The organism is Cellulosimicrobium sp. G4 BAM 1002, assembly GCF_057126935.1.
In genome coordinates, this window is sequence record NZ_CP182109.1 from 3,827,302 (window position 1) to 3,884,972 (window position 57,671).

Consider the following 57,671-nt stretch of genomic DNA (forward strand, 5'->3'; position numbering starts at 1 on the left):
CCCTCCCGGTCGGGGTCCTCGCCCACGGCGAGGAGGAGCTCGCGGACCGCCGACTCGGCGCGGTCCTGGTCGTAGGGCGGCACGTCCGCGGGGGCGCGGAGGTCCTCCGCCGCGCGCGCCCGGGTGATGCCACCCGTGTCCTCGCCCATCACCCCTGGCCCGGCTCGCGCACGTCGGTGACGTCCATGCCGTCCTCGCGGCCGAGCGCCCGGTCCAGCGGGCTGTCCGCCGGGACCTCGCCGATACGCTCGGGCGGGAGCTCGTCGTTCGCGGCGGCGGCCTCGTCCTGCGGGATGACCGGCGACCCGTTCTGCGCCGCCTTCTCGGCGTCGGTGAGCACCGGACCGCGCTGCGACACCGAGCGCTGCTCGCTCGAGAGCCACACGTCGCGCGGGTCGCGCTTGACGACCGGCGCGAAGACGCGCGCGAGCTCGGCCTGGTTGAGCGTCTCCTTCTCGAGCAGCTCGAGGACGAGCGCGTCGAGCACGTCGCGGTACTGGGTGAGCACCTGCCACGCCTCGTCGTGCGCAGCCTCGACGAGCTTGCGCACCTCGTGGTCCACCGTACCCGCGACGGACTCGGAGTAGTCGCGCGTGTGCCCCATGTCGCGGCCCATGAACGGCTCGCCCGAGCCGGTGCCGAGCTTGATGGCGCCGACGCGCTCGCTCATGCCGTACTCGGTGACCATCTTCTTCGCGATGGCCGTGGCCTTCTCGATGTCGTTCGAGGCGCCGGTCGTCGGGTCGTGGAAGACGATCTCCTCGGCGACGCGTCCGCCCATCGCGTAGGCGAGCTGGTCGAGCAGCTCGTTGCGCGTCGTCGAGTACTTGTCCTCGGTCGGCATGACCATCGTGTACCCGAGCGCGCGGCCGCGCGGCAGGATCGTCACCTTGGTGACGGGGTCCGTGTAGCGCATCGCCGCCGCCACGAGGGCGTGGCCGCCCTCGTGGTACGCCGTGATCTTCTGCTCCTTGACGTTCATGACGCGCGTGCGCTTCTGCGGGCCGGCGACGACGCGGTCGATCGCCTCGTCGAGCGCGCGGTCGTCGATGAGCTGTGCGCCGCTGCGCGCCGTGAGGAGCGCGGCCTCGTTGAGCACGTTCGCGAGGTCGGCACCCGTGAAGCCCGGGGTGCGGCGCGCGACGGCCAGGAGGTCGATCTCGGGGACGATCGGCTTGCCCTGCGCGTGCACGCGCAGGATCGCCTCGCGGCCCTTGAGGTCCGGCGCCTCGACGGCGACCTGGCGGTCGAACCGCCCGGGGCGCAGGAGCGCGGGGTCGAGGATGTCGGGCCGGTTCGTCGCGGCGATGAGGATGACGTTCGTCTTGACGTCGAACCCGTCCATCTCGACGAGGAGCTGGTTGAGCGTCTGCTCGCGCTCGTCGTGCCCACCGCCCATGCCGGCACCGCGGTGGCGGCCGACGGCGTCGATCTCGTCGACGAAGATGATCGCCGGCGAGTTCTCCTTGGCCTGCGTGAACAGGTCGCGCACGCGGCTCGCGCCGACGCCGACGAACATCTCGACGAAGTCGGAGCCGGAGATCGAGTAGAACGGCACGCCCGCCTCGCCGGCGACGGCGCGCGCGAGCAGCGTCTTGCCGGTCCCGGGCGGGCCGTAGAGCAGGACGCCCTTCGGGATCTTCGCCCCGACGGCCTGGAACTTGTCGGGCTCGGCGAGGAACTCCTTGATCTCGTGGAGCTCCTCGACCGCCTCGTCGGCCCCTGCGACGTCGGCGAAGGTCACCTGCGGGGTGTCCTTGGAGACGAGCTTGGCGCGCGACTTGCCGAAGCCCATGACGCGCGACCCGCCGCCCTGCATGCGCGAGAGCAGGAACCAGAACAGGACGCCGATGATGAGGAACGGGATGAGCAGGCCGAGCAGCGACGACCAGAACGACGGCTGGGCGACCTCGGAGTTGTACCCGTCCGCCGGGTCGGCGGCGACGACCGCGTCGACCACGGCCTCGCCCTGGGGCGCCACGTAGAAGAACTCGACGTTCTTGCCCTTGTTCTCCTCCGAGTCCGTGCCCTCGTCGACGACGAAGTCCTCGGACAGCGTGAGGCGCACGCGCTGGTCGCCGTCCACGAGGAGGGCCTGGTCGACCGTGTCGCCCGAGAGCAGCTCGAGGCCCTGGGACGTGTCGATGCGCTGGACCGTCGGGCGCGACAGGGTCGCGAACGCGATCCACAGGATCACGAGGCCCAGGACGATCCAGACGATCGGCCCACTGAGAATCTTCTTGATGTTCATCGGCGACGGGGCGAGCGCCCCGGATCCCTCCGCTCGCGCAAGTGTTCGGGCTCGAAACTACACTCTGGACCTTGACGCCTGCTGGGGATCACGGCTCTGTTCGCCCAGGGCGTGGCCCACGCCCCGCCCACGCACCCGGACCGCGCCGTCGGTTCAGCTCGAGTACACGTGCGGCGCGAGCGTGCCGACGAACGGCAGGTTGCGGTACTTCTCCGCGTAGTCGAGCCCGTAGCCCACGACGAACTCGTTGGGGATGTCGAACCCGACATAGCGCACGTCGACGTCCGTCTTCGCCGCGTCGGGCTTGCGCAGCATCGCCGCGATCTCGACCGAGGCCGGTCCGCGCGAGCGCAGGTTCGACAGCAGCCACGACAGCGTCAGGCCGGAGTCGATGATGTCCTCGACGATGAGCACGTGGCGGCCCGTCAGGTCGGCGTCCAGGTCCTTGAGGATCCGCACGACCCCGGACGACTTGGTGCCCGAGCCGTACGACGACACCGCCATCCAGTCCATCTCGACGTGGCTGCGCAGGCGTCGCGCGAGGTCCGCCATGACCATCACCGCGCCCTTGAGCACGCCGACGAGCAGCACGTCCTTGCCCGCGTAGTCCCGGTCGATCTGCTCGGCGATCTCGTCGAGCCGGGCGCCGAGCTGCTCCTCGGTGAGGAGGATGTTCTCGAGGTCGCCGGCGACGTCGGATGCTTCCACGGGGGGTCACTCCTGAGCTGGGGGGAGGGTGGTGGTCCGGGGCGGTCGTTCCGGACCCAGGGAAAGCCTGCCACATGCGCGCCATGCCCTCAGGTCGCCCGGCAGGTGCACGGGCCCCTGGCCGCGCCACGCCGTGACGAGCGCCTCGAGCGCGTCGACGTGCACCGCGAACAGGTCGCTCGCGGGGCTGCCGGCCCCCAGCGCGGCGCTCCGCAGCGCCCGACGCCGGAGGGCCGGGTGCGCGGCCGCGAGCACCTCGGCGTCCAGCACGACGACGGCACCGCCCTCGGTCGGACGCGTCGCCGTCGCGAGCAGGTCGGCGGCGAGCGCGTCGAGCAGGTCGGCGTCGTCGCGCAGGAGGTCCGCGGTCCGCGCGAGGGCCGGCACGGCCCCCGGGCCGAGCACGTCGACGAGCGCGGGCACGACGCGCGCACGCACGAGCGAGCGCAGCGGCACCCCGCGCGCACCGGTGCCGGGTGTCGCGTCCGGGCCACCCGGTGGCGGCGCCGCGTTGGTGGGGTCGTCCCACCACGCGAGCCCGAGGCCGCGGCACACGGCCTCGGTCTGCGCGCGCCGCAGCGCGAGGAACGGCCGACGGTACAGACCCCGGCGTGCGGGCATCCCCGCGAGCGAGCGCGCACCGGCCCCGCGTGCGAGACCGAGCAGCACGGTCTCGGCCTGGTCGTCCAGCGTGTGTCCCAGCAGGACCGCGGCCGCCTCGTTCCCCCGGGCGGCGTCGTCGAGCGCCGCGTACCGAGCCGTGCGCGCGTCGGCCTCCGGCCCACCGCTCGACGTCGCGGTCCCGTCCGACGTGTCGCCCGACCTCGCCCGACGCTCGCCCACGACGACGCCCCGTACCTCGACAGGGTCGAGCCCGAGGTCGCGGCACCGCGCGGCCGCCTCGGCCGCGACCTCCGCGCTGCCTGCCTGCAGGCCGTGGTCCACGACGACGGCGCCCGCCCGGAGCCCGAGGCGGGGCGCGACGAACGCCGTGGCCGCCGCGAGCGCCGTCGAGTCCGCTCCGCCCGAGCACGCGACGAGCACGAGGCTCCCCGGAGCGACGTCGGCGAGCGCGGTGCGCACGGCGCGGCGCGCGTCGGCCACGACCGGAGCCGGTCCGCCCACGGCCGTCAGCCGTGCACGCGGCGCACCCAGGCGCGCGCGTCGGCGATCTCGCGTGCGGTCGGCAGGTTCTCGGGCGCCGCCCACACGGCGTTGAAGCCGTCGCGCCCGACGTCCTTCTCGACCGCACGCACGAACGCCGCGCCGTCGCGGTACTGGGCGATCTTCGCGTCCATGCCGAGCACGCGTCGCAGCACGACGTCGAGACCCGAGCCGCCCGCGCCGTCGCGCCGGGCCTCGAACTTGCGCCGGATGCTCCGCACGGTCCGCACGGTGCGCGGGCCGACGGCGTCCATCGCGACGTCCGCGTGCCCCTCGAGGAGAGCCATCACGGCGGTGACGTCCGCGAGGCGCTCCTGCTCCTGCGGCGTGAGGAGGCCGTCGACGAACGTCGCCCCCTCTCCCCGCACGGCGTTCAGGACCGCCCGGCCGACCGTCGTCAGCTTCTCGCGCAGGCGCGCCTCGGCCAGCCGTCGTGACGAGGCCGAGAGCTCGGTGAGCAGGTCGTTCGCCTGGGCGCGCAGGTGCGCCGCGAGCCAGGGCGCGGTCGCGAACTGCAGCGCGTGCGTCTGCTCGTGCAGGCAGACCCACAGGCGGAAGTCGGCCGGGCGCAGGTCGAGCGCGCGCTCGACCTGCAGGACGTTCGGGGCGACGAGCACGAGGCGGCCCGGCGACGTCACGGACGACGCGCCGTCGTGCTCGTCGCCCGGGACGGCGGCCGAGCCCACGCCGCTGTACGGGTCGAACTGGCCGAGCACGCGGCTCGCGAGGACGGCGAGGACGGAGCCGACCTGCGCCGCCCCGACGAGCGCCGTCGCCTGCGGCACGCGCCCCCGCTCGCCGACGACGGCCTCGGTCACGCCCTCGGTGAGCGAGGACATGATCTCGGTGTTCGCGCGGGCCCACCGCGCACGGTCGACGACGTAGACCGTGCCGAGCCCGCTCCTCGCCACGGTCGCCGGTGTGGTGCCTGCCGGGGTCATGCGCGTCACGTCGAGCACGTGCGGGACGGCGGTCTCCGCGGCCGTGCGCAGACCGTCGACGAGGTCCGCGAGCTCGTCGCGCGACGCCTGCGGCCCCGGGCGCGCGAGCCGGCCCGCGATCTGCGCGGCGGCCGACCAGTCCACGAGCGACGCACCGCCGGGCGCGCGCTCGTCCTTCTCGACGAGGGTCACCGCCTCACCGTAACCCGGCCGAGATGCTCAGAAGGCGCTCACGAGGTGCAGCCGCACTCCGCCAGGGACGCGACGAAGTCGTCGAAGATGATGCGCGCGCCGTACGTGCCGCCGTCGGGCACGGCGTCGGCCATGACGGAGAACACGAGCAGGCGGTCGTCGGCCGTGACGACGGTCCCCGCGAGCGACGTGACGTTCGGCAGGCTGCCGGTCTTGGCCCGCACGACGCCGCGACCGGCGTTGTCGAGGAAGCGCTCGCCCAGCGTCCCGGACAGCCCGGCGATCGGCAGGCCGATCGCGCCCGGGCGCAGCTGCGGGTGCGCGGGGTCGGCGAGCAGGCCGACGACGGCGTCGAGCTGCGCGGGCGTGAGGACGGAACCCGCCCCGAGCCCGGACAGGTCGGCGAGCACCGCGCCCGTGAGGTCGACGCCGAGGCCCTCGACCGCGGCGCGCACCGCCTGCGTCGCGCCGTCCCCGGAGCCCGGGAGGCCCGCGTCGAGCGCGACGACACGACCGACGACCTCGGTGATCGTGTTGTCGGAGTGCTGCAAGAAGTAGTCGACGACCTCGCTGAGCGGTGCGGAGAGCACCTTGCCCACGGCGCGGGCGTCGTCGGGCGCCGGGGCCCGCTGCACGTCGCCCGCGACGGTGATGCCCTCGGCGGCGAGCGCGACGACGAACGCGTCCGCCGCGGCCATCGCGGGGTCCGGCGCGCGCGGGGCGTACTCCCGCTCGTCGAGCCGCGCGATGTCCACCGCGAGCGCCGCCACGGGCGCCACGTACCCGTTGTTCACGTCACCGGGGTACACGGACGGGCTCACGCCGGCACCGGTGAACAACGTGTCGTCGAGCAGCAGCGAGACCGTGGTGCGTCCCGTGAGCTTCAGCTCGCCGGCGACCTGGGCGGCCAGGTCGCCGAGGCCAGCACGCCCGTTGACCGCCGCCGGGTCCCCGGCTCCCGCGGCGAGCATCATGTCGCCCCCGCCCACGAGGTACACCGTGTCCTGTCCCTCGAGGACGGCTCGGGTGGGGAGCGTCGCGTGCGGGCCGGGGGACGTGAGCGCCGCGGCCGCGGTCAGCGTCTTGAGCGTCGAGGCGGGGATGTGACCCGTCGTCTGGCTGCTCGCCCCGAGCACGTCGCCCGTCGCGGCGTCGGTGACGAGGACCCCGACGCGCGGGCCGAGCCGGGTGTCGGCGACGAGGTCGTCGACCAGCCCCTGCACGGCACCCGACGCCGGGACCGGCGCCGCCTCGTCGAGCACGGGCAGAGGCTCCGCGAGCGGCGGGGCCGTCGCGGCGCCCGGTGCGTCCGGGAACGGGTTCGGCTCCGGCCACGGCGGCTCGGTCGTGAGCATGCCGGGTACGACGTCAGCCGCGTCGGCGACGAGGTAGCCGCCCGTAAGCGCGAGGACGACGCCGATCGTCACTCCAGCGCGCGTCCCCCAGCCCATGCGTCTCCTCCGGTCACCCCGCTCGTGCGGACGTGCGCATTATCACTCACCGCGCAGCCCGGGCGGACCTGTGGGAACCTTCCCGCGCGGACGGCTCGTGTCACACTAGTTCCCGCACGACGGCGTCGTCCGTCGCTCACCCGACCAGCCACCGCCCGAGCGCCGTGGTGCCGGTACGACTGGAGGAAGCAGTGGAGTTCGACGTCACGATCGAGATCCCCAAGGGACAGCGCAACAAGTACGAGGTCGACCACGCGACCGGCCGCATCCGGCTCGACCGCATGCTCTTCACCTCGACGCGCTACCCCGACGACTACGGGTTCATCGAGGGGACGCTCGGCGAGGACGGCGACCCCCTGGACGCGCTCGTGCTGCTCGAGGAGCCCACGTTCCCCGGCTGCCTGATCCGCTGCCGCGCGCTCGGCATGTTCCGCATGCGCGACGAGGCCGGCGGTGACGACAAGGTGCTGTGCGTCCCCACGGGCGACCAGCGCGCCGCGTGGCGCCAGGACATCGACGACGTGTCCGACTTCCACCGCCTCGAGATCCAGCACTTCTTCGAGGTCTACAAGGACCTCGAGCCGGGCAAGTCCGTCGAGGGCGCCCACTGGACGGGCCGCGCCGAGGCCGAGGCCGAGATCGAGCGCTCCATCCAGCGCGCCATCGACAGCGGCTACCACACGCCGGGACACTGACACCCGGTCCAGCACGCACCACGGCGGCCGCCCACCTCGCGAGGTGGGCGGCCGCCGTCGTCGGTCACGGGCGGGCGAGCCCGTTCCGGTGCGCCCAGACGACGACCTGCACGCGGTCGCGCAGGCCCAGCTTGGCGAGGACCCGGCCGACGTGGGTCTTGACCGTCGCCTCCGAGAGGAACAGCCGCGCGCCGATCTCCGCGTTCGACATCCCGTCGGCGAGCAGCGCGACGACCTCGCGCTCACGCTCCGTGAGGACGTCGAGGGCACGGTCGCGCGCCGCGACGTCCGGGAGCGCGGGGACGACCTGCGCGAGGAGGCGCCGCGTGGCCGACGGCGCGATCACGGCGTCGCCCCGGTGCACGGTGCGCACGGCCGCGAGCAGCTCCTCGGTCGGCGCGTCCTTGAGCAGGAACCCCGCGGCGCCGGCGCGCAGCGCCGCGTAGACGTACTCGTCGAGGTCGAACGTCGTCAGGACGAGCACCCGGCAGGACGGCATCCCGGCCGCCAGCAGCCGGGTCGTCGTCTCGATACCGTCCAGCACCGGCATGCGGACGTCCATCACCACGACGTCCGCGCGTCGCTCGCGCTGCACGGCGAGGGCCTGGGCCCCGTCGGCGGCCTCCCCGACGACGCACAGGTCCGCGGCGGCGTCGATCACGGCGACCGCTCCGGCGCGGACGAGGTCCTGGTCGTCGACGACCAGCACCCGGATCATCGCGCCTCCTCGGGTCGTGACCCCGCGCCCGTCGGAAGGACGTCGGGACGGTGCGTGAAGGGGATCGTGGCGGCGACCGTCCAGGCGCGACCGGTCCGGACCTCGAGCGTCCCACCCGTCGCCTCGACGCGCTCCCGCATCCCCACGAGGCCGAGACCGGCCCCGGGACCGGTTCCGGGATCGCGCTCCTCACGGGAACCAGGACGGTTCGGCGACGCCGCACGGACGTGCTCCGGCGCCGGGCTCGCACCGGGCGGCTCGTCGGCGACCTCCAGGTCGAGCCGGTCCGCGTGCCACCTGAGGGTGACCGTCGACGACGACCCGGGCACAGCGTGGCGCGCACCGTTGGTCAGCGCTTCCTGGACCGTGCGGAACACGGCGAGCCCGGCGGTCGGTCCGAGCGGCGCGGGAAGACCCGACTCGACGACCCGCACCGTGCGCCCCGTCGCCCTGACACGCTCGACCAGCCCGGGCAGGTCGTCGAGCGTCGGTGCCGGGTCCGAGGGCAGCGTGCCGTCGACCGCGTCCCCCGGCTCCGCTCGGAGCACGTGCACGAGGCCGCGCATCTCGCGCAGCGCCTCGCGTCCCGTCTCCTCGACGACCTCCAGCGCCTGCGAGGCACGCCGGGGGTCCGCTCGTCCCACCCTGGCCTGGGCGACGACGACGGAGAGCGAGTGCGCGACGACGTCGTGCATCTCGCGGGCGATCCGCGTGCGCTCCGCCAGCACTGCCCGGGCGGCCCGCTCCTCACGCTCCGCCTCCGCCCGGACCCGCCCGGCCTGTGCCTCGAGCCGCACCCGCTCCTGAGCCCGACGGAGCAGCCCCATCGTCCAGGCGACCACGACGAGAGCGACGAGGAGCAGGCCCAGCAGCCACGGGCTCGGCCCGACGGCCGACGCCGTCGCGCTCGGGTCGTCGCGGTACCGGAGCACGGTCGCGGCCGCGCCGACGACGCCGGTCACCAGGCCGAGCGGACGCGCCGGGCCCCACGCGGTGCACGCCTGGACCGAGACGAGGAACACGAGCGCGGAGGGCAGCAGGAAGTACAGTCCCGAGACGGCGAGCATGCCGGCCAGCGCGACGGCGACCACGACGTGCGAGGGCACCGGTGCCGACCGGCGTGCGGCGAGCGCGACGTGCGCGACCGCGGCGAGCGCCACGACGGCCCAGGCCTCGCGCGCCGGGAGCGAGGCCACGGCGACGACGCACGTCGCGGGCAGCAGGACGAGCGCCACCGCCCCGGCGAGCAGCACGTCCCCCCGCGGGGGCAGCACGGTCATGGGGCGACGGTCCTTCGCGCGGCGCGCACGACGACGTCCGGGGCGGTGTGCCGTTCGCGCCCGGAGCGGACGGCGAGGCGGGCCGCGTCGCGCGCGTCCAGGGTCGCCACCAGGAGCGCGACGCCGATCACGAGCCACGTGGCGTACGTCAGCGCGACGAGGGCGGTGATCGCCCCCGCGTCGAGGTCGACGGGGCCGTCGTCCAGACCCAGGAGCTGCGCGGCGGTGCCGAACACCATGAGGGCTCCCATCGTCAGGCCCGCGGACGCCGCGACCCATCCGACCGCCTGCATCCCACCCCGCACGAGCCGGCCCGGGAGCGGTCGGTGCGTCAGCGCGAGCGCCAGCAGGGCGGCGGTCGCGAACAGCGCGAGCTCCATCAGCGGCACTCCCCCCGTGTGCGGCTCGGGCCGTCCGAGCGTACCGCCCAGCCACCAGTAGACCTTGAGCGCCGGGTACGGCACGCACATCACCAGCGCGAGCGCGCGCGGCCAGCGGCGGCGGACCGGAGCGGAGCGCGGCGTGGTCGCCGACCACGTGTGCAGCGCCGTGACGACCGCCGTCGTCGCGCTCAGCGCGCGCACCAGCGCACCCCGGACGTCGACGACCGCGAAGTCGCCCGCCGGGATCCCCGTCACCGCGAAGAACGCGCGGAACGCGTCGAGCGCGAGTCCCCCGGCCGCCCAGAAGAGCAGGACGACGGCGCCCCAGCCGAGCCCGACGACGAGCGACCTGGGCGGCGCCGTCCGGCCGCGGGACACGGCGAGCGCGACCAGCGCGAGCGCCCCGGCGACCGGCGCGACCCCGAGCGGCGCGAAGATCGCCGAGTATCCCTCGGGCGGCGGTCCGGTCCACCGCAGGACGCCGGCGGCGAGGGTCGCGAACGCCGTGACGGCAGCCGTCACGACGAGCGCCGTGGGGACGGGCGGGCGGGACGAGAGCGTGGAGGTGTCGTTCATGTGACCAGGCTCGCCACCGGCCCGCTCCACGCGCGTCGACCGCAGGTCGTGACGGTGCGCGACCCAGGTCGCGCGTCGTGCCCGGCATGCCGGGCACGAGCGCTACGGCCGACCGGCGTAGGGCATCGCGTCGGTCCAGCGCATCGCGACCTCGTGGACCGGGCTGCCCGGCTGGCGCGCCTCGATCATCATGCCGTTGCCCGTGTACATGGCGACGTGCCGGATGCTCGACGGGTTCGACGTGTCGTTCGCGTAGAAGATCAGGTCGCCCGGCCGGAGCTGGTCGTAGGAGATCTTCTGCACGCGCTGGTACTGCGAGCGCGACGTGCGCGTGATGTCGACGCCGGCGGCCGCCCACGCGCGCGATGTGAGTCCTGAGCAGTCGTAGCCGGGCCCGGTGCCGCCGAAGACGTAGGGCGCGCCGATCTTCGTCCGGGCCCACGCGACCGCGGACTGGCCCTGCGCGGCGCTCCCGACGCCGGTTCCCGGCGGGGGTGCGACGACCGGTGGCGGGGCCGGCGGGGGCGTGACGACCGGTGGCGGAGCCGGCGCGGGCGGCGGGGCTGGCGCGGGTGCTGGAGCGGGTGCTGGAGCCGGCGCGCGCCCCGGGCCGGGTGCCGGGTCCGGCGCGTCGGCGGCGGGTGCGGGCGCGGAGCCCGACGGCGGCGCGGCGGGCGGCGTCTCGACCCTCGCCCGCGCGGCAGCCTCCTGCTCGCGGAGGGCCTGCGCGTCGAGCGCCTCCTGCCGCTCGCGCTCCACCTCGACGCTCGTGGCACGGGCAACGGCGAGCTCGGTGAGCAGCGCCTCCCGACGGGTCGCGGAGTCGCGGACGGCGTCGTCGAGCGTGGAGGACGACGCCTGGGCGGAGGCCAGCGCTGTGCGCGCGCGCTCCTCGACCTCGCCCTGGTGCTCGAGGGCGGCGTCGGCGCGTTCTCGGGCCGTGTCGGCGACCGCGCGCGCCGTCGCGAACGCGTCGACGGAGCGGCTCGCGGTCCGCCCGGCGACGCGCTCGACGTTCTCGCGCTCGACGACCTGCCCCACGCCGTCCGCGTCGAGCACGGCGCGCAGCGCGTCGAGATCCGTCGAACCCTGACGCGACGCGCGGAACAGCGCGCCCACGGCCGCTCTCGCGTCCGTCTCCCCGACCTCCGCCGTCTCGAGCGCGGTCCGAGCGTCGTCGACCTCCGCGTCGGCGAGGGCGAGCTCCTCCTGCGCGGTGGCGTACTCCTCCGCCGCGGACTCGACGGCGGCCTCGGCCACGGCCTGCCGGTCACGCAGCTCCTCGAGGTCGGCCTCGACGGCCGCCACGTCACGCGCGGCACCGTCTGCGTCCTCCTGGGCGCGGCGCACCTCGTCCTCGGACGGCGGGTCGGACGCCGCGGTCGGGGCGAGGCCGACACCGAGAACCAGCGTGAGCAGGCCAGCGGCACCCGCAGCGGCGAGGCCTCGCAGCATCTTCACGTCACTCCTCCGGCGTGTCCGATTGACAGCACTCGCACGAGTCTGCCCGGATCCTCCGGGATGCGCGACGCGAGAAAGGGTCGGCTTCTCACCATGTGGTCTCGCATCGTGAGAATGCCCTGTCGCTGCAGGCGGAACCTGCCTAACCTCGCAGCATGACCCGTCGAATGTGTTGCTGAGACCAGCGCACGTTCGCCTTGCCCGCGCGGCCCCGTCGTCGACGACGAGCGGTCCCGAGGCACCTCGTCCCCCGTGCGCCGCATCCTCGCCGCGACCGGCCGACGCCCTCGTGCTCACCCCGTGGCACCCGTCCACCCGGCGCGTCGCGCGCCGTCGTACCCCCACCCCGCAGGAGCCCACGATGAGCACCACCTCCCCCGCCTGGTCCTTCGAGACGCGCCAGGTCCACGCCGGCCAGGTTGCCGACCCCACGACCGGCGCCCGAGCGCTGCCGATCTACCAGACGACCTCGTTCGTCTTCCCGGACGCGTCCGTCGCCGCAGACCGGTTCGCCCTCCAGGACCTCGGCCCGATCTACACGCGCATCGGCAACCCGACCCAGGAGGTCGTGGAGAACCGCATCGCGTCGCTCGAAGGCGGTGTCGGCGCCCTGCTGCTCGCGTCCGGCCAGGCCGCGACGACGTTCGCGATCCTCAACGTCGCGGAGGCGGGCGACCACGTCGTCGCGTCCCCGAGCCTGTACGGCGGCACGTACAACCTGCTGCGGTACTCGCTCGCGAAGCTCGGCGTCGAGACGACGTTCGTCACCGACCCCCACGACCCGCAGGCGTGGCGCGACGCGGTGCGGCCGAACACCAAGCTGTTCTTCGGGGAGACGATCCCCAACCCGCAGGCCGACGTCCTCGACATCGAGGCCGTCGCCGCGGTCGCCCACGAGGTCGGCGTGCCCCTGGTCGTCGACAACACGGTCGCCACGCCCTACCTGCTGCGCCCGCTCGAGCACGGCGCGGACGTCGTCGTGCACTCCGCGACGAAGTACCTGGGAGGTCACGGTTCGGCGATCGGTGGCGTGATCGTCGACGGTGGCACGTTCGACTACGCGGCGGACCCCGAGCGCTTCCCGGGCTTCAACACGCCCGACGCGTCGTACAACGGCCTCGTGTTCGCGCGCGACCTCGGGGTGGACGGTGCCCTCGGCGCGAACCTGGCGTACGTCCTCAAGGCGCGCGTGCAGCTCCTCCGCGACCTGGGCTCCGCCATCTCGCCCTTCAACGCGTTCCTCATCGCCCAGGGCATCGAGACCCTGTCCCTGCGCGTGGAGCGGCACGTCGCCAACGCGCAGCGGGTCGCGGCGTGGCTCGAGGCGCGCGACGACGTCCGGACGGTCCACTACGCGGGGCTCGCGTCGAGCCCGTGGCACGCGAACGCGCAGAAGTACCTGCCGCGCGGTGCCGGCGCGGTGCTCGCGTTCGAGCTCGACGGCGGCAGCGAGGCCGGGCAGGCCTTCGTCTCCGCGCTGCAGCTCCACTCGAACGTCGCGAACATCGGCGACGTGCGCTCGCTCGTCATCCACCCCGCGTCGACGACGCACAGCCAGCTCACGCCGCAGGAGCAGGCGCTGTCGGGCGTCACGCCGGGACTCGTGCGGCTCTCGGTGGGGATCGAGCACGTCGACGACATCCTCGCCGACCTCGAGCTCGGGTTCACCGCCGCCAAGTCGGGCCTGCAGGGCTGATGACCGATCTGGACAGCCGGGGCGCCGCGGACGCCCCGGCCGTACAGTGGCCGACGGTGATCCCCGTGAACGACGAGCTCCCGCACCCCTCCGTGCCCCCCGCCCCGCCGCACCTCGCGCGCGGGCGAGACGGCGGCGCGCCCGGGCGGTCCGGCGTCGTGCCCTCGCGCTCCCCGGTCAAGGCCGCGGTGCCCGCGTCGGGGGCGTGGCGGGAGAGCGACCCCGCCGGGAACCGGCAGTTCGCGGACGTCGGCACGTTCGACCTCGAGTCCGGCGCCCGCCTGCCCGACGTCCGCGTCGCGTACGAGACGTGGGGCACGCTCGCTCCGGACGGCTCGAACGCCGTCCTCGTGCTGCACGCGCTCACCGGCGACTCCCACGTCGTCGGCCGGGCCGGCGACGGGCACCGCACCGCGGGGTGGTGGGAGTCCCTGGTCGGCCCGGGCGCGCCGATCGACACGGACCGCTGGTTCGTCGTCGCACCCAACGTGCTCGGCGGCTGCCAGGGCACGACCGGCCCGTCGTCGACGGCTCCCGACGGACGGCCGTGGGGCGGCCGGTTCCCGCGCGTGACGACGCGCGACCAGGTCGCGGTCGAGATCGAGCTGGCGCGCGGGCTCGGCATCGAGTCCTGGGCGTTCGTCGTCGGGGCGTCCATGGGCGGCCACCGGGTCCTCGAGTGGGCCGTCCTCGGGCCGGAGGCGGGGATCGAGGTCAAGGCGATCGCCGCCATCGCGACCACGGCGCAGACGACCGCGGACCAGATCGCGTGGGCGCACCCGCAGCTCGGGGCCATCCGGGCCGACCCGCGCTACCGCGACGGCGACTACTACGGCGCGGCGGACGACGACGGCCCGCACGCGGGGCTCGGCATCGCTCGTCAGATCGCGCACGCGACCTACCGGTCCGCCCGCGAGCTCGAGGAGCGCTTCGGCCGGCTCCCCCAGGGCGGCGAGGACCCGTTCGTCGACGGCCGCTACGCGGTGCAGTCCTACCTCGACCACCACGGCGACAAGCTCGCCCGACGGTTCGACGCGAACTCCTACGTCGTGCTCACCGAGTCGATGCTCACGCACGACCTCGGGCGCGACCGCGGGGGCGTCGAGGCGGCGCTGGCCCAGATCACGGCGCACGCGCTCGTCGTCGCGGTCGACACGGACCGCCTCTTCCTCCCGGCCGACTGCGCGCGCATCGCGGCGGGCATCCCCGGCGCGGAGCCGTTGCGGACCCTCACCAGCGACTTCGGCCACGACGGCTTCCTCATCGAGTTCGACCAGCTCGGCCCGATCGTCGCGGACTTCCTCGCCGACCGTGTCCGTGTGCGCGGCTGACGACTTCCCGACGTCGCAGCGGATCTTGCCTGCCGCAGCCCGCTGCGGCGAGCGGGTGACCGTGGATGCGGGACGATGACGGGATGGACGACGACGTGACCGAGGCCAGCCTCCACCTGCATGCCCAGTGGGAGCGCCTCGACCGTTGGCTGCGCGAGCTCGACGGCGGTCTCGACGGGGCCGGTGCCCGGCAGAGCGTCCTCGACGGCTGGACGGTCGGCGAGCTGGTCTCGCACCTCGGGCGAGTGATGGAGACGCTCGCCCTGTGCGGTCCCGTACCGGCCGGGACGATCCCGCTCAGCCTCGCGGAGTACCTCGGGACGTACCCCGAGCGCGCCGAGGAGATCGAGCGCTCGACGCGTGAGCTCGACGAGCAGATCGCCGGCGACCGGCTCGGTGGTGTCGAGCGGCTCGCCGCGCGTGGACTCACGCGGCTGGACGAGCTCGCCGGTCAGACGGTGGTCCAGGCACGACGTGGGCCGATCACGCTCCGGGACATGGTGGCGTCCCGCGTGGTCGAGCTCGTCGTCCACGCGGACGACCTCGCCCGCTCGTTCCCCGAGGTCCCGTCCGACCCGGTGGACCGAGCGTCCCTCGACGCCGTTGCCCACGAGCTGCTCCGCGTCGTCGTGACACGCGGCGGCTGGTCGCTCGAGGTGCGCGACGCGCGCCTGTGGGTGCGGCTCGCGAGCGGGCGCCTGCCCTACGACGTGGACGTCCTCGCCCACGCCCTCGAACCGACGCACACGTCCGAAGCCGTCCCCGACCTGGGCCGCATGCTCCCCCTGCTCTGACACGCTCCCCGTCGTGGGGTGACGCGGGGCACGAGGCCTCCCGTGGTCGCGCCGCAGGTGGGGCCGTAGGTTGGAGCCATGCTCGCCGCCTACGCCGACCGCATCGACCCCGACGACCCGCTGGCCGGCCTGGTCGTCGGGGACCGTCCTGAGCCGGAGGCACGCGAGCACTGGACGACCGTCGATGTCCGCGCCGCCTCGCTGAACCACCACGACCTGTGGTCGCTGCACGGCGTCGGGCTCCCCGCGGACCGCCTCCCGATGATCCTCGGGACGGACGCCGCCGGGCTCGCGCCGGACGGGACCGAGGTCGTCGTGCACGCGGTGATCGGCGCCGACGGGCACGGAGTCGGGCCGGACGAGCGCCGCTCGCTGCTCTCCGAGCGGTATCAGGGAACGCTCGCCGAGCGCGTCTCGGTCCCTACCCGCAACCTTGTGCCCAAGCCGCCTGAGCTGACCTTCGTCGAGGCGGCGTGCGTCCCGACGGCGTGGCTCACCGCGTACCGCATGCTCTTCACCGAGGGCCTCGCCGGACCGGGAGACCGCGTGCTCGTCCAGGGCGCGGGCGGCGGCGTCGCGACGGCGGCCGTCGCGCTGGGCGCCGCCGCAGGGCTCGAGGTGTGGGTGACGTCGCGCTCGGCAGGAAAGCGGGGCAGGGCCGCGCGCCTCGGCGCGGCGGCGACGTTCGAGCCCGATGCGCGGTTGCCGGCCCCCGTCGACCTGGTGCTCGAGACCGTGGGCCGCGCGACCTGGCGGCACTCGATGCGCTCGGTGCGTCCGGGTGGCACCGTCGTGGTCGCGGGCGCGACGAGCGGTGACCCGGAGGCGGCGGAGCTGACGCGACTGTTCTTCCACGAGATCCGCGTCCAGGGCGTGACGATGGGGTCACGCGAGGACCTGGCGGCACTCCTCCGTTTCCTCGCCCGCGGCGAGGTCCGGCCCGTGGTCGACGAGGTCCTGCCTCTCGCACGGGCCCGTGACGGGCTCGCGCGCCTGCGGTCCGGCGAACACTTCGGCAAGGTGGTGCTCACGCCGTGACACCCGCCTGGACCCCGGACGTCCTCGGGGACGGGTACCAGCAGCGGACGATCGAGCTCGAGCCTGACGACGAAGGAGAGGTCGTCGTCACGGTCGTCCGGCACTCGCCGGCATCGGACCAACCGCTCCGCCCGGCCCGTGCCGTCCTGTACGTGCACGGGTGGAGCGACTACTTCTTCCAGACCGAGCTGGCGGAGACGTGGCACAGCATGGGCGTGGCCTTCTACGCGGTCGACCTGCGCAAGTACGGGCGCAGCCTGCGCCCCCACCAGACGCCCGGCTACGTCGACGACCTCGGCGAGTACGACGCCGACCTCGCCGCCGCGCTCGACGCGATCCGCGAGGACCTCGGGCCCAACGTCGCGATCATGCTCATGGGGCACTCGACGGGCGGGCTCATCGCCGCGCTGTGGGCTCACCGCCACCCGGGCGTCGCCCGCGGTCTCGTGCTCAACAGCCCGTGGCTCGAGCTCCAGGGCTCGTCGATCGCCCGCACCGTGTCCGGTCCGGCGATCCGGCAGCTCGCACGTTTCCAGCCACGCGCACCGCTGCCGAGCATCGACCCGGGCCACTACGCGCGCACGCTGCGGGACCGCGAGGACGGGACGTGGGTGATCGACGACGCATGGCGGCCGTTCCCGTCCTTTCCGGTCCGCGCGGGATGGCTGCGGGCGATCATCGCCGGCCACGCGCGCGTCGCCGCGGGGCTGTCGATCGACTGCCCGGTGCTGGTGCTCCTCGCCGAGCGGTCGCTCTTCAGCACGCGGTGGACCGAGGACATGCGCGCCGCGGACATCGTGCTCGACGTCGAACCGCTCGCGCGGCGCTCGTCGAACCTCGGGCCCGTGGTGACCCTCGTGCGCATCACCGGCGGGATGCACGACCTCACGCTCTCCGCCCCCGGGCCGCGCGCACGCTACTTCGCCGAGATCGTCCGCTGGTCGGCGGCGTACGGGTGGTCGTAGAAATGCCGAAGGCCCACCCCTTGAGGGGTGGGCCTTCGGTGAAGGGTTGTCCGGCGGCGTCCTACTCTCCCACCCCGTCTCCAGGGCAGTACCATCGGCGCTGAAGGGCTTAGCTTCCGGGTTCGGTATGGGACCGGGCGTTTCCCCTTCGCTGTGACCGCCGTAACGCTGTGAACCTGTCAACACTCACGGGTGACCCCCTGTGTGTGGGGGTGTGGTGTTGGTGGTTCGGGAACCGCACAGTGGACGCGTAGCACAAAAAGTGTTGGGTGTTGAAGTTGTCGGCTGATTAGTACCGGTCAGCTGCACGGGTCGTTGGTCCCCGCTTCCACGTCCGGCCTATCTACCCAGTGTTCTGCTGGGTGCCTCTCACCCGCAAGGGGTGTGGAAACCTCATCTTGAAGCAGGCTTCCCGCTTAGATGCTTTCAGCGGTTATCCCTTCCGAACGTAGCCAACCAGCGGTGCTCCTGGCGGAACAACTGGCACACCAGAGGTTCGTCCGTCCCGGTCCTCTCGTACTAGGGACAGCCCTTCTCAAGTTTCCTGCGCGCGCAGCGGATAGGGACCGAACTGTCTCACGACGTTCTAAACCCAGCTCGCGTACCGCTTTAATGGGCGAACAGCCCAACCCTTGGGACCTACTCCAGCCCCAGGATGCGACGAGCCGACATCGAGGTGCCAAACCATGCCGTCGATATGGACTCTTGGGCAAGATCAGCCTGTTATCCCCGGGGTACCTTTTATCCGTTGAGCGACGGCGCTTCCACAAGCCACCGCCGGATCACTAGTTCCGACTTTCGTCCCTGCTCGACCTGTCAGTCTCACAGTCAAGCTCCCTTGTGCACTTGCACTCGACACCTGATTGCCAACCAGGCTGAGGGAACCTTTGAGCGCCTCCGTTACATTTTAGGAGGCAACCGCCCCAGTTAAACTACCCACCAGGCACTGTCCCTGGTCCGGATCACGGACCGAGGTTAGACATCCGAAGCGGTCAGAGTGGTATTTCAACGTTGACTCCACCCGCACTGGCGTGCGGACTTCACAGTCTCCCACCTATCCTACACAAACCGCACCGAACACCAATACCAAGCTATAGTAAAGGTCCCGGGGTCTTTCCGTCCTGCTGCGCGTAACGAGCATCTTTACTCGTAGTGCAATTTCGCCGAGTTCGCGGTTGAGACAGCGGAGAAGTCGTTACGCCATTCGTGCAGGTCGGAACTTACCCGACAAGGAATTTCGCTACCTTAGGATGGTTATAGTTACCACCGCCGTTTACTGGGGCTTAAATTCTGAGCTTCACCCCGAAGGGTTGACCCGTCCTCTTAACCTTCCAGCACCGGGCAGGCGTCAGTCCGTATACATCGTCTTGCGACTTCGCACGGACCTGTGTTTTTAGTAAACAGTCGCTTCTCCCTGGTCTCTGCGGCCGTCCACGCTCCCCGAGCAAGTCGGTTCACGTTTCGGGCCCCCCTTCTCCCGAAGTTACGGGGGCATTTTGCCGAGTTCCTTAACCACGATTCGCTCGATCGCCTTGGTATTCTCTACCTGACCACCTGAGTCGGTTTGGGGTACGGGCGGCTAGAACCTCGCGCCGAGGCTTTTCTTGGCAGCATAGGATCACCCAGTTCGCGCATGCGCGCTCACCGTCAGCTCTCAGCCTGTATGCCTGGCGGATTTGCCTACCAGACGGCCTACAGCCTTGGACGTGGTCAACCATCGCCACGCCGGGCTACCTTCCTGCGTCACCCCTGTTAATACGCTTACCTACTACCGGTTCGGGTCCCGTGCTCCGGTGCCCGTTGACCCCGAAGGGTCGGTGGGCACGTTCGGACGGTTAGCATCACCGGGCTCGGTATGGGCGGTTCTTCGCCGGTAGGAGAATATCAACTCCTTGTCCATCGACTACGCCTGTCGGCCTCGCCTTAGGTCCCGACTTACCCAGGGCGGATTAACCTGGCCCTGGAACCCTTGGTCATTCGGCGGACGGGTTTCTCACCCGTCTTTCGCTACTCATGCCTGCATTCTCACTCGTGTGGGCTCCACCGCTGGGTTCCCCCGCGGCTTCACTGCCCACACGACGCTCCCCTACCCACCTGCGCCTCTGGACCACGAAGGCCTGAGTTGAGCGCAGATGCCACGGCTTCGGCGGTGTACTTGAGCCCCGCTACATTGTCGGCGCGGAATCACTTGACCAGTGAGCTATTACGCACTCTTTCAAGGGTGGCTGCTTCTAAGCCAACCTCCTGGTTGTCTGTGCAACTCCACATCCTTTCCCACTTAGCACACGCTTAGGGGCCTTAGCCGGTGGTCTGGGCTGTTTCCCTCTCGACTACGGAGCTTATCCCCCGCAGTCTCACTGCCACGCTTCCACTTACCGGCATTCGGAGTTTGGCTGACGTCAGTAACCTTGTAGGGCCCATCGGCCATCCAGTAGCTCTACCTCCGGCAAGAAACACGTGACGCTGCACCTAAATGCATTTCGGGGAGAACCAGCTATCACGAAGTTTGATTGGCCTTTCACCCCTAACCACAGGTCATCCCCCAGGTTTTCAACCCTGGTGGGTTCGGTCCTCCACGCGGTCTTACCCGCGCTTCAACCTGCCCATGGCTAGATCACTTCGCTTCGGGTCTAGACCCAGCGACTGTATCGCCCTGTTCGGACTCGCTTTCGCTACGGCTTCCCCACACGGGTTAACCTCGCCACTGAGCACTAACTCGCAGGCTCATTCTTCAAAAGGCACGCTGTCACCCCAACCAAGGAGGCTCCAACGGATTGTAGGCACACGGTTTCAGGTACTATTTCACTCCCCTCCCGGGGTACTTTTCACCTTTCCCTCACGGTACTGGTCCGCTATCGGTCACTAGGTAGTATTTAGGCTTAGCAAGTGGTCTTGCCAGATTCACACGAGATTTCTCGGGCCCCGTGCTACTTGGGATCCCCTTCGGGAGGCCACGCCATTTCGTCTACCGGACTGGCACCGTCTGTGGTCCGCCTTTCAATGCGGTTCGACTATGACGCGACTTTCTGACTCCCCGGCAGACTGTCAGATCCACCAGAAGGGTCCCACAACCCCGAACACGCAACGCCTGACAGCTTGAACACGCGCCCGGTTTGGCCTCATCCGCTTTCGCTCGCCACTACTCACGGAATATCTCTTCCTGTCGGTACTGAGATGTTTCACTTCCCGACGTTCCCTCCACACACCCTATATATTCAGGTGCGGGTCACACGACATGACTCGTGCGGGGTTCCCCCATTCGGACACCCTCGGATCACAGCTCGTTTGCCAGCTCCCCGAGGCTTATCGCAGGCTACAACGTCCTTCTTCGGCTCCTAGTGCCAAGGCATCCACCCTGTGCCCTTAAAAACTTCAACAAACAACAAAACTGCAGAAACCAAGAACCACACCCACCAGAACGACCCCGAAGGACCGACCAGCAAGCAGGTCTTGATCTTACAAAGATGCTCGCGTCCACTGTGCAGTTCTCAAACAACCAACGACCCCGACCCCACCCGACCCGCCTACCACCCCAGCACACCCGCCCCCACACCCCCCGAAGGAAGCACAGCGACGAACAACCAGGACAGCGGTTCGTGGTCGAAGGACCGGCCCGTACCAGGCACCCCACCAACCGGTGGCCGGTGACCTGAGGACCCAACAGTGTGCTCGACAAGCGCCCGACCCCACCACCACCGTTCCACCACACCCACCAGCCCCGAAGGACCAGCAGACGCAGGTACTAGGCACCAGCGACGACCCGACGCTCTTTCGTCAATGTTCCACCCATGAGCAACCACCCAAACGCGCGTTCGGCGATGGCGTGGCACCTGAACACCCACCCACCAGCACAGGGCCGGCGACGATGAGTGTTGGTAGCTCCTTAGAAAGGAGGTGATCCAGCCGCACCTTCCGGTACGGCTACCTTGTTACGACTTAGTCCCAATCGCCAGTCCCACCTTCGACCACTCCCCCCGGTAAACCGGTTGGGCCATGAGCTTCGGGTGTTACCGACTTTCGTGACTTGACGGGCGGTGTGTACAAGGCCCGGGAACGTATTCACCGCAGCGTTGCTGATCTGCGATTACTAGCGACTCCGACTTCATGGGGTCGAGTTGCAGACCCCAATCCGAACTGAGACCGGCTTTTTGGGATTCGCTCCACCTTACGGTATCGCAGCCCTTTGTACCGGCCATTGTAGCATGCGTGAAGCCCAAGACATAAGGGGCATGATGATTTGACGTCATCCCCACCTTCCTCCGAGTTGACCCCGGCAGTCTCCCATGAGTCCCCGGCATAACCCGCTGGCAACATGGGACGAGGGTTGCGCTCGTTGCGGGACTTAACCCAACATCTCACGACACGAGCTGACGACAACCATGCACCACCTGTGCACGAGTGTCCAAAGAGACCACCATCTCTGGTGGCTTCCCGTGCATGTCAAGCCTTGGTAAGGTTCTTCGCGTTGCATCGAATTAATCCGCATGCTCCGCCGCTTGTGCGGGCCCCCGTCAATTCCTTTGAGTTTTAGCCTTGCGGCCGTACTCCCCAGGCGGGGCACTTAATGCGTTTGCTGCGGCACGGAACTCGTGGAATGAGCCCCACACCTAGTGCCCAACGTTTACGGCATGGACTACCAGGGTATCTAATCCTGTTCGCTCCCCATGCTTTCGCTCCTCAGCGTCAGTTGCGGCCCAGAGACCTGCCTTCGCCATCGGTGTTCCTCCTGATATCTGCGCATTCCACCGCTACACCAGGAATTCCAGTCTCCCCTACCGCACTCTAGTCTGCCCGTACCCGATGCAAGCTCGAGGTTGAGCCTCGAGTTTTCACACCAGACGCGACAAACCGCCTACGAGCTCTTTACGCCCAATAATTCCGGACAACGCTTGCGCCCTACGTATTACCGCGGCTGCTGGCACGTAGTTAGCCGGCGCTTCTTCTGCAGGTACCGTCACTTGCGCTTCTTCCCTGCTGAAAGAGGTTTACAACCCGAAGGCCTTCATCCCTCACGCGGCGTCGCTGCATCAGGCTTGCGCCCATTGTGCAATATTCCCCACTGCTGCCTCCCGTAGGAGTCTGGGCCGTGTCTCAGTCCCAGTGTGGCCGGTCGCCCTCTCAGGCCGGCTACCCGTCGTCGCCTTGGTAGGCCATCACCCCACCAACAAGCTGATAGGCCGCGAGCCCATCCCTGACCGAAAAACTTTCCAACCACCCCCATGCGAGGACGGCTCATATCCGGTATTAGCCCCGGTTTCCCGGAGTTATCCCAAAGTCAGGGGCAGGTTACTCACGTGTTACTCACCCGTTCGCCACTAATCAACCCAGCAAGCTGGGCATCATCGTTCGACTTGCATGTGTTAAGCACGCCGCCAGCGTTCGTCCTGAGCCAGGATCAAACTCTCCGTAAATGAACAACGCCAACCACCAGGCAAACCCGGCAGCAGACAATCCATACGAAGCAAACCCCCGAAGAGGTTCACAAAACTGGCATCAACACGAAAGATGACATCATCTTCCGAAATTCAACCAAAGGAATCCCAGACACAACCAACCACCCCACCCACAACGGGCAAGACGACCAGCCATGCCACGGGACAAAAAATGGCATTGACTAACAAGCACACTGTTGAGTTCTCAAACAACCGACACACACCGCCTCCGGCCTCTTGGCGAGGCCCTTGCGCGGGGCTTTCCTTCGTTCCGAAGCCTACCAGACCGTTTCTTCGTCCCGGACCGGTCGAAACCGGCGCCAGGGATCAAAAGAATGCTGACCAGGAAGCCCCCACACCCGTCACGGCGCACCACTGTGCGACCGAGATTCTGGTGGGAGTTCCGCCCGGGGGACCAGCCACTTCGCGTCTGCTCCGAAGAGCTACGCCGTGGTGTCTGTTCCTCCCTGCCGGGCGACCTCGAGAACATTACGGGTCCGGGGGCGGGCCGGTCAACTCGCCCTGTCGTGACCCCGCTCACCCGGTGCGTCGCCCTCCACCGCGGCGGACGCCCGTGCGGCGAGGTGCGCGACGGCGTCGTGCAGCTCCGCCGGCCCCACGACCCGGAAGGGCACGTCGAAGATGCCGAACCAGGCGGCGAGCCCTCCCCACGACCAGGAACCCGCGGTCAGCCGGCACCGCCCGTCCCCCACGGGTTCGACGAGAGCGTCCGTACCGGCCCACGCGGCGACCGTGGCGGCGTCCAGTGCGAGCTCGACCGTGCCCCGCACCGGGTACGACGGTCGCGTGAAGCGCTCGGCCACGAAGGTCGCGACGTCGGGCGCCGGAAGCTCGCGCGGGGTGAAGCGGGGGCCCGCGCCGTCGCGCGGCGTCATCCTGTCCGCCCGGAAGGTGCGCCAGTCGTCCCGCTCCAGGTCCCACGCCACGAGGTACCACCGACCACCCCAGGTGACGAGGTGGTGCGGCTCGACACGACGCGGCGGCCGGAACCCCTCGGCGTCGCCCGGCGGGTGCAGCACCTCGCCCGAGCCGCCGTCGTAGTCGAAGCGCAGGACGCGGTGCTCCGTCGTCGCGGCCCCCACGGCGAGGAGCACGTCCGTGCGTACGGACGGGAGCGCGGACTCGCGCCTTCCCGGGACCGCGGTGACCTCGAGCGCGTCGATGCGCGTGCGCAGACGTGCCGGCATGACCTGGCGGATGGTCGCGAGGGCCCGGGCCGCGGCGTCCTCCACGCCGGGGAGGTTCCCTGTCCGGAGCGCGATGGCGACGGCCACCGCCTGCTCGTCGTCGAACAGCAGCGGCGGAAGGTCGGCGCCTGCGTCGAGGCGGTAGCCGCCGTCCGGGCCCTTGGTCGCGCGCACGGGGTAGCCGAGCTCGCGCAGCCGGTCCACGTCGCGACGCACCGTCCGTGCGCTCACGTCGAGTCGTTCGGCGAGTGCCGCGCCGGGCCAGTCGCGGCGCGCCTGGAGGAGGGACAGCAGCCTGAGGAGTCGTCCGGAGGTCTCGAGCATGTCTCCAGGTTCGCACGGTGTACAGGACAGAACCTGACCTCTACCCCTGGCAACGTCGTCCTCGACGCACGAACCACACCAGGAGGAGCCCCGTGATCCGGACCAGAGCACTGACCAAGGACTTCGCCGTCGGCCGCGACGCGAGCCGCACGGTGCACGCCGTGCGCGGCATCGACCTCGACGTCGCTCCGGGCGAGCTCGTCGCCGTCCTCGGCCCGAACGGCGCCGGCAAGACGACCACTCTCCGCATGCTCACGACGCTGATCCGCCCGACGTCCGGGTCGGCCACGGTCGCCGGTCACGACGTCGTCGGCGAGCCCGACGCCGTCCGGCACCGCATCGGGTACGTCGGGCAGGGCAACGGCGCCGGGCACGCGCAGCGCGTCGTCGACGAGCTCGCGAGCCAGGGGCGCATCTACGGGCTCGACCGCCGGACCGCCGTGCGGCGCGCGGACGAGCTGCTCGACTCGCTCGAGCTGACGGCGCAGCGCACGCGCAAGGTCTCCGACCTCTCCGGCGGTCAGCGCCGCCGTCTCGACGTCGCGATGGGCCTCGTGCACGCGCCGTCGCTGCTGTTCCTCGACGAGCCGTCCACGGGCCTCGACCCGCACAACCGCGCGAACCTCTGGGACCACGTCCTGCGCATGCGCGAGGACGCCCTCGCCGCGACGGGCGAGCCCATGACGATCGTCCTCACGACGCACTACCTCGACGAGGCGGACACGATGGCCGAGCGCGTCGTCGTCGTCGACCACGGTCAGGTCATCGCCGACGACACGGCCGAGAACCTCAAGGCCGACCTCGCGGGCGACCGCGTCGTCGTCACCGTCCCTGCGGCCGGTCCCGCGGACGACGGCGCGGCGCGGCTCGCCGACGTGGCCGCCCGCGTCGAGGGCTTCCGGGAGGCGACGCGCACCCCGGACGTCGGCACCGCCACGCTCGAGGTGCGCGCCGAGCGCGGCGACGCCTACCTCCCCCGTCTGCTGCGCGCCGCGGACGGCGCGGGCATCGCGGTCGCGACCGCCCAGGTGCACCGCCCGACGCTCGACGACGTCTTCCTCGCGCTCACCGGGCGCAGCCTGCGCGAGGCGGGTGCCACAGCCGAGACCGACTCATCCGACCACACCCCGAGCAGCACCAGCAGCGAGAGGACCGCAGCATGAGCGCCGTCGACACCGCCACCCCGGTCAGCACCCGTCCAGCCCCCCGAGCGTCCGGTGCCCCGCGCCGCAGCCTCGCGTCGTTCTCCCGCGACACGGGCATCGTGCTCGTGCGCGAGCTGCGGCCCGTCCTGCACGACCCGTTCTCCGTGATGTTCGGCCTCGTCCAGCCGCTCGTCTTCCTCGCGCTCTTCGGGCCCCTGCTCGTCGGGTCGCTCGGAGGGACGACGACCGGCGAGGACGTCCTCGGCGGCAGCGTCTGGCAGTGGTTCGTGCCCTCGATCCTCGTCATGACCACGCTCTTCGGGACGTCGACCACCGGCTCCAACCTCCTCTTCGAGCTCCAGACCGGTGCGCACGAGCGCATGCTCGTCTCGCCGCTGTCGCGCTCGTCCCTGCTCGTGGGCAGGGCGCTCAAGGAGATGGTCCCGATCGTCGCGCAGTCGGTCGTCGTGGTCCTCGTCATGCTGCCGTTCGGGTTCGTCCTCTTCCCCGTCGGCGCCGTCGTCGGGCTCGCGCTGCTGGCCGTGCTCGGTGTGGGGGTCGGTTCGCTCAGCTACGCCCTCGCGCTCGCCGTGCGCAAGCAGGACTGGATGTTCTGGGTCGTGCACCAGACCCTGGTCTTCCCGCTCATGATCCTCTCGGGGATGCTGCTCCCCCTCGAGACCGGACCCCGCTGGATGCAGGTCGCGTCCGCGGCGAACCCGCTGAAGTACGTCGTCGACGCCGAGCGCGCCCTGTTCGCCGGAGACCTCACCGCCCCGGCCGTCGCATGGGGCTGGGTCGCCGCCGTCGTGACGGCCGTCGTCGGGCTCACCGTCGGGATCCGCACGATGGTCCGGTCGACCGACTGAACGACCGCTGCGTCACCCGGCCCGGGCCAGCTCCACGGCCCGGGCCACGGCGCTGCCCGGGCTCGACAGGACGCGCACCGGCAGGTCGTCGAGCAGCGCCGCCGCGGGCGCCATGCTCGCCTGCGCCAGCACGACGACGTCGCCCGCCCCGGCGACGTCCCGCACCGCCCCCGCCACGCGCCGGTGGTACCCCGCCAGGTCTCCGGCCTCGAAGGCCGGCCACGCCCCGGCGCACACGACCGGCACGAGCTCGACCTCGGTCCCGGCGCGACGCGCCGCGTCGGCGAGGAGGTCCGTCGTCGGGCCGAGGGTCGAGGCGAGCGCCACGACCACGACGACGCGTCCCCCGCCCCGCACCGCGGCCTCCGCCACCGGCCGGTCGACCCGGAGCACCGGGACGGGAAGCGCCGCCTGGAGCCGCTCGGCGACCGGCCCGAGCGTCGAGCACGTGCACACCACCACCGACGCCCCCGCGGCGACGAGGTCGTCGACGTGCCGCCGCACCTGCTCCTGCGTCGAACGGTCGGCCCGCGCGTCGTCCAGCAGCGGCACGTCCACCCGGTGCACGTGCCCCTCCCCCGGCGCGACCTCGTCGACGAGCCCACCGAACGTCGCGACGTGCACGTCCGCCGTGTGCAGGAACCCGATCATGTCGCTCCGTTCGTGGTCATCGGGATGGCAACGAGCGGTGGTCGGGTGGGGTGGCCCGCCCCCACCGCGGACCCCACCACGCGGGCCGCGAACGCGACGCACGCCGCGGACGCGTCAGGCGTGCTGGGCGCGGAACGCGTCGGTGAGGGTGGGGCCGTCCTCGGCGCCGAGACGCCACACGCTCCACCCGTCGGCCGTCGACGTGCCGGACGCCGCGACCGCGGCGAGGTCGGGGTGGCGGAACCGGGCGCCGTCGGACAGCTCGATGAAGCCGTCGGGCTGGAGCACGGCCTCGAATCGCTGGCCACGGCGCGGGCGGGACCAGACGAGCTGGCGCGGGGCGCCGAACGCGCGGGCGAGGGCCACGAGGTCGGGGTCGTCGTCGGGGCCGAGCGGGGCGTCGACGGCCGGCGGTGCCGGGACGGGCACGACGTCGCGGCCGACCGGCACCTGGTCGGGGTCCGAGGTGACCGGCGGGTGGTAGGACAACGGGTCGTAGGCGCGCTCCGCGGCGGGGGTGCGCTGCTCGCCGTACTCGTGCGTGAGGTACGACTCGCGGGTCCGGATCGACTCGCGGGTCCGCACGGACTCGCGCGTGAGGATCGCGGTGCGGGGGACGAGGGGCTCCTCGGGCGGAGCCTCGACGGGACGCCGGTCCGCCCAGCCCGTCGACGCCGGCTCGGGGGTCGTGCGCGCGACGAGCGGGTCGTCGAGCGGGGCGAAGTCGAGGGCGGGACGCTCGGGGGCGGCCGGCTCGGCGGGCGGGACCGGGGCGAGCTGCCCGGTCTCCTGCGCCGACGTGGGCGTGATGCCGTACGTCGTGCGTGGTTCGAGCTCGGCGGCCCGGCGCCGCTCGGCCCGGGACAGCGCGGCCTGCCGCGTCACCACGGGAAACTTGCCGGTCAGGGCACGGCCCACGGCGACGCCGTCCGCGAAGTCGGATCCGGGGGCGACGGCGCGTCCTCGGGCGGGCTCCGGCGCGGCCGGGGGCGCCGGGTTGTCGCGGCTCACCGCGAGCGGCGACACGTCGACGAAGCGGCGGCCGTCCGCGCCGTTGACGACGCCGAGGCGCAGCACGGCGACCGGAGACCCTGGTTGGCGCAGGAAGTCGAGCGCGTCCTGGATGCCGTCGGCCGCGCTGGAGCAGATGACGATGAGGCGTGCACCCGTGGTCCGCGCGGTCGCCTGGGACCGCGTGAGGGGCACGTTGTCGTAGAAGGCGGCGACGTCCTGCTGGAACCGCGACGCCCCGCCGGAGTAACGGGCCGCGAGCTCGGCGCGCGTGAGGCGCCCGGCGCGGCCCGCGTGGTTGAGCGCCGTCGTCAGCGCTTCCTCGGTGAGCTCCGCGGTGACCTCGATGACGACGGGCAGCCCGGCGGCGTCGAGCGCGAGGAGATGGGGCTCGCCCTCGGACGTGCCGTGCGCGACGGGGAAGATCTGCTCGCCCAGGAGGCTGTCGAGGTTGCCGTCGACCACCCGCTGCGCGTCGGTCCCGAAGGCGCCCGCGGGCTGCGGCGGCTGGACGAGAACCGGACGCTCGGCGTCCACCTCGAAGAGGGGCATCGGGGGATCTCCTGCTGCTGCGGAACGCGACCTGGGCGGGGGCGTTTGCGCCATAGCCTACGTCGCCGGTCAAGTCCCCCGAACCGGCCGAACCGCCCGCGCGGGCGGCCCTGCGGCGGTGCCGGGCGATCCGCGGTCCCGCCGCAGGTCAGGCGTGCCCGGTCTCCTCGGACTCGGTCGCGAGGCGTTCCTCGACCCGGGCCACCTTGCCCGTGAGCTCGCCCGTTCGGCCTGGCCGGATGTCCGCCTTGATGACGAGCGACACGCGGTGGCCGCCCGCGCCGACGGCCTCCGTCGCGCGCTGGATCACCGGCATGACGACGTCCCAGTCGCCCTCGATCTCGGTGAACATCGCGGTCGTGCGGTTGGGCAGACCGGACTCGCGGACGATGCGGACGGCCTCGGCGACGGAGTCCGCGACGGACTCGCCGGCACCGAGCGGGGCGACGGAGAAGGCGAAGACGGCCATGGGGCCATCGTGGCACGTCCTACGGGACGAGCACCGCGCGGCCGAGGACCGTGCCCGCGCGCAGGTCGTCGACGGCCTGCTGGAAGTCCTCGAGCGCGTACCTCGTGACGTCCACGGCGATCTTGCCCTGCTGGGCGAGTGCGATGACCTCGAGCTGGTCCTGGTGCGTGCCGCCGAAGGAACGCTGGACGTTCACGCCCCAGGGCAAGGGCTCGCCCGCGATGTCGGCGTTGAACGGGAACGACCCGCCGCCCAGCCCGACGAGCCGCAGCGCACCGCCGGAGGCCACGACCTGGGTGGCGAGCCGGACGGTCGGGGCGGTCCCGACGAAGTCGAACACCGCGTCGGCGCCGTCGCCGCGGGTGAGGCCGAGGATCTTCTCGGCCGCTCCGGCGTCGCTGAGCACGACGTCCTGCGCACCGTGCTCGCGGGCGAAGGCGAGCTTCTCCTCGGAGGTGTCCACGGCGACGATGCGGCAGCCCGTGACGGCGCGCAGGATCTGCAGCCCCAGGTGACCGAGCCCGCCGATGCCGATGACGACGGCCGTCGAGTCCGGACGCAGGTGGGAGGCGGCGCTGTTGACCGCGTGCATCGGCGTCGTGCCGGCGTCGGCGAGCGGTGCGGCGGCGACCGGGTCGAGGTCGCCGATCGGGTCGAGGTGGATCGCGCGGACCTTCATGTACTCCGCCATGCCGCCGTCGGGACCGATGCCGGGCGTCTGGGGGAACCCGGTCCGCGAGCCGTTGACCGTGCAGGTGTTGGTCCGGCCCTCGAGGCAGCTGCGGCAGCGGCCGCAGAACCACACCACGCTGACGAGGACCGCGTCCCCGACCTCCAGCCCCGAGACACCCGCGCCCGTCCGCGCGACGTGCCCCGCCGCCTCGTGGCCGACGGTGTTGCCGAAGAAGGGCCAGGACTCGTCCTGGTCGAGGATGTGGAGGTCGGAGTGGCACAGACCCGCGGCCGCCACCTTGACCAGGACCTCGTCGTCCTCGATCTCCGGCACGGGGACGTCGTCGAGAACGAGCCGTCCGGGTCCGCTGAGCTGGATGGCGCGCATGTCGGTCCTCCGAGGGTCGTCGGGCTCGGGCGTCGGTCGGTCGGGCACGGCCGAGGTGCGGCTGCGCGCCTCGACCGTAGCGTCTGAGGCCTGGTCAGGACCGTCGGACACGTCGCCCGACGTAGGCTCGGGGCGTGACAGCCGAACACCGGACCGACCGCGTGACCGTGCTCGCGGGTGGCGTCGGGGGTGCGCGGCTCGCGCACGGCCTCGACCTCGCGGGCGTGGACCTCACGGTCGTCGTCAACGTCGCGGACGACGTCGAGCTCCACGGGCTGTGGATCTCGCCCGACCTCGACACCGTCACGTACACCCTCGCGGGGCTCGCGGACGAGGAGCGGGGGTGGGGCGTCGTCGGTGAGACGTACGCCGCGCTGGACGCGATGGGGCGGCTCGGCGAGGACACGTGGTTCACGCTGGGCGACCGGGACCTCGCGACCCACGTCGTGCGCACTGCCCGGCTGCGCGCGGGCTCCTCCCTGACCGACGTGACCGCGCAGCTCACGTCCGCGCTCGGGGTGCGGCCTCGCGTGCTGCCGGTGAGCGACGACCGGGTTGCGACGCTCGTCGACACGCCCGCCGGGCGGCTCGGGTTCCAGGAGTACTTCGTCGGGCGGCGGCACGCGGACGACGTCCTCGGCCTCGTCTACGAGGGCATCGACGGCGCGCGCCCCGCCCCCGGCGTGCTCGACGCCGTGCGGGACGCCGACGTGGTGGTGATCGCGCCGTCGAACCCCTTCCTCTCGGTCGAGCCGGCGCTGGGAGTCGTGGGCGTGCGCGAGGCGCTCGCCGGGACAGCGGCGCGCCGCGTCGCGGTGAGCCCGATCGTCGGCGGACGCGCGATCAAGGGTCCGGCGGCACAGATCCTCACGACGCTGGGGCACGAGGTCTCGGCGCTCGGTGTCGCCCGGCTGTACGTCGAGCTCGTGGACGTCATGGTGATCGACGACCACGACGCGGACCTCGCCGACGCGGTCCGCGCGCTGGGGATGGAGGTCGTCGTCACGGACACCGTGATGGGCGGCGCGGAGGGCCGCGAGCGCCTGGCGCGCACGCTCCTGCGCTCGGTCGGAGCGGCACGTGGTTGAGCTCGTGCCCGACGGCGGCGCTCGCCCGGGTGGCCAGCCGCACCCACGCCGCGTGGTCGCCGTCGTGCCGCTGCGTGACGGGGCCTCGGGGAAGTCGCGGCTCGCGCACGTGCTCGACCTGGCCGCGCGCAGCCGGCTCGTCGCGGTGCTCGCCCGGCACGTGGTGCGGACCCTGCTCGCGAGCGACGGCGTGGAGCGCGTGGTCGTGGTGACGTCGGACCCGCGGTTCGCGTGGCGCGCCCTGCGGGACGTCGTGGTGGACGCCTCCGACGCCTCGTCCGACACCGTGGCAGGCGCCGACGGTCTCCCCCTGCTGACCGACGACGCGGACCGGCTGCGCATCGTCCTGCAGCCCGCCGACCGCCCGGGGCTGAACGCGGCGGTCGACGTCGGTCGGGAGGTCGCGGCGGAGGACGGCCCGGTCCGGCTGCTCGTCGCGCACGCCGACCTGCCCGCGCTCACGCCCGAGGACGTGCGCGCCGTCCTCGCCGCGGATGCCCCGGTCGTCGTCGCGACGGACCGGCACGGCGCCGGGACGAACCTCCTCGCGCTCGACGACGCGAGGTTCCGGTTCCGGTTCGGGGAGGGCAGCCGCGCCGCGCACGTCGCGGAGGCCGACCGGCTCGGGCTGCGGGCCGCCGTCGTGCAGCGCCCCGGGACTGCGGTCGACCTCGACACGGTCGACGACTGGGGCGAGCTGCCCGCCGACGTCCGTGCCGCCGTCGGCCCACACGTCCCGGCGCTCGAGGACCACACCACGGGGAGCACGCGGAGCGACGCCTCCGCACGAGACGAGGCCGAACCGGCATGACCCCCGACCCTCGGACGATCGGTCCTTTTCCGGTGTGCCCGTAGCCGCGTCGGTGCGCACCGCTACGAGGGCCACTCCCCCGGTTCCTCGACCTGGCCGGCGTTCGTGACCCGTAGGTCCGCCATCGCGCGCGACCACGCGCCGTCGTCGAACGGGCCGGGGCAGTCGAGCACGATCTCGACGGTCCGGACCTGCGCGCCGCCCTCGAACGTCGGGGTCACGGCCACGCGGGCCGCTCCGCGGACCTGCACCTGGCCCCGCGGCGTCGAGACGCTCCAGTCCTGACCGACGGCGTTCGTCGTCACCACGGTGGCCCCGTCCGTGCCGACCGGGAGCTGCAGGTCGCGCACGGGCGAGGCAGGCTCGCCGCCGTCGACGTCACGCGTGGCCACCAGGAGCGCCTCCGAGGCGTCTCGTGGCGCGGCCGGCGGCGGGTCGTCGGCCAGCGTGCCGCGCCAGGACAGCACACAGCTGCCGTACGCCGCTGCGGGCTCCCACCCGGGGCGAGGGAGGGGCGAGGCCGCGCCGGACGACTCCCCGGCCGGGTCGGTCAGGAGCTCGACCGCCGGTTCCTGGACGGCGAGCCGGTCCTCCGGGGCGCTCGTCGACGTCTCGACCGGCCCGCTCTCCTGGACGCGCGAGCCGTCCGGGGGCGAGCCCGCGGTGCACGCGCCGAGCGCAAGGACGGCGAGAGCGGCGGCCGCGGCGAGGACCGACGCGAAGCCGGGCGAGCGCCTCACAGACGTGCTTCCCAGCGGCCGCGGTGCACGACGTCGTCGAGCGGCTTGCGCGCGCGACGTCGGGGGGAGCCGGTGGTGGTGGTGTCGGCGGGGTGCCCGACGGCGACGACGCCCGTCGGGGCGTACTCGTCCGGGATGCCGAACGCCTCGCGCAGCCGCGCGACCTCGCCCGGTGCGACGCCGAAGAAGCACGCGCCCAGGCCCTCGTCGACGGCGGTCTGCAGCATGAGGAGCGACGCCATCCCGGCGTCGACGTGCCAGTACGGGACGGCCCAGCGGTTCTCGTCGCGGTCCGCCCAGCCCTTGTCGTCCTCGGCGTACCGGGCGAGGTAGGCGTCCTTCGACGTGAGGGCGACGACGAGCACGGGCGCCGTCCGCATCCCCGCGAGCCAGGCGCTCATGCTGCGCTCCGGGTCGGCGGGGGTCGTGGCGGCCCAGAAGCGCGCGACGTCGTCCGGCTCGGTGAGCACGAGGAACGACCAGCCCTGCGCGAAGCCCGCGTTGGGCGCACGGACCGCGTTGCGCACGAGCCGGTCGACCGCCGCCGGTGCGACGGGCTCTGCGGTGAACCGGCGCACCATGCGTCGGCGTCGGACGACGTCCTGGAACTCCACGGTCCCTCCGCTCTGCCACCGCCTCCGGGCTGTCGTGCGACCGCCTCGCGGTGGACTGCACCCTATCCGGCGGCAGGGGCGCGCAGTCGGCGCGTCATCCGCTGCTCGTCGAGGCGCGGGTCGCTCGGCAGAGGCTTCGTCTCGCCGGTCGCGACGAAGCCCGCACGCTCGTAGAGCGTGCGGGCCGCGACGTTGGTCGTGGTGACCCAGAGCGGCACGTCACCGTGGGGTGACGCGCCGCGCCCAGCAGGTCACGCGGCGTCGAGGCGCGCGCGCAGCTCCGGGTCGAGGTCGAGGTCGGCGGCACCGAGGAGCTCGTCGAGCTGCTCGAGCGTGCTCGGCCCGATGATCGGGACGCTGGGGTGCTCGCCGCCGAGGAGCCACGCGAGCACGACCTGGTTCGGCGTCACGCCGAGCTCGCCCGCGACCTCGTGCAGGAGGCGGATGCGCTCGCGCGTCGCGGCGTGGTCGAACCCGTCCCACAGCGGCTTGTCGCGCCGCACGTACGCACCCTGGAGGATCGGCGAGTAGGCCGTGACCGCGAGCGGCGGCCGCCCGTCGACCCCCGTGGACGCCGCGTAGTCGAGCAGCTCGTACGAGGCCCAGTTGTGGCGCCCCGGCTCGGGCGTCGGGTACGCGTACGTGTAGTTCTGCTGGACGAGCCCGTACGGCGCGATCCCCTGGCGCAGCGCCTCCTCGCGCGCCTCGACGACGCGCCACAGCGCGACGTTCGAGATGCCCGTGATCCCGACGACGCCCTCCGCCTGGAGCTTGCCGAACGCGCCGACGGTCTCCGCGAGCGGCGTCTCGAGGTCGTCGACGTGCCCATAGAGCACGTCCACGTGGTCGATGCCGAGGTGGCGCAGGCTCTCGTGCGCCTCGTACGCGACGACGTCGGCGCCGAGGCCCTGGAAGTTCGTGGGCTCGACGTTCTGCAGCGGGAGGGCGGGGTCCTTCTTCGCCGCGCCGAGCTTGGTCGCGATCCGGACCTCGTCGCGGACGCCGCGGCTCGCGAGCCAGCGCCCGAGCAGGTCCTCGCTGTCTCGGCCGTGACCGCCAGCCCAGAAGCTGTAGTTGTTCGCGGTGTCGAGGAAGGTGCCGCCTGCTTCGACGTAGCGGTCGAGGATCGCGAACGACGTGTCCTCGTCCACGAGCGTGCCCATGTTCATCGTGCCGAGGCAGAGCGTCGAGACGTCGAAGGACGTGCGCCCGTCGCCGATGGTGCGGTACCGCATGGTGGTCTCCCGGTGGTTCGTGGGGTGGTCCGTGCCGGACCGTGGTCCTGATGACAGGCTCCACGCTACGAACAGATCGGCACGGGTGTACGGTCCGATTCCATGGGGTTCGACCAGACCACTTCATCACCTGCCCGCGCCGCCCGGGCGGAGGAGGGTCCGACGGCGGAACTCGCCTGGGAAGCCCTGCTCGACCTGGGCGACGGGCCGGGCTCGCGCGTCGAGCGGCTCGAGCGCGCGGTCCGTGACGCCGTCCGCACCGGGCGCGTGCCGGTCGGCGCGGCCCTGCCGCCCAGCCGACAGCTCGCCGAGGCGCTCGGGGTGTCGCGCTGGGTCGTGACCGAGGCCTACGGCCAGCTCGTCGCCGAGGGCTTCCTCGAGGCGCGCACCGGCTCCGCGACGCGTGTCTCGGCCGCGGCGGTTCGCGGACCCGCGCGCGCCGTCGTCCCTGCCGGGCGGACCGACATCGCGCGGACCGCCGCACGCGCGAGGTTCGACCTCGCGCCGGGCGTGCCCGACCTGCGTCACGTCCCCCGCGACCCCTGGCTGCACGCGGCGCGCGAGGCGCTGACGGAGGCGTCGAACGACGACCTCGGCCAGCCCGCGCCGTCAGGTCACCCCCGTGCGCGGGCCATCGTCGCCGGCCATCTCCGCCGGGCGCGCGTCGTCGCCGGCCCGGACGACGCCGTCGTGCTCTCGCGCGGCGCGACGGACGGCATGGGGCGCGTCGCCGCGGCGCTCGTCGAGGCGGGGCACACCCACCTCCTCGTCGAGGACCCGAGCTGGTCGGTGCTGCGCGACGTCGCGGCGCGCGCCGGCCTCACGCCCGTCCCCGTGCCGGTGGACGACGGCGGAGCGGACGTGGACGCGCTCGTGGACGCGTCACGGGCCACGGGGGCACGCGCCGCGCTGGTCACGCCCGCCCACCAGTTCCCCACGGGCGCGGCGCTCGCTCCCGAGCGGCGGGAGGCGCTCGTCGCGTGGGCGCGCGCCGTGGACGGGCTCGTCGTCGAGGACGACTACGACGCCGAGTTCCGGTACGACCGGCGGCCCGTCGCCGCGCTCCAGCAGCTCGACCCCGACCGCGTGCTGCTGCTCGGGTCGGTGAGCAAGACGATGAGCCCGGCGTTCGGCGTCGGGTGGATGGTCGTGCCGCCGCGCTGGCGCGAAGCCGTGGCGCGTGCGGCCGGGACGACGGCGGCACCGTCCACGGTCGACCAGCTCACGTTCGCGCGGTTCGTCGCGTCGGGCGGGTACGACCGGCACCTGCGCGCCGCGCGCGGGCGCTACCGGCGCCGTCGCGACGCCGTGCTCGACGCCCTCGCGCGCGAGCTCCCCGGGGCGACCGCGAGCGGCATCGCGGCGGGGATGCACGCGCTGCTCACCCTGCCGGGATCACGCGACGCCCCGGCGCCCGACGCCGCGCACGTCGTGCGAGAGGCGGCACGGCGCGAGGTGACCGTCGTGGACCTCCGCCGCTACCAGGTCCGGCCCGCCGAGCGGTCGACGACGCTCGTGCTGGGGTACGGCAACCTCGCCGACGCGCGCGTGGACGAGGCCGTGGCCCGCCTCGCCGATGCGGTGCGCCGAGCCGGGTCCGCCCCGCTCGTCACGCGAGATAGCGACCTGCGGCCGAGATAGCGACGTCGCTCCACCTGCGCGCCGCTACCTCGGCCGCAGGTCGCTGTCTCGCGCAGCAGAGGCGGGCGGACTGCCGGGCGGGGAGGACGGCGGCGGGTCAGAGCCGCTCGGCGAGCAGCTCCACGAGGGCCTTGCCCTGCACCCCGGCGAGGTCGTCGGCCTGCGTGCGGCACGAGAAGCCGTCCGCGAGGTACACGTCGCCGGGTGCGGCGTCGCGCAGCGCGGGCAGGAGCGCGTTCTCCGCGACGGCGACCGACGTCTCGTAGTGGCCCTTCTGCATGCCGAAGTTGCCCGCGAGGCCGCAGCAGCCCGCGAGGACCTTGATCGTGGCGCCCGCGTCGCGCAGCAGCCGCTCGTCCGCGGCGAAGCCCATGACCGAGTGCTGGTGGCAGTGCGGCTGCACGACGGCGGTCACGTCGGACAGGTCGGGCACGCGCCACCCGGACTCACGGCCGGGAGCGGTGTCGACCGACGTGAGGAGCTCGGCGAGCGTCCGGGTCGCGGCGGACACGGCCCGTGCACGCGGGTCGTCGGGGAACAGGTCCACGAGGTCCGAGCGGAGCACGGCGGTGCACGACGGCTCGAGCCCCATGATCGGGATGCCGTTCACCGCGTAGGGGCCGAGCACGGACAGCAGGTTCTCCAGGCGCTTGCGCGCGCCGTCGAGCTGACCCGTGCTGATCCACGTGAGGCCGCAGCACGCCTCCTGCTCGGGGACGACGACGTCGTACCCGGCCGCCGTGAGCACCTTGACGGCCGCCTGGGGAACGCCGGGCGACATGTTGTCGCTGAACGAGTCCGTCCACAGCACGACCTTGGGGCGCTCGTCGCGCACGGGCTTGCCCGGTGTCTGGCCGATGCGCAGGCCCGGCACGCCCCGTGTCGCGCCGCCGCGCTTCCACCACGTCCGGAAGGGCACCTCGGCGAACGTGGTCATCGAGCGGCGCGTGTCCATGCCGCCGGCCCACAGGACGGTCTTCGCGATCGGCCGGAACCCGAGGAGCTTGTTGGCCAAGCGCGGCATGCCCGTCGCGAGCCGTGCCCACACCGGGAGCCAGCCGAGCGAGTAGTGGTCGACCGGGCGCAGCTTCCCGCGGTACGTACGGTAGAGGACCTCGGACTTGTACTGCGCCATGTCGACCCCCGCGGGGCAGTCGCTCGAGCACGCCTTGCAGGACAGGCAGAGGTCGAGCGACTCGTGCACCTCGGGCGCCGACAGCCCGCCGACCAGCGTGCCGTTCACGGCCTCCTGGAGCACGCGGGCGCGGGCGCGCGTGACGTCCTTCTCGTCCTTGGTCGCTCGGTACGAGGGGCACATGAACCCGCCCGCGGCGCTCGTGTCCGCGCGGCACTTGCCGACGCCGACGCACCGGTGCACGGCCTGGGTGATGTCGCCGTGGTCGTGCGCGAACGAGAAGCCCTGGTAGCCGGCGCGGCGGGAGATCTTGGTGACCTTCGCCGGCGCGGCGGTGCTCGTGCCGGGGGTGCCCGGCGCTCCGACCTTCGACAGGAGCGGGTGCGCGTGCGGGCGGCGCAGGTCGTCGTCGATCGCGCTCGGGCGCACGACCACGCCCGGGTTCATCACGTCCTGCGGGTCGAACAGCGCCTTGAACCGCTCCATGAGCGCGATCGCCTCGGGGCTGTACATGACCGGGAGCAGCTCCGACCGCGCGCGCCCGTCCCCGTGCTCGCCCGACAGCGAGCCGCCGTACTTCGCGACGAGCTCCGCCGCCTCGAGCATGAACGTGCGCAGCACCGAGCCCGACGCCTCGAGCGGCAGGTCGATGCGCAGGTGCACGCACCCGTCGCCGAAGTGCCCGTACGGCAGGCCGTCGACGCCGTAGCGCGCCATGAGCGCGTCGAGGTCGCGCAGGTAGTCGCCCAGCTTCTCGGGCGGCACCGCGGAGTCCTCCCAGCCCGGCCAGGCCTGCTCGCCCGCGGGCGTGCGCCCGGCCAGGCCGGCGCCGTCGGCCCGGATCTGCCACATCTTGGTCGCGTCAGGTCCGGCGGGCAGGATCATCGTCGCCTCGCTGCCCGACGCCGCGACGATCGCCTCGGCGTTCGCCATCGCCTCCTCGGGGGTCGCGCCGCCGACCTCGACCATGAGCCAGCCCGCGCCCGGCGGCAGGGGCGGCACCGACTGCGCACCCTTGGCGCGCCGCACGACGTCGACGAGCCGTGCGTCGAGGCCCTCGACCGCGAGAGGGCTGAGGTTCAGGAAGGTCGGGACGTCGTCGGCCGCCGACGGCATGTCCGGGTAGCCGAGCACGACGAGCGTGGGCTTGGACGGCACCGGCACGAGGCGGACCGTTGCCTCGAGGATCGTCACGAGCGTGCCCTCGGTACCGACGAGCGCCTTCGCGAGGTCCGACCCGTTCTCCGGCAGCAGGTGCTCCAGCGAGTACCCCGACACCTGACGCCCGAACCGCCCGAACTCCGTGCGGATCAGCGCGAGGTTCTCCCGGACCAGGTCCGCGAGCCCGGGGACCGCGGCGAACGTCGGGTCGCCCTTGCCCGCCGTGAAGCGGCGCCCGAGGCCGTCGACGACGTCGAGCTCGATCACGTTGTCGACCGTGCGCCCGTACGCGACGGCGTGCGGGCCGCACGCGTTGTTGCCGATCATGCCGCCGAGGGTCGCGCGGTTCTGGGTCGACGGGTCGGGGCCGAACCGCAACCCGTGCGGCGCCGCCTCCTGCTGGAGCGCCGACATGACGACGCCCGGCTCGATGCGCGCGGTCCGGGCCTCGGGGTCGACGTCGAGCACGTGGTTCACGTGCCGTGTGAAGTCCAGCACGACGCCCGGCCCGATCGAGTTCCCCGCGACCGACGTCCCCGCCCCGCGCGCCGTGACCGGCACCTCGAGCTCGCGCAGCACGTCGAGCGCCGCGACGACGTCGTCCGCGTCCTGCGGGTACACCACGGCCTCGGGCACGACGCGGTAGTTCGACGCGTCCGTCGAGTACTCGGCGCGGCGCCGCGTCGAGGAGTCGACCCCGCCGCGTACGACCGTCCGCAGCGCCTCGGCGAGAGCCGCGCGAGCGGCGTCGGCGGCCCGTTCCGCCTCGCGGAGCGCAGCCTCGCGCTCGGCCTCGGGCGACGGCACGGCGCGAGAGCCGGACCGCCGCGAACCGTTCCCGTCGTGCTGCGGGGCATGGGCCGGGGTGGCGTCGATCTCAGCGGACACGTCGCGATTCTCGCACCCTCCCGCCCCGTCGGTCCGGACCGTCCGCCCGCCGACCCTCCGCGCGCTACCCGTCCGCGGGTCGCGGTGAGGTCTCAGGCCCGCGTGGTCGGGTCTGCGGCGCGGGTGGGCCCGGCCGACGGCTCGCTGCGAGGTAGGACCGCGGTCACGCTCGGGCGAACCCGGCACGGCGGGCGGTCGCCCCGGTGAGCACAGGCCACGGCGAGACGACGCCGGAGGGGTGGGTGGGGGCGCCGCGTCGTGGAGGGCCTGGCGGGAGCCGCGAGGAACGAGCGGCGGATGGAAGACGCGGCGCCCCCACCCACCCCGACACCCCAGCCGCACGCGCCGTCCGACACGACCACGGTTCTACTTCGGCAGTCCACGGTTCTACCTCGCGCGACCACGGTTCTACCTCGACCGACCAGAGTTCTACCTTGCGCGACCGGGGTTCTACCTCGGCGTCAGAGGACGAGCTCCGGTTGGAGCTTGGTGACGGTCCAGACGCGCTGGCGACGGGCGGCGAGAGTCGTGAGGGCGAGGGCCCCGACGAGGACGACGGCCAGCACCGTCACGTCGCGCGTCACCGTCGCGAGGTTGCCGCCGTAGAGAAGCTGGCGCAGGCCCTCGACGGCGTACGTCATGGGCAGGAACTGGTGCATCGAGCGCAGCGGTTCGGGGATGGTCTGCCAGGGGAACGTGCCGCCCGCGGTGACGAGCTGGACGAGCATGAGCACGAGCCCGAGGAACTGGCCGGCGGCGCCGAGCCAGACGTTGAGCGCCTGGAGGATCGCGACGAACGTCGCGGAGACGAGGACGAGGAAGAGCGCGGTCCCGACCCCGTAGGTGGGTTCGATGTCGAGCGCGAACTTCGTCACCGTGAACATCGCGGCGACCTGCACGACGCCGATCGCGGCCGGGGTGAGCCACCCGCCGAGGGCGGTGGCCAGGCCGGAGCGGCCGGCCGCGAGCGCACGGGTCGACAGCGGCCGTACGAGGAGGAAGAGCACGTAGGCGCCGATCCAGGTCGCGAGCGACAGGAAGAACGGTGCGAGCCCGCCGCCGTACGTACCGGCCGACGACAGCGCCTCGTTCTGGACCGAGACGGGGTTGCCGATGGTCTCGGCGGTGTCCTGCCGGGTCTCCTCGTCGAGGTCGGGGATCTGGCCCAGTCCTTCCGAGAGGCCGTCGTGCAGCTGCGTGACTCCGTCGACGAGCTCGCCGGACCCGCTGCGGAGCTGCGACGTCCCGTCGGCGAGCGAGGTCGCGCCGTCGGACACCTGGCGCGTGCCGTCGGCGAGCTGCGCGACGCCGTCGACGAGCTGCGGCGTGGCGGCGGCGAGCTGCCCGGTGCCGTCGGCGAGGCGGTCGGCGCCGTCCGCGGCGGACGCGATGCCGGACGTGAGCTGGGGCGTCGCGGCGGCGAGCGTCGCCGCGCCGTCGGACACCTGGCGCGACCCGTCGGCGAGCTGGTCGAGCTTCCCCGACGCGGCCGTCACCTGGTCCACGGCGCCCTGGATCTGCCCGCGGCGCTCGTCGAGCGCAGGGTCGACCTGTGCCTGCACGTCGGCGCGGACGGTGTCCGCCTGCTCCTGCGTGAGCACGCCCTGCGCCACGAGCGCGGAGAGCTGCTCGTCGAGCGCCGATTCGACGTCCGTGCGGATCGTGTCGAGCGCCGGGAGCACCTGGCTCGCCGCGTCGGCGGCCTGCTGCCCGTACTGCGCGACCTGCGCGTTGCCGTCCGCGACCTGCGCGGCACCGTCGGCGAGCTGCTGCGTCTGGTCGGGGAGCGACGACGTCGCGCCGCGGAGCGTCCCGAGCCCGGACGCGAGCGCCTCCGCGCCGTCGTCGAGCTGCCCGACGGCGTCCGCGAGCGTCCCGGTGCTCGCGTCGAGCCGTTCGGCGCCGTCGGCGGCCTGGCCGGCGCCGTCGGCGAGGGTGTGCGCGCCGTCGTCCGCGGTGCCGAGGCCGTCGCGGAGCTGCGTCGACCCGTCGAGGAGCTGCTGCGAGCCGTCCACGGCGTCGGCGAGGTTGGTGTGGATGGACGCGAAGCCGCGCAGGAACGTGTCGGCCGCCTCGGTGCCGACCTGCTCGGCGATCGAGTCGCGCACCTTGCCGACGATCTGGTCCGCGATGGTCCGGGCGAGGTAGTTGTTCGCGTCGTTGGTGATGAGCGTGAGGCTCGCCTGCTGCGGCTCGAACTCGCCCGCGGACGCGAGGTCGACGGAGAACGTCGGGCCGATGACGAGCGCGGCGTCGTACCGGCCCGACCGCACGCCGTACTCGGCGTCGACCTGGCTCGTCTCGACCCAGCCGAACCCGCCGTCGTCGAGGAGCTGGTCGGCGACGTCGCGGCCGAAGTCGCGCTGCGTCGTCGCTCCGGTCTGGGCGTCGGTGGTCGTGGTGCCCTCGTCGAGGACCACGAGCGCCGCGGGGATCTCGTCGAGCTTGTCGTACGGGTCGTGGTTCGCGAACAGGTACAGGCCCGCGTAGAGCGTGGGGATGAGCGCCATCGCGAGGATGGCGAGGCGCGGGAGGGTCCCCGCGGCCAGACGGCGCAGCTCGGAGAGCCCGAGGCGGATCGCGGTCATCGGTCCTCCTCGGTGGCGGTCCCGGCGTCGGCTCTCTCGTCGGCGCGCACGCGCAGCGCGACCACCGGCGGCTCGTGGATCGAGGCGCCGCGCGCAGGCGGGAGGTCGGCCCCGAGGTCGCGCGCGGAGGCGCGCGTGCACTGCACGAGGACGCCGTATCCGGACGCGGCGAGGGTCTGGGCGACCTCCCACCAGCCCGACGGCTCGCCGCCGTGGCGGTCCGGCAGGGTGAGCACGAGGAAGCGCACGTCGGGGTCCTCGGCCGCGAGCGCCGCGAGCAGCGCGGTCCGCACGACCCCGGGGACCTGGTCGAGGCGCCGGGACCGGTCCGTGGAGAGCGAGTGGTCAGCGAGCCAGCGCGTCACGTCGGAGGGGAGAGCGCGCCGCCCGGCGAGCGCGAGGCCCTCGGCGACGACGTCCGCGACCGTGAGCGCGTCGTCGGGCTCGCTGATGCCGGGGACGTCGACGACGGCGGTCACGTCGCGCAGCGTGGCCGCGCCCGACGAGCGGGTGGTGCGTGCGGCGCGTCGGGGCGGCTCGGGCGCGAGCGCGACCTCGCCCCCCGAGGGGTCGAACCGGCCGGTCGCGACGAGGGCGAGCGCGGTGTGCCCGTGCCCCGGCTCGCCCGCCACGAGGACGCACTCCCCGGTGGACCAGATGAGGTCCATCGGCTCGAGCATCGGCTCTCGCCGTCCGTCGACGCGGACGTCCGTCAGCGTGATCTGCATCCAGCTCTTCCCCTTCGTGGCTCCCCGGGCCTCCCAGGGCCGCCGTTGACTCGCGGTCAACAACGCTACGCCTCGTATTGACTCGGAGTCAACAAGCGCGTAGAACGGAGGCATGGTCCCGACCGCACCCCCTCCCGCCGCTGGCACCCGCATCGCGCCCGCGGGCGGCCACCGCCGACGACGCGAGCCCGCCGACCGCCGCAGGGAGCTGCTCGACGAGGCCGCGCGCCAGGCCGACGAGCACGGGCTCGACTCGCTCACGCCCGCGAGCGTCGCCGCACGCTCGGGCGCTTCCAAGGCCCTCGTCTTCCACTACTTCGGGTCGACGTCCGGGCTGCGCCGCGCCGTCGCGCTCGAGGCGGTGGCGGAGCTCGAGGCGGCGACGGTCGCACCCGACGATCGTCCCCTCGCGCAGCGCCCGGCGCTCGCCGTCGCCGCCTTCCTCGACGCGGTCGAGGCCCGGCGCCTGCTGTGGCAGGACCTGTGGCGGGGCGCTCTCGCCGAGGACGACGCGACCCAGGCGGCGCTCACGCGGGTCCGCGAGAGCCTCGTCGCGCGCATGACGTCGACCGTGACCGCCACGACGGCAGGCACCCCCGCCATCACACCGCGCCTGCAGCTCCTCGCCGCGGGCTGGGTCGCCCTCGTGGAGAACGTCACGGCCGCCTGGCTCGGCGGCAGCGACCTCTCGCGCGCAGAGCTCCAGCGGCTCGTCCTCGCGAGCGCGGTCGTGCTCGTGCCCGAGCTCCCCGAGCCCGCGCGCACCACGGTGCTGGAGATCGCCCGGGCGAACTCCGGCGAGGCGGGCTAGCGTCGAGGCTGACACGGACATCGGGAGGCAGCGCATGCGCGTGGTGGTCGTCGGAGCGAGCGGCAACGTCGGGACGGCCGTGCTGCGCCGGCTCGCGACCGAGCCCGCCGTGACCTCGGTCGTGGCGGTCGCCCGCCGCGTGCCGCGCGCGGACGGCTCGAGCACGGTGGGTTCCCCGCACGACGCCGCGACGTGGCGGTACGCGGACGTCGCCGCGCCCGACGCAGCCGAACGGCTCGACGTCGCGCTCGCCGGTGCGGACGTCGTCGTGCACCTCGCGTGGGCGGTCCAGCCCAGCCACGACCGCAAGCGGCTGCGCCGCGTCAACGTCGAGGGGACGCGCGCCGTCGTCGCAGCGGCCCGCCGCGCCGGGGTCGCGCACCTCGTCGTCGCCTCCTCCGTGGGCGCGTACTCCCCCGCCCCCTACGCGGGCGACACGCGCGACACGCCGGTCTCCGAGGGCTGGCCGGTCGACGGCGTGCCCGGCTCGTCGTACTCCGAGGACAAGGCCGCGGTCGAGGCGCTGCTCGACGACGTCGACCACAGCAGCGGGCTCGTCGTCTCCCGTGTCCGGTCGGCGCTCGTGTTCCAACGCGACGCCGCGTCGGAGATCACCCGGTACTTCCTGGGCCCCTTCGGGACGCGGGTCCTCAAGCGCGCCCCCCTGCCCACCGTCCCGTTGCCCGACGGTCTGCGGCTCCAGGTCGTGCACGCCGAGGACGTCGCGGAGGCCTACGTCCGCATCGTCGTCGGACGGCACCCCGGACCCTTCAACGTCGCCCACCCCACGGTGCTCACGGCGCAGGACGTGGCCGACGTCGTCGCCGACGGCTCGCTGCGCACCGTGCCCTACGGGACGGCCCGCACCGCGGTCGCCGCGGCGTGGCGCGCGCGCCTGGTCCCCGTGGGCGAGGGCTGGCTCGACATGGCGATGCGCGTCCCGGTGCTGGACACGGAGCTCGCCGCGGAGCTCCTGCGCTGGCACCCCGTGCACGGCGCGAAGGACACGCTCGCCGAGCTGGTCGACGGCATCCGCGACGGCGCTGGTACCTCGACGCCCCCGCTCCTCCCCCGCTGAGGGACGCCCCGGATGCGACGAACCCCGGGTTGCCGACCGATCGTCAGGGGGATCGGCAAGCAACCCGGGGTTCGGCGGGCGTTGCGGCGAGTGTCAGGCCTCGAGCGTCGCGTCCAGGGTGATGGACTCGACGCCTGCGAGCGCCTTCGAGACGGGGCACGTCGCCTTGGCCGTATCGGCCGCCTTCTGGAAATCGGCCTCGTCGATCCCGTCGACCTCACCCCGGACGGTGAGCGCGATCGTCGGGATCCGGAAACCGCCGGCCGGGTCGGGCGCGAACGTGACCTCCGCCGTCACCTCGAGCGAGACCGGCGTGGCGCCCGTCTCGCCGAGGACCGCCGAGAGCTGCATCGCGAAGCACGACGAGTGCGCCGCGGCGATGAGCTCCTCGGGGCTCGTGACGCCGCCCGCGTCGTCCGCGGCGCGGCGCGGGAACGAGACGTCGAACGTGCCGACCTTCGAGCTGGACAGCTCGACCTGACCCTGGCCGTCCTGCACTCCGCCGTTCCAGGCGGTACGAGCGATACGCGTGGCCATGCGAGATCTCCTTCGACGTCGGGGTACCCGGGAGGGACCCGGGCTCGTCCCGACCGTAGCGCCCCGGCGGCCCGCCTGCCCCCGAGCGCGGCGCACGTCACAGTGCCGACGGGCTGCGCAGGCGGCTCGCCGGCGCCCGTAGAGTGAGCGCCCGTGAGCGTCGAGGAGATCCTGGGGTTCGTCACGGGCGCCGCGTGCGTGTGGCTCGCCGTGCGGCAGAACGTCTGGACGTTCCCCGTGGGGCTGGCCAACAACGTGGTCTTCCTCGTGCTGTTCACCGGTACGGGGCTGTACGCGAACGCGGGCCTGCAGGTCGTGTACCTCGTGCTCGGCGCGCTCGGCTGGTACTGGTGGCTCCGGGGCGGCACCGACCGTGGACGGCTCGTCGTGCACCGGACGCCGCGGGCGGCGTGGGTCGTCGGGCTCGCCGCCGCCGCGGTGTCCACGGCCGTCCTCGTCGCCGTCCTCACCACGTGGACCGACTCCGCGGTGCCGTTCTGGGACGCCCTCACCACGTCGTCCAGCCTGCTCGCGCAGACGATGCTCGGGCGCAAGTGGATCGGCAACTGGTGGGTGTGGATCGCGACGGACGTCGTGCTCGTCGGGCTCTACGCGAGCCAGGGCCTGTGGCTCACCGCCGCGCTGTACGTCGGGTTCGTCGCGATGTGCGTGCAGGGCCTGCGCGAGTGGTCCGCGGCCCGGCGCACCTCCCCCGCACCCGTGCCCGACGACGCGGTGCGAGCCCGGTGAGACGGTTCGCCCACGGCCTCGTCATCGGCAAGTTCTACCCGCCGCACGCCGGCCACCTTCACCTCGTGCGGACGGCGCTCTCGCGCTGCGAGCGCGTGACGGTGCAGGTCCTCGCGTCGTCGCGCGAGTCGATCCCGGCCGAGCTGCGCGCCGCCTGGTTGCGCGCCGAGGCGCCCGGGGCGCGGGTGGTGCACGGTCTCGACGACGCCCCCGTGGACTACGCGGACCCGCACGCGTGGGACGAGCACGTCAAGGTCATGCAAGCCCTCCTCTGCCCCGACGACCCGCCCGTCGACGCGGTCCTCACGTCGGACCGGTACGGCGTCGAGCTCGCCCGGCGGTTCGACGCGACCTGGGTCCAGGTCGACCCGGACCGTCGTCACCTGCCCGTCTCCGGCTCCGCGGTGCGCGCCGACCCCGCGGCGCACTGGTGGGCGCTGCCCGCGCCGGTCCGGTCCTGGTACGTGCGACGCGTCGTCGTGCTGGGCGCCGAGTCCACCGGGACGACGACGCTCGCGGCCGACCTCGCCGCGCACCTCGGGCCCGACCCCGTGCTCGAGTTCGGGCGCGAGTGGTCCGAGGTCCGGCCCGGCGGTCTCGCGGCGCCGTGGCACACCGCCGAGTTCGACCTCGTCGCGCGCGAGCAGGCCCGGCGCGAGGACGACGCCGCCGCGGCGTCTGGCGTCCCGCTCCTCGTGTGCGACACCGACGTGCTCGCCACGACCCTGTGGCACGAGCGCTACGTGGGCCACCGCTCCCCGAGCGTCGAGGCGCTCGCCGCCACCCGGCGCCCGGACCTCTACGTCCTCACCGGCGACGAGATCCCGTTCGTCCAGGACGGCCTGCGCGACGGCGAGCACGTCCGGCACGCGATGCAGGACCGGTTCCGCGAGGTCCTGGCCGCGACGGGTCCCCGCCTCGACGACCCGGCCGACGTCGTCCGCCACCTCGGTCCGGCCGAGCTGCCGACGCCGGACGGTCGCCACCCCGGCGTGCCGTGGTTCGAGGTGCGCGGCGACCGGGCGACCCGGCTCGCCCAGGCGCTGGCCGCCGTCGGCCCGCTGCTCGCCACCCCGCGGTACGTCGCCGACCCCCTCCCGCAGGCCGGCACCGACGCCTACTGACCGCCGTCGCGCCGAGCCCCGGGTTACGCGTCACCCTCGCGGCCGTCCTGGCACCCCACCCCGGGCTCGAACCGGCAGGGGCGCGACGGCGAGACGACGGCGGAGCAGGGCCGCCGCCACCCGGGAACCCCGCGGACCGGACACCCCCGCACGACGCGGGCGACGATGGCAGGATCGGCCCGTGACCGATCTCGAGCACGTGTCCTCGGCGCCGACGCGACCGCAGCCCTCGGGGCGGACCGAGGGGCACGACCCGTTCGCCCTGGGGGTCGACGACCTGTTCGGCACGCCCGTCACCGAGCCCGGCGCGGGCGACGGCGCGGCCCGGCCCGGGCTGCCGCTCGACGAGAAGCTGCGGCAGGCGTACTTCTGGGTCGTCAACCACGCGATCATCAGCCCGCACTACGACGTCGAGTTCTCGGCGCCCGGCGCACGGGAGACGAGCTTCCGGCTCGGCGACTCGAAGGCGCTGCTGAACCTGCCGAGCGACCAGTCGTACTCGAGCTTCGTGCTGCTGCCGCTGCTCACGTTCGCGGTGCGCGGGCGGTGCCTCATGATCGGCGGGCCGGGGCGGGGAAAGACCGCGAGCGCCGTCCTCATGGGCGTCCTGGCGGGCTACCCGGTGCGCGACGTGCGCCGTGCGATGCAGCACGGGCATCCCCAGCTCACCGTGTCGGACCTGTTCGGGACGCCGCTGCCGAAGGACCTCGTGCAGGCGGACAACCTCGCGGACGTCGACGTCGCGTGGCGGTCGTGGCTGGGCATGCGCGTGAAGATCGTCGACGAGTACAACCGCATCCCGACCCGGACGCAGTCGGCGCTGCTCACCGTCCTCGCGGACGGGTACGTCGAGGTGTACGACCAGGTCTACGAGACAGGCGATGCCGCCTGGTACCTCACCGCGAACGACGACGCCGGCGGCGGCACGTACCAGGTGGTCGACGCGCTGCGGGACCGGATCGACGTCGTCGTGCACGCGATGCCGTTCAACAACCGCTTCCTCGGCGACCTCGTGGCCCGCGCCGAGCGGCGGGTGCGGCCCGAGGAGAACGTGCCGCCGGAGATCGTGTTCGACGCGGCCGAGCACGCCGCGCTGCACGCTGCGATCCTCGCCGTGCCGTTCCCCGAGCCGGTGCGTCGTCGGCTGGAGTTCTTCGCGAGCCAGCTCGAGGTGCTCGAGCGCGCGGGGTGGCAGTTCGAGTACCGGACGAAGGACACGGCGCGCGTGGCGGGCGTCGACCCCCACCTCGTCGCGACGTCGGACACGGGCCGGGACCGCCTGAGCGACGTCGGCGCGCAGACGCTCAACGGCCTGTCGGTGCGCGCTCTGCAGTCCCTCGTCGCGTACGCGAAGGCGATGGCGTACTTCCGCGGCGGCGGCGAGGTGGACCTCGCGGACCTGCGTGCGGTGCTCCCGTTCGTGCTGCACGACAAGCTCCTCCCGGACCTGCAGTCGGCCCCGTTCGACGACCGCGACCGCGAGCCGCTGCGCTCCGACCGGGTGTCGTGGATCCGCGACCTGTTCGACACGGCCTGCCGCCAGTACGACGCCGCGGGGCTGGACGACCGCGACGACGTCGGCGCGATCCTCGCCGAGCTCGCGGCCGGGCTCGAGGGCCTGCCCGAGGCGGACGTGCTGCGCCGGCTCGCGCGGATCGAGCAGGTGCTCGCCTCGTGGCAGGGTCACTCGAAGCTGCACGGGCACGTGTACGAGGACGCGCTCGCGCTGAAGTACGCCCACCAGCGCTACACGAACTACCTCACGTGGTTGCGCTGGAGCGGCACGTGACGTCGCGCTCCCCCTTCGCCGCCCGCGCGCTCGCGGAGCGTACGCAGTACGACGGCGTGCTCGCGCGGGCGCTCGCGCACGGCGCGGACCGCGACGTGCTCTCGGACGCGGTGCGCGAGGTGGCCGACGCCGCGGACCCGCTCGCGGCGGTGCTCGACGCCACCGCCTTCGCCGCGACGTGCGACGCGCTCGTCGGGACGGTCGCGTCCCTCGCGGCGACGGGGCGCTGGCGGGCGGGCAGCCCGGAGCGTCGCGCGGTCCTCGACGTGGTGCCGCGGGTCGTCCCGTGGCTCGCGGCCGCCCCGGCGGTCACGGTCGCGGCCGTCGTCGACGGCGCCCGGGCGGTCGGCGGCGGGCCGCGGGCGCGCGGTGACGTCGGTGCGTGGGCGGGGCGCGTCGCGGACGCCGCCCACGCGTCGGCGCCCGGCCCAGGCGCGCCGAGCCACCCGACGAGCCTCGCGACGGGTCCGGTGACAGGGCGCGACGCGGCCGAGATGGTCCGCGGCGCGGTGCTCGTCGCGGCGTGGCGCGGCGGCCTGGTGCGCTACCGGGACGCCGCTCTCGCGGCCGCGCGGTCGCTCCCGGAGCCGGTCGCGCGCGCGGCGCTGTCGCTCCCGGGCACCGTGGACCTGCGCGCCGCCCTGACACGGCACGCCGACGACCCGTGGTGGTGGCCGGGCCAGGAGGACGACGTCACGACGACGGTCCTGCTGCCCGGGGTCCACGAACCGGCGCACGTGCTGGGCCGCTTCGGCGGGTTCCGCGGGTTCGGCGGGCCGTGGCTGTCGCCCGCCGTCGTCGTCGGGGCCGACGCGCGCAACCCCGGCCTGCGGTGGGCGCTGCTCGCACCGGACGACGCGGACCGGACCCGACCGACGTCCGGGACGGCGGACTGGACGCTCGTCGCCGACGTGCACGGTTCGCTCCTCGCGCGCACCCCGAGCGGTGACCCCGGCGGCACGGCGGCGACCGGCGAGCCGGACGCCGTCGCCATGGCGGGGACCTTCCCCGCCGAGGGACTCCCCACGAGCGACGACCCGGCGTCGGCGCGGGCCGACGACCTGACCGACGTGAGCGGGTCCGTGTCGGTCACGACCCTCTCGGGCCGGCTCGCGCTCCTGAGCCGGACCGGCTCGTACGACGTGCTGCTGGTGCGGTGGACCCGGTGAGCGCGCGCTCGGGGGCCCAGGCCGGTGCGAGCCCGCGGCGGAGCGCGAGCCCGGACCAGATCGCGGCGCTGCGCCTGCGCTGGCAGGCCGCGTGGCCCGAGGCGCTCGCCGCGTGGGGACGGTTCACGCGCCTCGGTGCCCCGACGCTGCACGGACCGGGCGAGGCCCCGGCGGACGTGGGCTCGTTCGCGTGGTTCTCGACGACGCGCGTGAGCGTGCACGTGGACCTCGCCGACGTCGTGTCCCTGGGGATCGAGGACCACGCGGTCGCGGTCCTCGCGCACGAGGTGGGCCACCACGTGCTCTCGCCGGGCGACCTCACGACGAGCGCGCTCCTGGTGGCGCGCACGCGCGCCGGGCTCGTGGACCAGGACCGGCTCGCGCCGCTCACGGCGAACCTGTGGAGCGACCTGCTCATCAACGACCGGCTGCAGCGCCGCGCCGGGATCGACATGGCCCGGTTGTGGCGCGCGCTCGGACCGGGGACGAGCGTCGTCATGCAGACCGTGCTGCGCGCGGACGAGATCCTCTGGGGACTGCCGCGCGGCGACCTCACCTCGGGAGACGCCGCGGTGGCGGAGCGCGAGGCGACGCTCGTGGCCCGCCTCGTGCGCGCGTACGCCGACGACCCCGTCGGCGGCGCTGCGGGGTTCGCGACGCTGCTGCGCACGCTGCTCGCGACGGACACGATCTCGGAGATCCGTCGGCGGCACCTGCAGCGCGGGGGGACCGGGCTGCGCGACGTCGTGTGCGGCCAGGACGAGGTCACGGGGTCGGTGCCGGGTGGCCTCGCGACCGACCCGCGCGCCGTCGCGCCCGTGCAGCACCCCGCGCTCGACCCGCGCGTCGTGGGCGATCTCGGCCTGGGCGCGGACGACGACGGCCCCGCACCGGACGACGGCCCGGACACCGCGACGGACCCGGACCACCGCCCGGGGTCGGGCGGCGCCGGGGCGCACGACGCACCAGGCCAGAGCCTCGCGCCTGCGGACTACGACGCGACCCTGCGGCTGCTCGGCCTCGCGTCGGACGCCGCGGCGTCGGCCCGGCGCTGGTACCGCGAGCACGCCGCGCCGCTGCTCGTGCCGTTCCCCGTGCGCGAGCACGTCCGCGCGTCGGAGCCGCTGCTGGGCGCGCACGAGCAGTGGGACGTCGGCGACGACCTGGGCGAGGTGGACTGGACGGGGTCGCTGCTGCGCTCGCCCGTCGTCGTGCCGGGGTTCACGACCGTGCGGCGTTCCGTGGACGAGGACGCGGGCGACGAGCCGGACCAGGTCCCGGTCGACCTCGACCTCTACCTCGACTCGTCGGGCTCCATGCCCGACCCCTCGCAGCGCGTCGCGCCCATCGCGCTCGCCGGCGCGGTGCTCGCGCTGTCGGCCCTGCGCGCCGGGGCGCGCGTGCAGGCGACGACGTGGAGCGGGCCGCAGCAGATCGCCGGGACGGACGGGTTCGTGCGCGACGAGGACCGCGTGCTGGACGCCGTGGTGGCGCACTTCGGCGGGTCGACGTCGTTCCCCGTGCCGCTGCTCGAGCGCACCCACCTCGGCGACCCGGTCACCGGGGCGCCGCCGACCCGCACGCGCCCGTGCCACGTGGCCGTCATCTCCGACGACGGCGTGGTCTCGATGTTCGACGACGTCGTCCGGTACCGGTGGGGCACGCGGCCCGACGCCGAGCTGGTCCCGCCGCACGAGAGCACCGCGGCCCGCGCCGTCGCCGCCGCGGGGGGCGGGGGCACGCTCGTCCTCCAGGTAGCGGACCAGTACGTCGCGAGGGTGCGGGAGTACGCCGTGGGCTACCGGGTCCACGCCGTGCGCACGCAGGACGACCTCGTCGCGTTCGCCCGGGCGTTCGCACGCGAGCTGTGGGGCGCCACGACGGGGACGGGTACCCCGACGACCTCCGCGTCCAGCGCCTACCGACCGGGAGGAGCCCACCATGGCCGATGACCGCACCGGCACCACGAGCGAGGGGCCGGCGCTCGCCGACGTCGTGCACCGCCTCGCCGAGACGCATCCCGACGTCCTCGACCACCCGGCGGTCGCGGCGGCCGCCCTCGTCGGCGACACCGTGGACCTCCTCGCCGGCGCGGGCGCGGTCGGCGTGCTGCGCGGACCCCGGCGCGCCGCCGTCGAGGCGCTGTGCACCCACGCGCCGTACGCGGCGCTCGCCGTGACGGCCTGCTGGATCCTGCGCGACGAGCACCTGCTCGCCTCGCCGGGCTTCCGGGCGGCCGCGACGCCGGACGCGCTCCTCGGGCTCGTCGAACGGCTCGTGCCCGAGCTCGCGCTCCTGCGGACCGCCGACGCCTGGCTGCACGCGCCGACGGCGCGCGAGGAGCTCGCGCGGGCCGTGCTGCGCGAGCTCGGGCTGCGGCCCGCGGGCGAGAGCCCCGAGGTCGCACAGGACCGGTGGACCGCCGTGAGCACCGCCGAGCAGCGGCGCATCGCGCGCGAGATGGCCGAGGAGGCCCGCCGCGCCGAGCAGCTCGCGAAGGAGCTCGCGGAGAAGCGCGCCAAAGAGGCCGCCGCGCAGTACGCCAACTACTGACGAGGGGACCCGACGTGACGACGCCCGACGACGCCCCGGGCACTGCCCCGAGCACTGCCCCGAGCACCGCGCCCGACCTCGCGCTCGACGAGTACACGCCCGGCGCCGCGGTCGCGCTCGACGACGCCGAGCGTTGGCCCACGCTCGACGCGGCGGGCCGCGACGCGCTCGACACCGTGCGGGACCACCCGGCCGCGCCCGCCTGGGTCCACGTCACGGGCGACCGGCTCCGCGCCGAGGACCTGCCCGCGCTCGACGACGTCGCCGCGCGCCTCGCGGCCGGTTCGGCATCCCGGACCACGGCCGGTGCCACGGCCGACCCGCCACCGTGGGTGCTGGACCTCGTGGACCGGGCGCACGCCGTCGTGCCGCGCTACCGCCGGGCGCGCGACCGCGGCGAGAGCGGGCCGGGCTCGCCGCTCACCGCCGTCCGTCCGGTCACGCGCGACGACCTGCGGCACGACGTCGCGGCGTTCGTCCCCGTCGACGTGCCGCTCGGCCGCGTGCTCGAGGGCACGAGCTCGGGCAGCACGGGCGCCGCGGTCCGCATCCCGTTGCACCCCGTGGCCGTCGCGGCGGACCTCGTGCTCCTGCAGCACCTCGTCGCGGAGGCCACGGCCGGCACGGACGCGACGTGGGAGCCCGAGCCCGGTCGGCTGGGCCTGATGAACCTCCTGGACCAGCGCCAGGCGTTCACGTACGCGTCAGCGATGACGGGGTTCCGGCGCGCGGCGGGCGTGCCCGCCCCGACCATGGCGCGCGTCAACCTCGACCCGCGCGCGTGGACGCGTCCCGGCGACCGCGAGGCGTTCCTCGCCGCGCAGGACCCGCAGGTCGTGTCCAGCTCCCCGCTGCCGCTGCTCGCCCTCGCACGGCTCGCCGACGTCGGGCTCGACCTGCACCCCGTCGCGCTCGTCAGCGGCGCCGCGCACCTGTCCGACGTCGCCCGGTCGCGTCTTCGCGCCACGTGGGACGTGCCCGTGGTCGACCTCTACGGCCTGCGCGAGACCGGGGCCGTCGCTGCCCGGACCGACGACGGCCCGTTCGTCGTCGTGGCGGGTCGGCGCGTGTGGGTGGAGGTCCTCGACGACGACGGCACGCCCCTCCCCGACGGCGAGAGCGGCGAGGTCGTCGTCACCGTCGACGAGAACCCCTACCTGCCGCTGCTGCGCTACCGCACCGGCGACCGCGCGCGGATCGTGCGGCCCGTGCGGCAGAGCGGCCGGATCGAGCTCCACGGCCTGGAGGGCCGGTCCCCCGTGCGCTACCTGCGGCCCGACGGCGCGTGGGTGCCGTCCGTCGACGCGGCCCAGCACCTCCAGGCCCACGGCATGGCGGCGTGGCAGCTCCACCAGGACGCCGACGGGAGCGTCACGCTCGAACTGGTCCCGGACGCCCCGGGGGACGCCGGGACGAGGGCCGCGCGGGCGGCGGGCGACGCCGTCGGACACCTGCTGGGACGCGCCGTCAGCGTGCGCGAGGTGAGCCCCGCGCGGCTCGGCGCCGGCCGGGCACGTCGATGGTCCAGCGACGTGCCCGGCGGTGCGGCGTGACGCGTCAGCCGAGCTGACCCGCCGGCCGGTAGACGACCGACGACGCCCGGTTGTCGAACGTCCCCAGGGTCGCGCAGTGCGGCGTGCAGTTCTTCTTCGAGCCCGCGTAGCTGTAGCTGTCGTAGAGCGTCACCCAGCACCCCGAGTAGGTCGACGCGGACGTGGCGACGTTGTTCATGAGGAAGTTCGCGAGGTTCGGGAACCCGTACGTCGAGCCCGTCCAGCACCCGTTGGTGCCCTGCCCGTACAGCACCTGCGACGCGCCCTTGTAGTTCGCGTCGCGCCAGAGGATGCCGAGGACCTGCGAGCTCAGGGCCGCCGCGGCGACCCTCGCGCTCGCACCCTGCTCCGTCGCCGCGGAGGACGCGTTGAGCTCCGCGACGAGGCCGTCGACCTCGCCCTTCGACGCCCCGGCGAGGCGCTGGGCCGCGACGTCGTGGCCCGAGACGAACTCCAGCGCCTCCTCGAGCGAGTCGAAGCAGACCTCGGGCGCGGGCGCCACGGCGTCGGTGTCCTGGCCGGGCAGGAGCGGCTGGGCCTGGACCGCGCAGCTGCGGTCCGTGGGGGCCGCGTCGGTAGGCGCGGTCCGGTCCCACGTCACGACCCGGAGCTCGGGCCCACGGTCGGGTACGGACGCGGTGGCGGTCGACGCGGCCGTGACGAGGAGGAGCCCGGCGGCGAGCGCGGCGGACAGGACGCGGAGCGAGGATCTGGTCATGGTTCTCCTTCTGCGTGGGCCACGCCCCCGGGTTCGCACCCCGTGGACCTGACGCGGGAAGGGGACTCCCACAGGACGGCCTCGTCCTGTGACCCCGGCGGCATCCTAGGACGCTCCACCCCCGTTGTCTCCGGCGTCGTCGCACCGGGTCGTGGCACCGCTGTCGGGCAGGTCGGACGCTCGTTGGGTTACCGTGCTCGGGTGACCTTCGTCCCACCCGGGCGTGGTCGCTGGGAAGGACCCCATCCACGAACCCTTCGCCCGAACCGGCACTGCCGGGGAGATGAGTGTCGATGAAGCACCGTTCTCTGCCCGTGTCCCTCACCGCTGCGGCGGCGAGCCTCGCGGTCGTCGCGGCCGCCGCCGTGCCCGCCGCCGCGGACCCGCCCCCGGAGCCGGGGAGCGGCCTCGCGGCGCAGCGCGACGCCGGGCTCGAGCCCACGGACAAGGTCGCTCCGTCCCTCGCGAAGGCGAGCGGCACGGTGACGGCGTTCGTCGAGCTCGACGCCCCCTCGGCGGTCGACCTCGCGGCGCAGGGCGCGAGCCCGGACGAGGTCGAGGCCAACGCGCAGGACGTCGCGGCGCTGGCGGACGACGTCGTCCCCCAGCAGGCGACGGCCCGCAGCGCGGGCGCCCGTGACCCGCAGCAGGTGTCGGTGACGAGCACGCTCGTCGCGGGCGTCGTCGTCACGGGTGACGCCGCACGGGTGCGCGACCTCGCGCGCGACGCCTCGGTCGTCACGGTGTACCGGATCATCCCGAAGAAGCCGCTGAACAAGGGCACGGACGTGTTCACGCGTGCGCTCGAGACGTGGCAGAGCACGGGCCTGACCGGCGCGGACGTGCGCATCGGGATCATCGACACGGGCCTCGACTACACGCACAAGGCGTTCGGCGGACCGGGCACGCAGGAGGCGTTCGACGAGGCGTACGGGGAGCAGGGCGAGGGCCCGGTCCCCGACGGCACGTTCGACGAGCTGAAGTTCCTCGGCGGCCACGACTTCGCCGGCTACGACTACGACGCGAGCGGCACGGTTCCCGGCACGACGCTCGTGCCCACCCCGGACGAGAACCCCATCGACTCGCTCGACTCGGTCGGCTCCGGGCACGGCACCCACGTGGCCGGCACGACCGCCGCCTACGGCGTCACCGCCGACGGCGAGACGTTCGACGGCGACTACGCGACGCTCACGGACATCTCCGACTGGCAGGTCGGGCCGGGCTCCGCTCCCGAGGCGGGGCTGTACGCGCTCAAGGTGTTCGGCGACCTCGGCGGCTCGACCGGCGTCGTCGTCGACGCGCTCGAGTGGGCGGCCGACCCGAACGGCGACGGCGACCTGTCCGACCGCCTCGACATCGTCAACCTCTCCCTCGGCTCCGACGGCACTCCCGCGGACGACCCGGAGAACCTCTTCATCGACCAGCTCTCACGCCTCGGCACGCTGTCCGTCATCGCGTCCGGCAACGCCGGCGACGTGACCGACGTCGGAGGCTCGCCGGGCAACGCGCGCTCGGCCCTCACGGTGGCCAACTCGGTCGGCGACACCCAGACGTTCGACGCCGTGCGCGTCGACGCCCCCGAGGCGCTCGTGGGCACGTACCCCGCGCAGAACTCCCAGGACTACGCCGGCGGCACGGACGTCACCGCCCCGGTCGCGTTCCTCGGGGGCGACGTCGACGGCTGCCAGGCCTTCACACCGGAGCAGGCGGCCGCCGTGGCGGGCAAGATCGCGTTCCTCTACTGGGACGACAACGACGCCACCCGCGCGTGCGGCAGCGCGGCGCGGTTCAACAACGCGCAGGCCGCAGGCGCCGTCGGCGTGCTGCTCTCCTCCGAGCTCTCGTCCTTCGTCGCCGGGATCGCGGGCAACGCCGGCATCCCCGGCGCGCAGCTCACCGGACCGAGCCACGACGCGCTGCGTCCCGCGATCGAGGCGGGCGAGGTCACGATGACGATCGGCCCGTCCCTCGCGCTCTCGTCGTTCGTCGCGATCCCGGAGATCGGCGACACGCTCAACAGCGGGTCGTCGCGCGGCGTGCACGGCTCGCTCGGCGTCGCCAAGCCCGACGTCGCAGCCCCCGGCACCGGGATCGCGTCCGCCGCGTCCGGTCACCTCGACGGCGCGAGCATCAAGTCCGGCACGTCGATGGCGACCCCGCACGTCGCGGGCATCGCGGCCCTCGTCAAGCAGGCCCACCCGGGCTGGGCGCCTGCCGAGGTCAAGGCGTCCGTCATGAACACCGCGACGCACGACGTGTTCACCGGCCCCTCGGGCACCGGCCTCGCGTACGGGCCCGAGCGCGTGGGCTCCGGGCGGGTCGACGCCGTCGACGCGGTCGACAACACGACCCTCGCGTACTCCTCCCAGGACTCCGACCAGGTGTCCGTCGCGTTCGGCGTCGTGCCGGTCGGGGCCGAGCCGGTCACGGTCCGCAAGACCGTGACGGTCCAGAACACGGGCGACACCGAGAAGACGTTCGCGACAGGCTTCACGTCGTCGAGCACCGCGGGAGAGGCCGCGATCTCGGTCGCCCCGGCGTCCGTGACCGTCCCCGCGGGTCAGCGCACCGTCGTCACCGTGACCCTCACGGCCG

The 57,671-nt window shown here is 73.3% G+C and carries 45 protein-coding genes and 3 rRNA genes (2 of these 48 only partly in view); 21 read left to right on the forward strand and 27 right to left on the reverse strand.

Going from position 1 to position 57,671, the window contains the following annotated elements:
- The 6 genes from folE to dacB form a co-directional block, all read right to left on the reverse strand.
- Positions 1-149: the beginning of a GTP cyclohydrolase I FolE gene (gene folE, locus ACMXGY_RS17005; RefSeq protein ID WP_483774157.1), read on the reverse strand. Its footprint begins 487 nt before the window's first position; only the first 149 of its 636 coding nucleotides appear in the window; the start codon lies at positions 147-149; its stop codon lies off the left edge, out of view.
- Entirely contained in the window at positions 149-2,251 is a 2,103-nt protein-coding gene (ftsH, locus tag ACMXGY_RS17010) for an ATP-dependent zinc metalloprotease FtsH (RefSeq protein WP_483774158.1), read from the reverse strand. Before ftsH ends, folE begins: the two co-directional genes overlap by 1 nt.
- A gap of 153 nt (positions 2,252-2,404) precedes the next feature.
- The gene (hpt, locus tag ACMXGY_RS17015; RefSeq protein WP_483774159.1) at positions 2,405-2,959 is read right to left on the reverse strand and encodes a hypoxanthine phosphoribosyltransferase; all 555 of its coding nucleotides are present in this window, start codon (positions 2,957-2,959) and stop codon (positions 2,405-2,407) included.
- Positions 2,960-2,965: 6 nt separating this feature from the next.
- Positions 2,966-4,084, reverse strand: coding sequence for a tRNA lysidine(34) synthetase TilS (tilS, locus tag ACMXGY_RS17020; RefSeq protein ID WP_483774160.1), 1,119 nt, complete (start codon positions 4,082-4,084; stop codon positions 2,966-2,968).
- A gap of 5 nt (positions 4,085-4,089) precedes the next feature.
- Complete coding sequence (locus tag ACMXGY_RS17025) at positions 4,090-5,256, reverse strand: zinc-dependent metalloprotease (RefSeq protein WP_483774161.1); 1,167 nt, start codon at positions 5,254-5,256, stop codon at positions 4,090-4,092.
- 38 nt (positions 5,257-5,294) lie between these two features.
- Positions 5,295-6,707 carry a D-alanyl-D-alanine carboxypeptidase/D-alanyl-D-alanine endopeptidase gene (gene dacB / locus ACMXGY_RS17030; RefSeq protein ID WP_483774162.1) on the reverse strand — a complete coding sequence of 471 codons (1,413 nt, stop codon included), beginning with the start codon at positions 6,705-6,707 and terminating at the stop codon, positions 5,295-5,297.
- A 191-nt stretch (positions 6,708-6,898) separates the two neighbouring features.
- Between dacB and ACMXGY_RS17035 the strand changes: the two genes are divergently transcribed.
- Entirely contained in the window at positions 6,899-7,402 is a 504-nt protein-coding gene (locus ACMXGY_RS17035; RefSeq protein WP_030144047.1) for an inorganic diphosphatase, read from the forward strand.
- A gap of 64 nt (positions 7,403-7,466) precedes the next feature.
- Here the strand turns inward: ACMXGY_RS17035 and ACMXGY_RS17040 are convergent, their stop codons facing one another.
- The 4 genes from ACMXGY_RS17040 to ACMXGY_RS17055 all read right to left on the reverse strand — a co-directional run bounded on the left by ACMXGY_RS17040 (position 7,467) and on the right by ACMXGY_RS17055 (position 11,814).
- Positions 7,467-8,120, reverse strand: coding sequence for a response regulator (locus tag ACMXGY_RS17040; RefSeq protein ID WP_483774163.1), 654 nt, complete (start codon positions 8,118-8,120; stop codon positions 7,467-7,469).
- Complete coding sequence (locus ACMXGY_RS17045) at positions 8,117-9,400, reverse strand: sensor histidine kinase (protein WP_483774164.1); 1,284 nt, start codon at positions 9,398-9,400, stop codon at positions 8,117-8,119. The genes ACMXGY_RS17040 and ACMXGY_RS17045 overlap by 4 nt, the downstream gene beginning before the upstream one ends.
- Positions 9,397-10,359, reverse strand: a complete 963-nt coding sequence (locus ACMXGY_RS17050; protein WP_483774165.1) for a hypothetical protein — start codon at positions 10,357-10,359, stop codon at positions 9,397-9,399. Before ACMXGY_RS17050 ends, ACMXGY_RS17045 begins: the two co-directional genes overlap by 4 nt.
- A gap of 102 nt (positions 10,360-10,461) precedes the next feature.
- Positions 10,462-11,814 (reverse strand): C40 family peptidase, encoded by a 1,353-nt coding sequence (locus ACMXGY_RS17055; protein ID WP_483776890.1) that lies wholly within the window; start codon positions 11,812-11,814, stop codon positions 10,462-10,464.
- Positions 11,815-12,181: 367 nt separating this feature from the next.
- On the opposite strand from ACMXGY_RS17055, the gene ACMXGY_RS17060 reads away from it, so the two are divergent.
- From ACMXGY_RS17060 to ACMXGY_RS17080, 5 genes are all read left to right on the forward strand, one after another.
- Positions 12,182-13,516, forward strand: coding sequence for a bifunctional o-acetylhomoserine/o-acetylserine sulfhydrylase (locus ACMXGY_RS17060; protein WP_483774166.1), 1,335 nt, complete (start codon positions 12,182-12,184; stop codon positions 13,514-13,516).
- A complete protein-coding gene (gene metX / locus ACMXGY_RS17065; RefSeq protein WP_483774167.1) occupies positions 13,516-14,847 on the forward strand; it encodes a homoserine O-acetyltransferase MetX in 1,332 nt (443 codons plus the stop codon). Before ACMXGY_RS17060 ends, metX begins: the two co-directional genes overlap by 1 nt.
- Before the next feature lie 83 nt (positions 14,848-14,930).
- A complete protein-coding gene (locus ACMXGY_RS17070) occupies positions 14,931-15,641 on the forward strand; it encodes a maleylpyruvate isomerase N-terminal domain-containing protein (RefSeq protein WP_483774168.1) in 711 nt (236 codons plus the stop codon).
- A 78-nt stretch (positions 15,642-15,719) separates the two neighbouring features.
- Positions 15,720-16,679: a zinc-binding dehydrogenase gene (locus ACMXGY_RS17075; protein WP_483774169.1), complete on the forward strand. Its 960-nt coding sequence runs from the start codon at positions 15,720-15,722 to the stop codon at positions 16,677-16,679.
- Complete coding sequence (locus ACMXGY_RS17080; protein ID WP_483774170.1) at positions 16,676-17,644, forward strand: alpha/beta hydrolase; 969 nt, start codon at positions 16,676-16,678, stop codon at positions 17,642-17,644. Before ACMXGY_RS17075 ends, ACMXGY_RS17080 begins: the two co-directional genes overlap by 4 nt.
- A 48-nt stretch (positions 17,645-17,692) precedes the next feature.
- Here the strand turns inward: ACMXGY_RS17080 and rrf are convergent.
- The 4 genes from rrf to ACMXGY_RS17100 all read right to left on the reverse strand — a co-directional run bounded on the left by rrf (position 17,693) and on the right by ACMXGY_RS17100 (position 24,608).
- Positions 17,693-17,809: ribosomal RNA gene (gene rrf, locus ACMXGY_RS17085) — 5S ribosomal RNA — on the reverse strand.
- Between the two features lie 104 nt (positions 17,810-17,913).
- Positions 17,914-21,021: ribosomal RNA gene (locus tag ACMXGY_RS17090) — 23S ribosomal RNA — on the reverse strand.
- Positions 21,022-21,531: 510 nt separating this feature from the next.
- A 16S ribosomal RNA gene (locus tag ACMXGY_RS17095) occupies positions 21,532-23,055 on the reverse strand.
- The 16S, 23S and 5S rRNA genes sit together here, the layout of an rRNA operon.
- Positions 23,056-23,588: 533 nt before the next feature.
- Positions 23,589-24,608 carry a helix-turn-helix transcriptional regulator gene (locus ACMXGY_RS17100; protein WP_483774171.1) on the reverse strand — a complete coding sequence of 340 codons (1,020 nt, stop codon included), beginning with the start codon at positions 24,606-24,608 and terminating at the stop codon, positions 23,589-23,591.
- 92 nt (positions 24,609-24,700) lie between these two features.
- On the opposite strand from ACMXGY_RS17100, the gene ACMXGY_RS17105 reads away from it, so the two are divergent.
- Positions 24,701-25,771, forward strand: coding sequence for an ATP-binding cassette domain-containing protein (locus tag ACMXGY_RS17105; RefSeq protein ID WP_483774172.1), 1,071 nt, complete (start codon positions 24,701-24,703; stop codon positions 25,769-25,771).
- Positions 25,768-26,622 carry an ABC transporter permease gene (locus tag ACMXGY_RS17110; protein WP_483774173.1) on the forward strand — a complete coding sequence of 285 codons (855 nt, stop codon included), beginning with the start codon at positions 25,768-25,770 and terminating at the stop codon, positions 26,620-26,622. Before ACMXGY_RS17105 ends, ACMXGY_RS17110 begins: the two co-directional genes overlap by 4 nt.
- 12 nt (positions 26,623-26,634) lie before the next feature.
- On the opposite strand, the gene ACMXGY_RS17115 is transcribed toward ACMXGY_RS17110, so the two are convergent.
- The 4 genes from ACMXGY_RS17115 to ACMXGY_RS17130 form a co-directional block, all read right to left on the reverse strand.
- Complete coding sequence (locus ACMXGY_RS17115; protein WP_483774174.1) at positions 26,635-27,273, reverse strand: aspartate/glutamate racemase family protein; 639 nt, start codon at positions 27,271-27,273, stop codon at positions 26,635-26,637.
- A gap of 114 nt (positions 27,274-27,387) precedes the next feature.
- Entirely contained in the window at positions 27,388-28,836 is a 1,449-nt protein-coding gene (locus tag ACMXGY_RS17120; RefSeq protein WP_483774175.1) for a restriction system modified-DNA reader domain-containing protein, read from the reverse strand.
- Between the two features lie 148 nt (positions 28,837-28,984).
- A complete protein-coding gene (locus tag ACMXGY_RS17125) occupies positions 28,985-29,305 on the reverse strand; it encodes an MTH1187 family thiamine-binding protein (protein WP_483774176.1) in 321 nt (106 codons plus the stop codon).
- 19 nt (positions 29,306-29,324) lie between these two features.
- Positions 29,325-30,365 carry an alcohol dehydrogenase catalytic domain-containing protein gene (locus ACMXGY_RS17130; protein WP_483774177.1) on the reverse strand — a complete coding sequence of 347 codons (1,041 nt, stop codon included), beginning with the start codon at positions 30,363-30,365 and terminating at the stop codon, positions 29,325-29,327.
- Between the two features lie 134 nt (positions 30,366-30,499).
- On the opposite strand from ACMXGY_RS17130, the gene cofD reads away from it, so the two are divergent.
- Together cofD and cofC are read left to right on the forward strand one after the other, a co-directional pair.
- Positions 30,500-31,453, forward strand: coding sequence for a 2-phospho-L-lactate transferase (cofD, locus tag ACMXGY_RS17135; RefSeq protein WP_483774178.1), 954 nt, complete (start codon positions 30,500-30,502; stop codon positions 31,451-31,453).
- On the forward strand, positions 31,446-32,264 hold the full coding sequence (gene cofC, locus ACMXGY_RS17140; protein ID WP_483774179.1) for a 2-phospho-L-lactate guanylyltransferase: 819 nt from the start codon (positions 31,446-31,448) through the stop codon (positions 32,262-32,264). The genes cofD and cofC overlap by 8 nt, the downstream gene beginning before the upstream one ends.
- Before the next feature lie 62 nt (positions 32,265-32,326).
- Here cofC and ACMXGY_RS17145 read toward each other — a convergent pair whose 3' ends face one another.
- The 4 genes from ACMXGY_RS17145 to ACMXGY_RS17160 form a co-directional block, all read right to left on the reverse strand.
- Positions 32,327-33,004: a hypothetical protein gene (locus tag ACMXGY_RS17145; RefSeq protein WP_483774180.1), complete on the reverse strand. Its 678-nt coding sequence runs from the start codon at positions 33,002-33,004 to the stop codon at positions 32,327-32,329.
- Positions 33,001-33,618 (reverse strand): nitroreductase family protein, encoded by a 618-nt coding sequence (locus ACMXGY_RS17150; protein ID WP_483774181.1) that lies wholly within the window; start codon positions 33,616-33,618, stop codon positions 33,001-33,003. The genes ACMXGY_RS17145 and ACMXGY_RS17150 overlap by 4 nt, the downstream gene beginning before the upstream one ends.
- 62 nt (positions 33,619-33,680) lie before the next feature.
- Positions 33,681-33,836, reverse strand: a complete 156-nt coding sequence (locus ACMXGY_RS17155) for a GNAT family N-acetyltransferase (protein ID WP_483774182.1) — start codon at positions 33,834-33,836, stop codon at positions 33,681-33,683.
- 33 nt (positions 33,837-33,869) lie between these two features.
- Positions 33,870-34,853, reverse strand: coding sequence for an aldo/keto reductase (locus ACMXGY_RS17160; RefSeq protein WP_483774183.1), 984 nt, complete (start codon positions 34,851-34,853; stop codon positions 33,870-33,872).
- Between the two features lie 102 nt (positions 34,854-34,955).
- Between ACMXGY_RS17160 and pdxR the strand changes: the two genes are divergently transcribed.
- On the forward strand, positions 34,956-36,494 hold the full coding sequence (gene pdxR / locus ACMXGY_RS17165; protein ID WP_483774184.1) for a MocR-like pyridoxine biosynthesis transcription factor PdxR: 1,539 nt from the start codon (positions 34,956-34,958) through the stop codon (positions 36,492-36,494).
- Between the two features lie 97 nt (positions 36,495-36,591).
- On the opposite strand, the gene ACMXGY_RS17170 is transcribed toward pdxR, so the two are convergent.
- From ACMXGY_RS17170 to ACMXGY_RS17180, 3 genes are all read right to left on the reverse strand, one after another.
- Positions 36,592-39,510 carry an FAD-binding and (Fe-S)-binding domain-containing protein gene (locus ACMXGY_RS17170; RefSeq protein ID WP_483776891.1) on the reverse strand — a complete coding sequence of 973 codons (2,919 nt, stop codon included), beginning with the start codon at positions 39,508-39,510 and terminating at the stop codon, positions 36,592-36,594.
- A 629-nt stretch (positions 39,511-40,139) separates the two neighbouring features.
- A complete protein-coding gene (locus ACMXGY_RS17175; protein ID WP_483774185.1) occupies positions 40,140-42,266 on the reverse strand; it encodes a YhgE/Pip family protein in 2,127 nt (708 codons plus the stop codon).
- Complete coding sequence (locus ACMXGY_RS17180; protein ID WP_483774186.1) at positions 42,263-42,994, reverse strand: hypothetical protein; 732 nt, start codon at positions 42,992-42,994, stop codon at positions 42,263-42,265. Before ACMXGY_RS17180 ends, ACMXGY_RS17175 begins: the two co-directional genes overlap by 4 nt.
- Before the next feature lie 112 nt (positions 42,995-43,106).
- On the opposite strand from ACMXGY_RS17180, the gene ACMXGY_RS17185 reads away from it, so the two are divergent.
- A complete protein-coding gene (locus ACMXGY_RS17185) occupies positions 43,107-43,805 on the forward strand; it encodes a TetR/AcrR family transcriptional regulator (RefSeq protein WP_483774187.1) in 699 nt (232 codons plus the stop codon).
- A gap of 34 nt (positions 43,806-43,839) precedes the next feature.
- Positions 43,840-44,883: an NAD-dependent epimerase/dehydratase family protein gene (locus ACMXGY_RS17190; RefSeq protein WP_483774188.1), complete on the forward strand. Its 1,044-nt coding sequence runs from the start codon at positions 43,840-43,842 to the stop codon at positions 44,881-44,883.
- Between the two features lie 93 nt (positions 44,884-44,976).
- Here the strand turns inward: ACMXGY_RS17190 and ACMXGY_RS17195 are convergent, their stop codons facing one another.
- A complete protein-coding gene (locus tag ACMXGY_RS17195; RefSeq protein WP_483774189.1) occupies positions 44,977-45,420 on the reverse strand; it encodes an OsmC family peroxiredoxin in 444 nt (147 codons plus the stop codon).
- A gap of 153 nt (positions 45,421-45,573) precedes the next feature.
- Here ACMXGY_RS17195 and pnuC point away from each other — a divergent pair, with 153 nt between their 5' ends.
- The 7 genes from pnuC to ACMXGY_RS17230 all read left to right on the forward strand — a co-directional run bounded on the left by pnuC (position 45,574) and on the right by ACMXGY_RS17230 (position 54,358).
- Entirely contained in the window at positions 45,574-46,170 is a 597-nt protein-coding gene (gene pnuC / locus ACMXGY_RS17200; protein ID WP_483774190.1) for a nicotinamide riboside transporter PnuC, read from the forward strand.
- A complete protein-coding gene (locus ACMXGY_RS17205) occupies positions 46,167-47,294 on the forward strand; it encodes an AAA family ATPase (RefSeq protein WP_483774191.1) in 1,128 nt (375 codons plus the stop codon). The genes pnuC and ACMXGY_RS17205 overlap by 4 nt, the downstream gene beginning before the upstream one ends.
- A gap of 181 nt (positions 47,295-47,475) precedes the next feature.
- On the forward strand, positions 47,476-49,083 hold the full coding sequence (locus ACMXGY_RS17210; RefSeq protein WP_483774192.1) for a MoxR family ATPase: 1,608 nt from the start codon (positions 47,476-47,478) through the stop codon (positions 49,081-49,083).
- The gene (locus tag ACMXGY_RS17215) at positions 49,080-50,252 is read left to right on the forward strand and encodes a hypothetical protein (RefSeq protein WP_483774193.1); all 1,173 of its coding nucleotides are present in this window, start codon (positions 49,080-49,082) and stop codon (positions 50,250-50,252) included. Before ACMXGY_RS17210 ends, ACMXGY_RS17215 begins: the two co-directional genes overlap by 4 nt.
- The gene (locus tag ACMXGY_RS17220; protein WP_483774194.1) at positions 50,249-52,204 is read left to right on the forward strand and encodes a hypothetical protein; all 1,956 of its coding nucleotides are present in this window, start codon (positions 50,249-50,251) and stop codon (positions 52,202-52,204) included. The genes ACMXGY_RS17215 and ACMXGY_RS17220 overlap by 4 nt, the downstream gene beginning before the upstream one ends.
- Positions 52,194-52,805, forward strand: coding sequence for a hypothetical protein (locus tag ACMXGY_RS17225; RefSeq protein ID WP_483774195.1), 612 nt, complete (start codon positions 52,194-52,196; stop codon positions 52,803-52,805). The genes ACMXGY_RS17220 and ACMXGY_RS17225 overlap by 11 nt, the downstream gene beginning before the upstream one ends.
- A gap of 14 nt (positions 52,806-52,819) precedes the next feature.
- The gene (locus ACMXGY_RS17230; protein ID WP_483774196.1) at positions 52,820-54,358 is read left to right on the forward strand and encodes an AMP-binding protein; all 1,539 of its coding nucleotides are present in this window, start codon (positions 52,820-52,822) and stop codon (positions 54,356-54,358) included.
- A 4-nt stretch (positions 54,359-54,362) separates the two neighbouring features.
- Here ACMXGY_RS17230 and ACMXGY_RS17235 read toward each other — a convergent pair whose 3' ends face one another.
- Entirely contained in the window at positions 54,363-55,076 is a 714-nt protein-coding gene (locus ACMXGY_RS17235; protein ID WP_483774197.1) for a hypothetical protein, read from the reverse strand.
- Between the two features lie 293 nt (positions 55,077-55,369).
- Here ACMXGY_RS17235 and ACMXGY_RS17240 point away from each other — a divergent pair, with 293 nt between their 5' ends.
- Positions 55,370-57,671: the 5' portion of a S8 family peptidase gene (locus tag ACMXGY_RS17240; protein ID WP_483774198.1), read on the forward strand. The gene runs 1,322 nt beyond the window's last position; 2,302 of the gene's 3,624 nt are visible here — the first part of the coding sequence; it begins with the start codon at positions 55,370-55,372; its stop codon lies beyond the right edge, outside the window.

Coding starts and splice junctions, on each gene's coding strand:
- ACMXGY_RS17115 (WP_483774174.1), bottom strand. CDS start 27,273: ATGATCGGGTTCCTGCACACGGCGGACGTGCACGTCGCGACGTTCGGT.
- ACMXGY_RS17160 (WP_483774183.1), bottom strand. CDS start 34,853: ATGCGGTACCGCACCATCGGCGACGGGCGCACGTCCTTCGACGTCTCG.
- pdxR (WP_483774184.1), top strand. CDS start 34,956: ATGGGGTTCGACCAGACCACTTCATCACCTGCCCGCGCCGCCCGGGCG.
- ACMXGY_RS17175 (WP_483774185.1), bottom strand. CDS start 42,266: ATGACCGCGATCCGCCTCGGGCTCTCCGAGCTGCGCCGTCTGGCCGCG.
- ACMXGY_RS17040 (WP_483774163.1), bottom strand. CDS start 8,120: ATGATCCGGGTGCTGGTCGTCGACGACCAGGACCTCGTCCGCGCCGGA.
- metX (WP_483774167.1), top strand. CDS start 13,516: ATGACCGATCTGGACAGCCGGGGCGCCGCGGACGCCCCGGCCGTACAG.
- ACMXGY_RS17180 (WP_483774186.1), bottom strand. CDS start 42,994: ATGCAGATCACGCTGACGGACGTCCGCGTCGACGGACGGCGAGAGCCG.
- ftsH (WP_483774158.1), bottom strand. CDS start 2,251: ATGAACATCAAGAAGATTCTCAGTGGGCCGATCGTCTGGATCGTCCTG.
- ACMXGY_RS17110 (WP_483774173.1), top strand. CDS start 25,768: ATGAGCGCCGTCGACACCGCCACCCCGGTCAGCACCCGTCCAGCCCCC.
- ACMXGY_RS17050 (WP_483774165.1), bottom strand. CDS start 10,359: ATGAACGACACCTCCACGCTCTCGTCCCGCCCGCCCGTCCCCACGGCG.
- ACMXGY_RS17235 (WP_483774197.1), bottom strand. CDS start 55,076: ATGACCAGATCCTCGCTCCGCGTCCTGTCCGCCGCGCTCGCCGCCGGG.
- ACMXGY_RS17225 (WP_483774195.1), top strand. CDS start 52,194: ATGGCCGATGACCGCACCGGCACCACGAGCGAGGGGCCGGCGCTCGCC.
- ACMXGY_RS17070 (WP_483774168.1), top strand. CDS start 14,931: ATGGACGACGACGTGACCGAGGCCAGCCTCCACCTGCATGCCCAGTGG.
- ACMXGY_RS17045 (WP_483774164.1), bottom strand. CDS start 9,400: ATGACCGTGCTGCCCCCGCGGGGGGACGTGCTGCTCGCCGGGGCGGTG.
- ACMXGY_RS17060 (WP_483774166.1), top strand. CDS start 12,182: ATGAGCACCACCTCCCCCGCCTGGTCCTTCGAGACGCGCCAGGTCCAC.
- ACMXGY_RS17055 (WP_483776890.1), bottom strand. CDS start 11,814: ATGCTGCGAGGCCTCGCCGCTGCGGGTGCCGCTGGCCTGCTCACGCTG.
- ACMXGY_RS17075 (WP_483774169.1), top strand. CDS start 15,720: ATGCTCGCCGCCTACGCCGACCGCATCGACCCCGACGACCCGCTGGCC.
- dacB (WP_483774162.1), bottom strand. CDS start 6,707: ATGGGCTGGGGGACGCGCGCTGGAGTGACGATCGGCGTCGTCCTCGCG.
- ACMXGY_RS17185 (WP_483774187.1), top strand. CDS start 43,107: ATGGTCCCGACCGCACCCCCTCCCGCCGCTGGCACCCGCATCGCGCCC.
- ACMXGY_RS17125 (WP_483774176.1), bottom strand. CDS start 29,305: ATGGCCGTCTTCGCCTTCTCCGTCGCCCCGCTCGGTGCCGGCGAGTCC.
- ACMXGY_RS17130 (WP_483774177.1), bottom strand. CDS start 30,365: ATGCGCGCCATCCAGCTCAGCGGACCCGGACGGCTCGTTCTCGACGAC.
- ACMXGY_RS17190 (WP_483774188.1), top strand. CDS start 43,840: ATGCGCGTGGTGGTCGTCGGAGCGAGCGGCAACGTCGGGACGGCCGTG.
- ACMXGY_RS17195 (WP_483774189.1), bottom strand. CDS start 45,420: ATGGCCACGCGTATCGCTCGTACCGCCTGGAACGGCGGAGTGCAGGAC.
- ACMXGY_RS17120 (WP_483774175.1), bottom strand. CDS start 28,836: ATGCCCCTCTTCGAGGTGGACGCCGAGCGTCCGGTTCTCGTCCAGCCG.
- ACMXGY_RS17100 (WP_483774171.1), bottom strand. CDS start 24,608: ATGCTCGAGACCTCCGGACGACTCCTCAGGCTGCTGTCCCTCCTCCAG.